Raw genomic sequence first — 57,671 nt, 5'->3', positions numbered from 1 at the left:
ACCCCAACAACGAGTGGCTGTTCACCGAGGCGTGGGGCGTCGACGTCAACGTCTCGACGCCGCGGATCATGTCGGCGCTGGTCGAGGAGGCCGTCACCGTCGGCGACCTGGTGCGGTTGTTCACCTTCCGCCAGGGCAACGCCAACCTCGTGGAGATGACCCTGCCCACCGACTCGCCCTACGTCGGCACCGCCGCGGGGCTGATCCCCTTCCCCGAGAACTGTGCGCTGGTCACGATCCTGCGCGACGGCCAGGTCTACCTTCCCGACGTCGAGCAGCCGGTGGAGGCCGGTGACGAGCTGCTCTTCGTGGTGCCCGCCGAGGGCGAGGACGAGCTCGAGCGACTCCTGGCGCCGCGCTCGCACCCCGAGCGCCCCGCGAAGGCCTGAGCGTGGGTCCAGGCTGAGCCAGGCTGAGCCTGGGCTACTGCTCGGCGGGCCCGGCAGCCTCGGCAGGAGCGCTCTCCAGCGGCGTCGCGTTCCGGGCCAGCAGCCAGATCATCGCCGACCACGAGGCGATGCGCAGCGGCCAGCCGAGCCCGTAGCGCAGGCCGGCGATGATCGCGACCGCGGTGTCGACGGCGATCACCTCGCGCCAGCCGAGCAGCCACACCGGTCCTTGGAGGAGGACTCCGATCGCGCCGGGAGCGCCGAGCAGCAGGGTCAGGCGCGAGCACAGTCGCACCACCTGCCGATCGGCATGCCACGCGGTCGGGTCACCGGTGACACTGCCGAGCATGAACCCGACCATGGGCCAGCGCACGGCCACCGAGCCGAACAGCAGGACGGTGTAGGCGAGGCTGTAGAGGATGCCGGGAAGGAAGAAGGCCAGCGCCTGGTCGGACTCCGATCCGCCGCTGCTCGCCGCGATCCGGACGAACACCCAGCCGATGCCGATCGAGAACACGGCGTTCAGCACGAACTGGACCGTGCTGCGCTGCAGCAGCCGCACCAGCAGCGCGATGCCGGCGGAGGCCAGGCTGAGGATGAGCGCGAGGCGGAGGTCCTTGGTCGGCAGCCAGACCGCGGTGAACAGCAGGCCGGGAACGGCGGCCTCGATCATCCCGCGGCGGCCGCCGAGTGCTCGTGACATCTGCTGACGCACCATCGCCTCGACGGTGGCGACGGTGGGGGCGGGTCGGGTCGTGTCCTCCTCGGAGGATGCCTCGGCCGGGTCGGCGGACCGGCCGAGCCTCTCGGGCTCGTTCACGCCATCAGCTCATAGCGCGGGTTGTACATCGTCCGGACGCCGTCGTGGACGCCGATGCGGCCGCGCACCTTCAGCGACCGGCCCGGATCGATGCCGGCGATGCGGCGACGTCCGAGCCACACGATGGTGACGACCCCCGAGCCGTCGTAGAGCTCGGCCTCCAGGGCGGGCACCCCGCCGCGGGGTCGCATCAGCAGGCTGCGGACCGTGCCGCGCAACTCCACGGGCTCACGGTCCGGCGCCTCCGCGATGGCGACGTGGCCGCTCTTGACGTAGGTGGCGCGCATGTCGCGGGCATAGTCCTCCTCGGAGTTGGCCCACCTGCTGAGGGTGCGCCGCAGCCGGCCCTTCTCGCCCATCGGGTCCTCCGGGCTCAGGCTGGCGGACGGGTGCCGCCGGGCGGCGTCACCGGGCGGGCGTTCTCGGGCAGCGTGATCGGCAGGATCTCCCCCGACATCATCGGGCCGGTGCCGCGCCGCACGCCGACCTGGGTGAGCAGGTCCTCCCAGTCGCTGGAGGAGTCGACGTCGCGGGCCGGGCGCCCGAGGAACGTGGCGCGCAGCATCCAGCGACCACCGTTGATCCCGATGATGCGGGAGTTCTGCACGACGGTGCCCTCGGGCCGCTTGATCTGGATCTCGCAGATGAGCTCGGGACCGAACCGGCCCTCCCGCTCGGTGGCGGTGCCGCCGCGCTGGGCCATGTCGGCCGCGATCTGCGGCCTGACGTCGTCCCACAGGTCGCCGTTGCGTGGCGCGGCGAACGCACGGATCTCGACGCCGCCGTCGGGCCCGGCGAGCATCACCGAGCGGACCTGGCCGCTGGCCTCGTCGACCTGGAGACGCAGCTCTCGGCCCTCGGCGGCGGGGATCAGGAGCGAGCCGAGGTCGACCCGCTCGATCCCGTCGTCGGGCAGGTCGTCGGCGTCGTGGGGCCCCTCGACCGCGGCTGACGTGGCCGGCTCGTCCTCTGCGGCCTCGGCGGCGGCCTCCGGCTCGGACTTGCGGCGGAACTTCACGTCGTCACTCCTCGGATCAGCTTCAGGGGCGACCGGTCCATCGACCGGTCAGTCGGTGGCCGGCTGCGCGCCGAAGCCACCGGTAGAACCGTATCCCCCCGCGCCACGCGCGCTGTCCGGGAGGGAGTCGACCTCGACGAACGCCGCCCGCTCGACCCGCTGGACGACGAGCTGGGCGATCCGGTCGCCGCGGGAGAGCCGGATCGGCTCGTGCGGATCGAGGTTGACCAGGAGCACCTTGATCTCTCCGCGGTAGCCGGCGTCGACGGTGCCGGGCGCGTTGACGATGGAGAGCCCATGCCGGGCCGCCAGGCCCGAGCGCGGATGGATGAGCCCGACGAACCCGTCCGGGAGCGCGATCGCGAGACCGGTCGGCACCAGTGCCCGCTCGCCCGGTGCGAGGACGACGTCGGCCGCGGCCCGCAGGTCGGCGCCGGCGTCCCCCGGGTGCGCATAGGAGGGCGGCGGCAGGTCGGGGTCGAGACGGACCACCTGGATCTCGAGGTCGGACACGGGAGGACTCTAGTAGCGCCCCGAACCGCCTGGGCGCGGGTATCGCACGGGTGACCTGCGGCGGGCCGGGAGTGGCCAACTACCCTGTGGGACGTGGACACGGACCCGGGTGCGACCCTTCTCCCCGTGGACTCCGTGCCCGGACCGCCCCGCTACCGCGAGCGGTTGTACGTGCCGCTGCGCTGGTGGGTGCAGGGGACGATGTTCCTCGCCACGATCTGGCTGGCGCTGGTGGTCGCGGTCCCGGCCGCGGTCGCCTTCGGCGTGACCGCCGCGATGCTGGCCCTGATGGCCCTCGCCCTTCGTGCGTTCGGCTCGCCGGTGATCGACGTCGGTGAGGGCGAGCTCCGGGTCGGGCGGGCCCACATCGAGGCCCGGCACCTCGGCTCGGCGGTCGCCCTCGACGCCGAGCAGACCCGCCGCACCGCCGGTCCCGAGGCCGACGCCCGGGCCTACCTGGTGCTCCGGCCGTACCTGTCGCGGGCGGTCAAGATCGAGATCACCGATCGCGCCGACCCGGCGCCGTACTGGCTGGTCTCGACCCGGCACCCGGATGCTCTCGCGTCCGCAGTCGAGGGACTGCTGAAGGCCTGAGCGGGTCCAGTAGGGTCGAGCCCATGGCCAAGAAAGACAAAGGCGCAAGCGACACCAAGGTCTGGTCGGCGTTCTCGCTGATCGCCGCTCTCGGTGCGGCGACCGTCGCGAAGAAGGCGATCAACACCTCCTGGAAGGCAGCCACCCGCAAGCAGCCGCCGGAGAACCCCGCCGACCCCGACGTCGACCTGCGCGAGGCGGTGGCGTGGGCGATCGTCAGCGGCGCGTTCGTCGGCCTGGCGCGGATGCTGGCCCAGCGTCGGGCCGCCTCCTACTACGCCCGTTCGACCGGGCACCTGCCTGCGAGCCTCCAACGCGACAACGACCGGGTCTGATCGCGCGGTTTCTGCGCGACCTGCCCGGTCGTCGTTCGTCGTCTCTGAGGTCCTGACCCGTACGGGTCAGGCGCAGTCGCGGCAGATCATCTTCTTCTCGTCGGCCAGCTGGCTGCGGTGGTGCACGAGGAAGCAGCTCATGCAGGTGAACTCGTCGTCCTGCTTCGGCTTGACCTCGACGGCCAGCTCCTCGTGTGAGAGGTCGGCACCGGGCAGCTCGAAGGATTCGGCGGCCTCGGTCTCGTCCTCGTCGACCTTGCCCGAGTTCTTGTCGTGGCGCCGCGCCTTCAGCTCCTCGATGCTCTCCTCGGACTGGTCTTCCTCGTTCTTGCGCGGTGCGTCGTAGTCGGTCGCCATCGCGTCGCTCACTCCCCTCTCACGTCATGTCGCCCTTGCGGGCAGGTGCCCCCACCAGCGCGGCAGATAATGCACCATCTGTCCAAAAGTGGAAACACCGGTACGAGGACGTAGCCGGAACGTGACCGGAAGCCGGGCTATTCCGCCCAAAAACCGGCCTTTCGGGTGAGGTCGCACAGCTCGTCGAAACCGTGTGAGGGGGCGCACACCAGGAGGTCGTGGCCACCGGCTCCGGGCACGAGCGTGGTGGTGGCTCCCGCGGCCCGGGCGATGAGGGCGCCCGCCGCGTGGTCCCACAGGTTGACGGCCTCCTCGAAGTAGCCGTCGAGGCTGCCCTCGGCGACATGGCACAGGTCGAGCGCGCAGGATCCGAGACGCCGGATGTCACGCACCTGGGGCAGCAGCCGGGCCAGCGCCGTGGCCTGGACGGCGCGGAGCTCGGCGAGGTAGGAGAATCCGGTGCCGATCAGGCGCTGCTCGACCGGCGCAGGATCTCGCACCGAGATCGGCACACCGTCTCGGAGCGCGAGGGTCGCGCCGTCCTCGCCCGGGCGCGCGACGTACTCGACGCCCGCCTCGCCCTTGCCGACGTCGATCACCACGCCGGCGACCACCTCGCCGTCGAGCTCGGCGGCGATGGAGACGGCGTACTGCGGGAGGCCGTAGAGGAAGTTCACGGTGCCGTCGATCGGATCGACGATCCACCGCACGCCGGAGGTGCCCGGACGGTCGTCGCCCTCCTCGCCCAGGATCGCGTCGTCGGGACGACGGGCGATGAGCCGCTCGCGGATCAGGGCCTCGGTCGCGCGGTCGGCGGCGGTCACGATGTCGATGTCGCTGGACTTGGTGGCCGCCACCGACACCCCGGCGGCGGCGTGCTCACGGATCAGCACGGCGGCCTCGCGGGCGACGTCGAGGGCGAGCCCGGCCAGCTCGCCGACCAGGGCGCTGCGCTCGGTGCTCACTCCCCCACCCCCGTCAGCGTCGGCTTGTCGTCGCGCGGGTTGGCGCAGCACCCGACCGCACAGCGGTCCCAGCCGGGTCCGAGCTCCCCCACGACGGCGCGGGCGACCTCGCCGCCACCGGCCCGCTCGGCGGCGGCCCGTTCGAGGAGCAGGTCGCGGATCATCGCGACGAAGCGCGGGTCGGTGCCGGGCGTCGCGACCCGTCGGAACGGCAACCCGAGGCGTTCGGCGGTGGCCTTCGCCTCGGTGTCGAGGTCGTAGACGACCTCCATGTGGTCGGAGACGAAGCCGATCGGGACCAGCGCGACACCGGGGCAGCCCGCGCCGGCGAGCTCCTCCAGATGGTCGTTGACGTCGGGCTCGAGCCAGGGGATGTGCGGCGCACCCGAGCGCGAGCAGAAGACCAGGTCGTGCTCGACGCGGACGCCGGTCTGCTCGGCCACCGCGTCGACGACGACCTGCGCCAGGTCCCGGTGCTGGGCCACGTAGGCCCCGCCACCGGCGTCGGGCGGTCCGCTCGCGTCGTTCATGGAGAGCGGGATCGAGTGGGTGACGAACACGACGCGGGCGCCGTCGGGAAGGCCGGCGAGCGCCTCCAGGGTCGACTCCACGACGGGCGCCACGAAGCCGGGGTGGTTGAAGTAGTGCCGCAGCTTGTCCAGCCGCGGGGCGCCGGCGCCGTCCGGGAGCGCGTCGACGGCGTCGAAGAGGTTCTCTCGGTACTGGCGGCAGCTCGACCACGACGAGTAGGCGCTGGTGAGGAAGCAGGCCGCGCGGCCCACGCCGTCGGCGGCCATCTGCGCGAGCGTGTCGGTGAGGTAGGGGTCCCAGTTCCGGTTGCCCCAGTAGACCGGCAGATCGATGCCGTGGGCGTCGAGGTCGGCCCGGATCGCCGTCAGCAGGGCTCGGTTCTGGTCGTTGATCGGCGAGCGGCCGCCGAAGAGGAAGTAGTGCTCGCCGACCTCCTCCAGACGCTCGCGCGGGATGCCTCGACCGCGGGTGACGTTCTCGAGGAATGGCACGACGTCGTCGGGACCCTCCGGGCCGCCGAAGGACACCAGCAGCAGGGCGTCGTAGGGGCTGACGTCGGACGGTTCAGGATTGGTCACCTCGCCATCGTAGGGACGACGATGACGCTGCCATGCTCGACACCTACCGCCGCATCCTGAGCCGGCCCGGCACGGCCCGGTTCTCCGCGGCCGGGCTGGTCGGTCGACTCCCGATCTCGATGGTCGGGCTGGGCACCGTGCTGCTGGTCGAGGGCGCCTCCGGCTCCTACGGCCTGGCCGGTGCGGTCTCCGCGGCAGGACTGATCGCACAGGCCTGCTGTGCGGTTCCGCAAGGTCGGCTGATCGACCGGTTCGGCCAGTCGCGCGTCCTCCCGCTCGTCGTCAGCCTGTGGGGCGTCGCGCTCGCGCTGACCATCTGGTCGGTCGAGGCGGACTGGCCGATCGCGACGACGTTCGTGCTGGCCGCGATCGCGGGGGCGAGCCTGCCCTCGGTCGGTGCGTGCGTCCGGGCGCGGTGGGCCTACACGTTGGAGAGCGAGACCGAGCGGCAGACGGCCTTCGCGCTGGAGGCGGTCGCCGACGAGGCCGTCTTCATGACCGGGCCGATCCTGGTGACGATGCTGGCGACGGCGATCGACCCGGCCGTGGGCCTCGGGACGGCGCTGGTGGCCGGAGTGGGCGGCACCTACGCCTTCGCGTCCCAACGGGCCACCGAGCCGCCGGCCCATCCGCGCACCGAGCATCGGTCCGAGCGCCCACCGATGCCCTGGGGCACGGTCCTCTCGCTGACGGTGGTGGCCCTGGCCCTGGGCAGCCTGTTCGGATCGGCCGAGGTGACCACAGTCGCCTTCGCCGAGGAGCACTCGTCCAAGGCCTACGCCGGCGTCCTCCTCGCGCTGTGGGCGGCGGGAAGCCTGATCGCCGGCTTCCTCACCGGCATGGTGTCGTGGCGGCGCAGCCTGCTGTTCCGGATGCGGGTCGGTGCCGCCGGGATGGCCGCCGCGATGCTCCCGCTCGCCCTGATCCACTCGATCGTGATCATGGGTGCGGTCCTGTTCGTCGCCGGGTTCGCCATCGCACCGACGCTGATCGCGGCGATGTCGCTCACCGAACGGTCGGTGCCGCCGTCCCGGCTCACCGAGGGGATGGCGTTCGTGCAGACCGGCATCGTGTTCGGCGTGGCGCCGGGAGCGGCGATCGCCGGCGCCGTCGTCGATCACGCCGGGGCCTCCCCGGCCTACCTCGTCTCGGCCGCAGGAGGCGCGATCGCCCTCGTCGCGGCGCTCGCCACCCGGACGCCTGGGCGGACCCGCACCACCGATCCGCTCGCCACGACGGCCCGACTCGACGAGAAGGCGTAGCCGCCGAACCATCCTGCGGGCACACTGCGTCTGGATGGGCATGAGACGACCACGCGACAGCCGGGCCGAGTTCGTGGAGTTCGCCACGGCGAGGTCCGCAGCACTCCACCGGGCGGCCTACCTGATGGTCGGCGACGTCGGTCTGGCCCAGGACCTCGTGCAGGAGGCCCTCACCAAGACCTACGTCGCCTGGCCCCGACTGCGTGATCCGGCCAACGCCGAGGCCTACACCCGCAAGGCGATCACCACGACCGCGATCTCGTGGTTCCGGCGCAAGTCGTGGTCGCACGAGCGCACCGCGGCGGTCCTTCCCGAAGGCTCGCTGGGCGACCACGCCGGACCGGTGAGCGAGCGGGAGACCCTCTGGACGGCATTGCAGACCCTGCCCGTCCGGCAGCGCACCGCGATCGTGCTGCGCTACTACGAAGACCTCACCGAACCGCAGACCGCGGAGGCCATGGGCTGCGCGGTCGGCACCGTCAAGAGCCAGGTGTCGGCGGGGATCGCCAAGCTCCGCGTCCTGCTGCGTGACCAGCTCGACACCGAGCTCGACGCCGTGCTTGCCACCGGGCTCACCGGCGGGCTCACCTCCGGGCTCACCACCGAGCGGGACCCCGCACCCCCGCCGGCCCCTGCCACCGGACGAACCCACGCCACCTGCCACATCGACCACAATGACAACGAGGCGGCCCGATCATGACCGAGAAGCTGAGCACCCTCCTGCGCGAGCAGGCCGACACCCCGACCTTCGCCGTTCCCGACCTCGACGCGATCGTCCGTGCCGGCGACCGGCGAGCGCGGCGGCGCACCGTCGCCCTGGCTTCAGGGGTCGCGGCGGGCGTGGCCGCCTCGGCGGTCGTCGCCGGACTCGTCATCGCCGCGGTCGCTCCCGACGACACCACCGGCCTCGCGGTGGCCACGAACCCGCCCGAGGTCGCGCCGGCGTCCCCGCTCGACACCGCGGTCCCCACCTGGGCGATCAGCTCGGCGCTCTACACGCCGGATGCCCAGATCGAGACCGGTCGTACCATCGACTACTTCGTCCGGACCGCCGTCGGCTACGTCTTCGCCGACGCCACCGGTGCCGTGTACGCCGTCGACGCCGACGGCGTCGACCTCGTGGGCCAGACCAACGCCGATCGCCTGCGCCTGGTCTCCGACCCCGACGGCGACCTGGCCGGCTGGGTCGACTCCAGCGGCACCAAGCCTGCGTTCGTGGTGCTCGACCAGCGCACCGGCCAGATCACCCGCGACGACAGCCACACGACACCCGGCATGGGCCTGCTCGCCGACGAGGACGACCCCGCCTTCCTCTACGCGCTCGACGGCTCCACCGCCTACTGGCGCGACACGCGCGGCGCGGTGGCGGTCGACGTCACCACCGGCGCCACGCGCGTCGTCGATCCCGACGCGGTGAACGGCTACGACATCTACACCGTCGGCGCCGGGAAGGTGATCTTCAGCGGCGAGGACGAGCGCGCCCTCATCGGCACCACGCGTGCCGACGCGACGCCTCTGGCGATCGTCGGCGACCTTCCGATCCTGTCACCTGACGGGCGCTACCTGTCCTCACCCGCCGAGTCCGCCTTCGTGCTCGACACGACCACCGGCAGCCAGGTGACGGTCGGCGGGCCGAACCTTGCCGGCGGGGGCTACGACTGGATCGATGACGACACCGTGCTGGTCTTCGGCTCCGAGGGCCCGGACGAGCCGACGGCGATCCTGCAGTGCACGATCGGCGCCGGAGCGTGCCTGCAGGCCGCCGATCCGCAGCTCCCGCCGGGCGAGCCGGACGCCGGATTCCTGCTGCCCGGTCAGGGCAGCACCGACGAGTAGCGCGGCGCGCGGGTCAGACGCTGGCGGGACCGGACGGCAACGGAGCGCGCCAGTCCCGCCAGATCGCCAGCAGGCGCCACACCAGGCACACCGCGGCGCCGGCCAGGGCGACCACCAGGGCCGCCAGGCCGAGTCGCTCGCCGACGACCGCCACCGCGGCCCCCGCCAGGGCCGGCGTCGCGTAGAGCTCGCTGCGGAAGATGGCCGGCACCCGCCCGGCGAGCACGTCGCGGAGCATGCCGCCGCCGATCCCGGTGACCATCCCCATCAGCGCCGCCGGGATCGGCCCGAGGCCGTAGTCCAGCGCCTTCAGGGCACCGGTGACGCAGAAGAGGGAGAGCCCGAAGGCGTCGAAGACCGTGACCTGCCGCTCGACCCGGCCCAACGCGTCGTGCCACACGAAGGTCAGCAGTCCCGCGGCGATCGGCACCAGCAGGTAGCGCCAGTCGGCGAGCGCGGCCGGCGGCGTGGCACCGATCAGCACGTCACGGAGGAATCCGCCGCCCAGTCCGGTGGTGCCGGCGAGCACCAGGATCCCGAACACGTCGAGGTCCTTGCGCACGCCCACCAGGGCACCGGAGATCGCGAACACGAAGATGCCCACGAGGTCGAACGCGACGAGGGTGCCGGACACCGGACGAGCCTATTGGAGAGTCGGTGTGGAGGTCGGGCGCGCCGCACCGACTGGCGCCCCCGACTGACGTAGGCTCGGTGGACCATGACGACTGCCGGGCACGAGTACGACGCAACGGCCCCGGGTGCCGACCCGGCGCCGGTCCCCTCGCGTGCGCCGCGAGAGGTGCCGCTCACCCTTGCCGGCGTCAGCAGCGATCACGCGCAGCTGCTGCTCACCGCCGACGACGGTTCGACGTTCACCCTCGCGGTCACGCCCGGCCTGCGCGCCGCACTCCGGCTGCCGCCCGCCCCCAGCCCCACACCCGGTCACCCCCGAGCCGGCCAGATGGAGACCACGATGGACAGCGCCCTGCGCCCCCGCGACATCCAGACCCGGATCCGGGCCGGAGAGACAGCCGAAGCCGTCGCGGAGGCCGCGCAGACCAGCGTCGAGAAGATCATGCCCTTCGTCGCCCCGGTGCTCGCGGAGCGGCAGCACGTGGCCGAGCGGGCCCAGCGGTCGAGCCTGCGCCGCCGCTCCGGCGACGGCAGCGGCCCGGCCCGGACCCTCGGAGAGGCGGCCGAGTCCCACCTCCAGGCGCTCAACATCGACCCCGAGGTCATCGAGTGGGACGCCTGGCGGCGTGAGGACGGCCGCTGGACCCTGGTCGCCGGGATCGCCCTTCCGGTCCGCACGGGCACCGCCCACTTCACCTTCGACATGCGCGGCAACTACGTCATCCTCGACGACGAGGACGCCCGCTGGCTGGTCGGGGAGAACGTCGCCACGCCGGCCCCCGCCCGCGACGACCTCCAGCCGGTGCGTGCGCGCCGCCTCACCACGGTGGCCCCCGACGACCAGGAGCTCCCGCTGGGCGACGACGCCATCGAGCTGGTCTCCGACACCCCGCTCGAGGCCTTCCTCGACGAGCCCGACGAGGAGCCGGCCGAGGCCGCCCAGGCCGACAGCGACAGCGACAGCGACCAGGACGTCACCGACCAGACCGCCGAGGTCGCAGCGGCCGAGCACACCCCGGAGGAAGCACCCGCCGAGCCCGCCGAGGAGCCTCCCGCTCGTCGTCCGGTGCAGAAGAAGCGCGGTCGCGCCTCGGTGCCGAGCTGGGACGAGATCATGTTCGGTGGCGGCGACCAGTAGCAGGCCCCTCGTGGACCCGTCCTGACGGCGTCCCACCAAGTACGCTCCGCCCATGGCGTACTTCGTGACCGGGGCAACGGGATTCATCGGTCGTCACCTTGTCCAGGAGCTGATCGACAACCGCGATGGTGAGATCTTCGTGCTGTGTCGCGAGGGCTCCCTCGGCCGGCTCGAGACGCTGATCCGGCGCTGGGGCTCGGACCGCGTGGTGCCCGTGGTCGGAGATCTCGCGCAGGAGCGCCTCGGCGTCGACCCGGAGTGGATCGCCGAGCACGCCGGGACCATCGACCACTTCTTCCACGTCGCCGCGATCTACGACATGACCGCCGACGACGAGACCAACGAGGTGCTCAACGTCGGCGGCACCCAGAACGCCGTCGACCTGGCAGTGGCTCTCGACACAGGGACCTTCCACCAGGTGTCGTCGGTGGCCGCGGCCGGCGACTATCGCGGCGCCTTCGACGAGACCATGTTCGACGAGGGGCAGTCACTCCCCTCGCCGTACCACCGCACCAAGTTCGAGTCCGAGCGCATCGTGCGCGAGGAGTGCCCGGCGGCCGGCATGGCCTGGCGCGTCTACCGGCCCGCCGTCGTCGTGGGCCACTCCGAGACCGGGGCGATGGACAAAGTCGACGGCCCCTACTACTTCTTCCCCGCGATGAAGGCCGTCCGGGAGCGGCTGCCCGCGTGGCTCCCGTCGTGGCTGCCCTTCGCCGAGGCTCTCGGCGCCACGAACGTCGTCCCGGTCGACTACGTCGCCAAGGCGATGGACCATCTGGCCCACCTGCCCGGTCACGACGGCGAGGCCTTCCACCTGGTCAACCCCGAGCCGCAGCCGACCTCCGAGCTCATCAACCTGTTCTGCAAGGCGGCCGGCGCGCCGCAGCTGGCGACGCCGGTGCCGCTGCCGCGGGTGCCGCTGGTCCACGAGATCGCGAACGGCGTGACCGGCGCGCTCGGCGGTGCGCTCACCGGGGCGCTGCGCAATGGCGCCGTCCAGGCCGCCCTCGACCAGACCGTCGGCCGGCTCGGGATCCCCGCCGAGGTGCTCGCACACACCGGGTTCAGTGCCGAGTTCGACTCCACGGCCACCGAGCAGGCGCTGGCCGGATCCGGCATCGCCGTGCCCGACCTCGAGAGCTACGCACGCACCCTGTGGGGCTACTGGGAGGAGCACCTCGACGAGTCGACCGGCCGCGACGCGAAGATCCGCTCAGCCCTCGAGGGCAAGCACGTCGTCATCACCGGCGCATCCTCCGGCATCGGCCAGGTGACCGCCCTCAAGGTCGCCCAGGCCGGCGGCATCCCGGTCCTGGTCGCGCGCGGCAAGGACAAGCTCGACGAGACCAAGGCGACCATCGAGATGCGCGGCGGCACGGCCCACGTGTTCCCCTGCGACCTCTCCGATCTCGACGCGATCGACCGCCTGTGCGAGCAGCTGGTCGCCGAACTGCCCTCGGTCGACTTCGTGGTCAACAACGCCGGACGCTCCATCCGGCGCTCGCTGCGACTGAGCACCGACCGGTTCCACGACTTCGAGCGCACCATGCAGCTCAACTACTTCGGTGCGATCCGGCTCGTGATGGGCCTCCTGCCCGCCATGCAGGCCCAGCGGAGCGGCCACATCGTCAACGTCTCCTCCATCGGCGTCCAGACCAGTCCGCCCCGGTTCTCCGCCTATGTGGCCTCCAAGGCGGCCCTGGACGCCTGGAGCAACGTGGTGTCCTCGGAGGTCGTCGACAGCGGCATCACCTTCACCAGCATCCACATGCCGTTGGTGCGGACGCCGATGATCGCGCCGACCAAGCTCTACGACAAGTTCCCCACCATCTCTCCGGCCCAGGCGGCCGACACCGTCATCGAGGCGATGGTCGAGCGCCCGCACGAGATCAACACCCTCCTCGGCAACGTCGGCGCGGTCGCCCACACCGTGGCCCCGAAGCTGTCCTTCCGACTGCTCAACATGGCCTACCACGTCTTCCCCGACTCCGCCGCCGCCAAGGGCAAGGCCGCCGAGAGCGGCACCCGCGAATCCGAGCAGGTCATGCTCGCCAAGCTGTTCAAGGGCGTGCACTGGTAGGACCCGCAGCCAACGCCATCCGGAGGTTGAGCAGGCCGGCGAGTGTGGAACCAACTCGCCGGCGCCGACGAAACCCCGCACGCCTCCTCGGAAACGCTGGCAAGGACGGTCGCCGGGGTTTCGTCGGCGCTCGCTGGCGCTCGCTTGCTCAACCTCCGGCGGCACGGCAGCTCGACCCTGACGAGTTGACAACGATTCTCATTACAACTGAGAATCGTTCTCATGAAGATGCGCTCGATGCTCGGCCTGTCCACCGTCGCCTTGGCCCTGGCGGTGAGCGGCTGCACAGCCTTCGACGACTCCCCCACCGGTGACGGCGAGCCGCAGGTCGCCACGGCGTTCTACCCGCTGCAGTACGTCGCCGACCGGGTCGCCGGCGGCCACGCCGAGGTCGACCTGCTCACGCCTCCCGGCAAGGAGTCCCACGACCTCGAGCCCACCGTCGAGGAGACCGCCCGCATCGCGCAGGCCTCGCTGGTCGTCTACGAGCACGGCTTCCAGCCGGCCATCGACGACGCGATCGAGCAGAACGCCACCGGCGAGACCCTCGACGCCGCGGAGATCGTGGGTCTCGAGCCGTTCACCGGAGAGCACGCCGACGAGCACGGACACGAGCACGGACACGACCACGACGACGAGCACGACGAGCACAGCCACGAGGGAGAGAGCGAGGACGCCCATCACGAGGGCGACGGACACGACCACGGCGGCGAGCTCGACCCGCACTTCTGGCTCGACCCGATCCGGATGGCCACGCTGGGCGACGCCGTCGCCGACGCCCTCGCCGAGATCGACCCCGATCACGCCGACGACTACGCCGCCAATGCCGACGACCTGCGTACCGACCTCGAGGCGCTCGACGTCGACTACGCCGACGGACTGTCGTCGTGCGAGCGCCACATCATCGTCGTCTCGCACGACGCCTTCGGTTACCTCGGCAAGTACGGTATCGAGGTGGCTCCCGTCGCCGGCCTCACCCCCGACGCCGAACCCAACCCCGTCGCGCTGGGCGACCTCCAGCAGCTGATCCGCGACGAGGGCCTCACCACGGTGTTCAACGAGCGACTCGCCAGCCCCCGGCTCACCGAGGCCCTCGCCCGCGACACCGGCCTGAAGACCGCCGTCCTCGACCCGATCGAGGGTCTGAGCGACGAGACCGCCGATGAGGACTATCTTTCCCTGATGCAGGCGAACCTGAGTGCCCTCCGCGAGGCCAACGGATGTCAGTAGACCCGATCCGGCTGGTCGACGGCGCCGTCGCGATCGGGGGGCGCCCCGTCCTGCGCGGCATCGACCTCACCGTGCCCGCGGGCCAGTTCCTGGCGCTGCTCGGCGCCAACGGGTCCGGCAAGTCGACCCTGATCCGGGCGCTCACCGGGCTGCGGCCGCTGGCTCGCGGCGAGCTCAGCCTGTTCGGCACGCCGTTCGACAGGTTCCACCAGTGGTATCGCATCGGGTTCGTCCCGCAACGCACCGGAGCCGCCTCGGGGGTCCCCGCCTCGGTGCGCGAGGTCGTCGCCGCCGGGCGGCTGAGCCGTCGGAAGCTCCTCCACCCGCTCGGCGCCGCCGGACGACGAGCGGTCGACGAGGCGATCGAGCTCGTCGGGCTCACCGATCGCGCCGGCGACGGCGTCAGCACCCTCTCCGGGGGGCAGCAGCAGCGGGTGCTCATCGCCCGTGCCCTCGCCGGCGATCCCGAGCTGTTCTTCCTCGACGAGCCGACCGCGGGGGTCGACCTGACCCAGCAGCAGGTCCTCGCCGACACCCTCGCCGCCCTCAAGGAGCGCGGCGCCACGATCGTCCTGGTCGCCCACGAGCTCGGCCCGCTCGCGCCCCTGATCGATCGGTCCGTGGTGATGCGCGACGGCCGGATCGTCTACGACGGCTATCCACTCGCCGAGGCGGCGGCGCACGCTCACCACCACCTGCCCGGCCCCGAGGACCTCGTCCCCGACCATGCGCCGTCGGTCCGCTCGCCCTTCGAGGGTGGCGCACAGTGAGCGCCGCCGAGCTGTTCAGCCTCCCGTTCATGCAACGTGCCCTGTTGGCGGCACTGTTCACCGGACTGGCCGCCCCGGCCATCGGGACCTACCTGGTCCAGCGACGCCTCGCGCTCATGGGTGACGGCATCGGTCACGTCGCGGTCACCGGCGTCGCCCTCGGCCTCATCACCGGATGGTCCCCTACCTGGACCGCGGTGATCGTCGCGGTACTCGGCGCGGTGCTGATCGAGTTCATCCGCGAACGGGGGCACACCAACGGCGACGTCGCGCTGGCGCTCCTCTTCTACGGCGGCCTGGCCGGCGGCGTCCTGATCACCGGGCTCGGCGGACAGAGCGCGGCCCGCCTCCAGCAGTACCTGTTCGGCTCGATCACCACGATCTCGATCGAGGACGTAATCGTCACGATGGTGCTCGCCGCCGTGGTGATCCTGGTCTGCGTCGGTCTCTCCCCGCAGCTGTTCGCGGTGGCGCAGGACCCCGAGTTCGCGCGGGTGGCCGGCCTCAAGGTCCGCGCCTACAACGTGCTCGTGGCGGTGCTGGCGGCGGTGAGCGTCACCGTGGCGATGCGGACCGTCGGCCTGCTGCTGGTCTCCGCGCTCATGGTGGTGCCCGTGGCGACGTCGCAGCAGCTCTCGCGCACCTTCCGCACCACACTGGCCGCGGCGATGGTCCTCGGGGCGCTCGCCTCGGTCGGCGGTCTGGTGATCTCGGCGTTCGCGTCGTATCACGCCAACGTCGCGCCGGGGCCGACGATCGTGCTGCTCTCGCTGGCCGGCTTCGTCGTCACCTGGCCGATCGGTGCCTGGCTGCGTCACCGGGCACGACTCGCGGCCCCCTTCGACGACGAGCCGGTCGGGCACGAGGTCAGCGACGAGCATCCCCACCAGCACGGTCCGGACTGCGGGCACGTCGCCGTGCCGCACGACGACCACGTCGACTACGTGCACGACGGCCACCGCCACGCGCCGCACGGCGCCCACTACGACGAGCACTGACCGAGGGGATTACCTCGGCACCCTGGGTGGAACGATGCCGCCATGTCGCAGACGCCGTCGGACCCGTCGAGCGAGCCCACCCGGCTCGGTCCCCCCGGAACTCCGCCCCAGGGTCCTCCCCCACAGCAACCGCCGTACGGCCAGCAACCGGCCCAGCCGCAGTGGACCGATCAGAGCGCACCGCACTGGCCCCCGCAGGGACCACCACAAGGCCCACCGCAGGGACCGCCGTTAGGAGGCCCACCGCAGGGACCGCCGCAGGCCTACTACGGTCCTCCGGGTGGGCCGCACGGCCCGCAAGGCCCGCAGCGCTCCTCGAGGACGCCGCTGATCATCACGCTCGTGGTCGCGGCGATCCTGCTCGTCGGCGGCGGCATCTTCGCGATCGTGGCGCTCAACGGGGACGACGACAAGGACACCGCAGGGGACGACTCGACCCGCTCGAGCAGTCCGCTCCCGACCGCCACCGGCCCCGACGAGGAGCCCGGTACCACCGAGGTGACCCCCGAGCCGGTCGACCCCGGATCCGCCGGCACCGATGACGCCGCGCCCCTGGTCGGCACGTGGACCGGCACCTACACCTGCAACCAGGGCGAGAGCGCGCTCGATCTCGAGATCGCCTCCAGCGGCGGTGGTGCGGTGACCGCGGTCTTCACGTTCGGGCCCACCGAGACCAATCCCGACGTCGAGCGGGGCTCCTTCGCGATGGAGGGCACCTACCAGCGCGGCGAGCTCTCACTCGTGGCGACCGAGTGGATCGACAAGCCCGGCGACTACCTGACGGTCGATCTGTTCGCCATCGTGACCGAGCCGGCCTCCGACACCATCTCCGGCGAGGTCCGCTACGACGGCTGCACCGACTTCGAGGTCATCCGGCAATGACCTGGGGGTAGGTCAGGCGCGGCCGTAGCGCCGGTCGCGCTCGGCGTAGAGCTCGACCGCCCGCCACAGTGCCCGGCGATCGACGTCTGGCCAGAGGATGTCGGTGAACACCAGCTCGGAGTAGGCCGCCTGCCACAGCAGGTAGTTCGAGAGCCGCTGCTCCCCCGACGTGCGCCAGATCAGGTCGGCGTCGGGGAGCTCGGGCACGTAGAGGTGCTTGGCGAAGGTGCGCTCGTCGACCTTGTCGGGGTTCTGGCGCCCGGCGGCCACCTCGCGGGCGATCGATCGGGCGGCATCGGCGAGCTCGGCGCGTCCGCCGTAGTTGACGCACATGGTGAGGGTGAGGACGTCGTTGTCGCGGGTCAGCTCCTCGGCGACCTGGAGCTCCTTGATCACCGACTTCCACAGCCGCGGCGAGCGCCCGGCCCACCGCACGCGCACGCCCAGGGCATGCATCTCGTCGCGTCGGCGGCGGATGACGTCACGGTTGAAGCCCATGAGGAAGCGCACCTCCTCCGGCGAGCGGGTCCAGTTCTCGGTGGAGAAGGCGTAGGCCGAGATCGCCTTGACGCCGACCTCGATGGCTCCCTCGACGACGTCGAACAGGGCGGCCTCGCCCATCTCGTGGCCGCGGGTGCGGGGAAGCCCGCGCTCCTTGGCCCACCGGCCGTTGCCGTCCATGATGATCGCCACGTGCTGGGGCACCAGGTCGCGCGGGATCGCCGGCGGACGGACCCCCGAGGGGTGCGGCGTGGGAGGTCTGACGGCGCGCTTCACGCGGAGGACGCTACCGCTCCACGTGCTCCAGGGAGCGCAGCTGTCGTTCCAGGTGCCAGGACAGGAATGCCGCGACCAGACCGCTCGCCTCGCGCAGGTGCCGCGGGTCGGCGGCCTCGACGCTGGCCCAGTCGCCGGCGAGCAGCGCACCGAGCAGGTGGAGCGTCTCCGAGGCCGGCGCGGCCGAACCGGGCACTCGGCACGTCGTGCAGAGCACCCCGCCCATCGACGGGTTGAACCACCGGTGCGGACCTTCCCGCCCGCAGTGCGCGCAGGCCTCGAACGACGGCGCGTAACCCGCCACCGCCAGCGACCGCAGCAGGTAGGAGTCGAGCACCTGGCCCGGTCCCCGCTCGGGCATGGTGAGCGCGCGCAGGCCGCCGATGAGCAGCAGGAACTGCTGGAGAGCAGGCTCGCGCTCCTCGGTCACCAGGCGCTCGGCGGTCTCGAGCATCGCCGTCCCGGCGGTGTAGCGCTCGTAGTCGTGCCCGAGCCCGGCGTGGAACAGCGAACGGGTCTCGGCCTGGGTGACGATGTCGAGGGAGCGCCCCTCGGCCAGCTGGAGGTCGACGTGGGTGAACGGCTCGAGCCGGGAGCCGAACTTCGACGTCGTGCGCCGCACGCCCTTGGCGACGGCACGTACCCGGCCGTGATGGCGGGTCAGCAGGGTGATGATGCGGTCGGCCTCACCGAGCTTGTGGGTGCGCAGGACGACCGCCTCGTCGCGGTAGACGGGCACCGGTCCATTCTGGCAAAGCTCAGGTCGCCGGGCGGGTACGCCGCGCGCGTCTGCGCCCGGCGGCCTTCGACATGTCCGCGACACCGGGCGGCGTCCGAGCAGGCTCGGTGGCGACCGGCTCCTCCCAGCACTCCTGGGCGAACTCGACGGCCTCGCGGTCGAGTCGGGCGGGTCGCAGTCGCCACTCGACGATGCTGTGGGCGCCGACGAAGCGACCGTTGGGAAGCTCCTTGGCGAGCATCGCGGCGTCCGCGGCGGGATGCACGGGGTCCGCGGCGTGCCCGATCACCAGGGCCGGGGCGGTGATCCGGCGTCGCTGCTTCGACGGCGGCGCCATCCGTCCGAAGAACACGCCGTGGATGACGGCCGCCATCGCGTCGCCGCGCTGGTTGAACACGTCGAGCGCCACCCCGGTCCAGAACGGCACCAGGCCGCGCGGCACCGGCCGGGTCAGCCTGCGCAGTGCGGTGATCGTGAGTGGTAGGTAGCGCGCGGCGAACATCAGCGGCGCCGTCGCGACGATGCCCGCCTCGACGGCGTTGTCGAGCACCGGCATCTCCAACAGCAGCCCGCGCACCCGCTCGGGCGCGATCGCGGCCACCTCGAGCGACACGTTCGCGCCGAGCGACGTCCCCCCGATCACGGCCTGGTCGGCGCCGGCGTGATCGAGCAGGGCGACCACCTGCTCGGCGAAGCCGGTGGTCGAGTAGGCCAGCGGGTCGGCGGGCCGGTCGGAACGACCGTGGCCGAGCAGGTCGAGGGTGAGGACGTGGAGCCCGTGCGCGGCCAGAGCCCGGGCCAGCGGCTGCTGCATCCGTCGGGTCATCAGCTGCCCGTGGATCAGCACCACCCACGACTCACCGGAGCCGAACTCGGTGTACTCCACCCGGTCGCGACCCGACTCGCCCTCGATGAAGAACTGACCGATGCGCTCGGAGACCAGCATGGCCGCAGGCTACGTCACCGCTCCGCAACTACCTGCCCGCACGCGCGGGCCGACCTCCGATGGGGATAGTCCCGGCCGTTTGGGCCCTCGAATCGATCGAGAAGGGGCCCAAACAGCCGGGACTATCGTCCACGACGGCCTGGCAGGCGACCTCGTCAGATGGCGGCGGCGCGGTTGACGGCGCTGGTGACGGCCTTGAGGGAGGCGGTGACGATGTTGGCGTCGAGGCCGACGCCCCAGAAGACCTGGTCGCCGATCGTGCACTCGACGTAGGCCGCGGCGATGGCGTCGCCGCCGGAGCCGAGGGCGTGCTCGTGGTAGTCGAGCACGCGGACGTCGAAGTCCTCGGGCTGCTCGTTGAGCGCGGCTACGAACGCGGCGATCGGGCCGTTGCCGGCGCCCTCGAGGGTGCGCCGCTCGCCGTTGACGTAGACGGTCACGGTGAGCGCGTCCTTCTCGCCGGCCGCGGAGCTGGTGTGCACCGAGTTCAGCTTCAACGGCGTCTCGCGGTCGAGGTACTCGGCGCGGAAGGCCGCCCAGATCTCGTCGGGGGTCACCTCGCCGCCCTCGGAGTCGGTGCGCTGCTGGATGACGCGGCTGAACTCGATCTGCGCGCGGCGTGGCAGGTCGAGCTTGTGCTCGGTCTTGAGGATGTAGGCGACCCCGCCCTTGCCCGACTGGCTGTTGACGCGGATCACGGCCTCGTAGGAGCGCCCGACGTCCTTGGGGTCGATCGGCAGGTAGGGCACCTGCCACTCGTGCTCGTCGACGCTGTGACCGGCCGCGGCGGCGTCGCGCTCGAGGGCCTCGAAGCCCTTCTTGATCGCGTCCTGGTGCGAGCCGGAGAAGGCGGTGTAGACCAGGTCGCCGCCGTAGGGGTGGCGCTCGTGCACGGGCAGCTGGTTGCAGTACTCGACCGTGCGGCGGATCTCGTCGATGCCGCCATTGCTCGCGAAGTCGATCTCGGGGTCGATGCCCTGGGTGAACATGTTGAGCCCGAGGGTGACCAGGCACACGTTGCCGGTGCGCTCGCCGTTGCCGAACAGGCAGCCCTCGATCCGGTCGGCTCCGGCCAGGTAGCCGAGCTCGGCCGCGGCCACGGCGGTGCCGCGGTCGTTGTGGGGGTGCAGGGACAGCACGACGTGCTCGCGGTGGTTGAGGTGACGGCTCATCCACTCGATGGAGTCGGCGTAGACGTTGGGGGTGGCCATCTCGACGGTGGCCGGCAGGTTGATGATCACCGGCTTCTCGGCGGTGGGCTCGAAGACCTCGAGCACCTCGTTGCACACCCGTACGGCGAACTCGAGCTCGGTGCCGGTGTAGGACTCCGGGCTGTACTCGTAGAACACCTCGGTCTCCGGGATGCCCTCCTCGTACTTCTTGCACAGCCGCGCGCCCTGGACGGCGATGTCGGCGATGCCGTCCTGGTCGAGCCCGAACACCACGCGCCGCTGGAGGGTGGAGGTGGAGTTGTAGAGGTGGACGATCGCCTGCTTGGCGCCGCGGATCGCCTCGTAGGTGCGCTCGATGAGCTCCTCGCGCGCCTGGGTGAGCACCTGGATGACGACGTCGTCGGGGATCAGGTCCTCGTCGATCAGCTGGCGGACGAAGTCGAAGTCGGTCTGGCTGGCGCTGGGGAAGCCGACCTCGATCTCCTTGTAGCCCATCGCGACGAGCAGCTTGAACATCGTCAACTTGCGGGCCGGCGACATCGGGTCGATGAGCGCCTGGTTGCCGTCGCGCAGGTCGACCGCACACCACCGCGGCGCCTTCGACATCCGCTTGGTGGGCCAGGTGCGGTCGGCGAGGTCGACCGGGAAGAACGGCTCGTAGCGCTGGAACGGCATCCCGCTGGGCTGCTGCGGGTTGGCCCCGGCCTGGTCGCCGATGCTCTGCGCGTCGGTGCTCTGCTCACTGGGCGTGGTGCTGGTCATGATCTTCTCCTGCTAGGGCTGGCTCGATTGCCGCCGGCGCACACGAACCTCCGCAGCGAGGAGGTCGGCGATTCAGACCTCGCTGCGGCAGCGAAGGAGGAGGCAATACGTCATGACGGCGACCACTCTAGCCGCCCGCACCGGCGTCCTGGAAGTCGGTCCAGGACTCGGGCGGGTGTTGGGGGCTGTGTTCGGGCCGGCTCGAGTGTCGGTGCCATCGGACACACTGGTCCCGTGACCACCGATCCGCTCGCCGAGTTCAGCGAGGCCACACGCACCTGGTTCCGTGCGGCCTTCGCCGAGCCGACGGCGGCGCAGGCCGGCGCGTGGACCGCGATCGCGGGCGGACGACACGCGCTGGTGGTGGCGCCGACCGGGTCCGGCAAGACCCTGAGCGCGTTCTTGTGGTCGCTGGACCGGCTGCTCACCAGCGAGCCTCCCGCCGATCGCAACCATCGCACCCGGGTGCTCTACCTCAGCCCGCTCAAGGCGCTCGGGGTCGACGTCGAGCGCAACCTGCGCGCGCCGCTCACCGGGATCAAGCACACCGCCGACCGGCTCGGGCTCGAGGTCCCCGACGTCACCGTCGGCGTCCGCTCCGGCGACACCTCGGCCGCCGATCGACGCAAACTGGTCACGACACCACCCGACATCCTCATCACCACGCCCGAGTCACTCTTCCTCATGCTCACCAGCCAGGCTCGCGAGTCCCTGCGCGGGGTCGAGACGGTGATCATCGACGAGGTGCACGCGGTCGCCGGCAGCAAACGGGGCGCACATCTCGCGCTGTCCCTGGAACGGCTCGACGCCCTGCTCGACAAGCCGGCGCAACGCATCGGCCTCTCGGCGACGGTCCGTCCGCTGGAGGAGGTCGCCCGCTTCCTCGGCGGCAGCGCGCCGGTCGAGATCGTCGCACCGCCGGCCGAGAAGGAGTGGGACCTGCGCGTCGTCGTCCCGGTCGAGGACATGACCCAGCCCGGCGACTACGACGAGGACACCGACGACAACTCCCACGCGAGCATCTGGCCCCACGTCGAGGAGAGCGTGGTCGACCTCATCGAGCAGCACACCTCCACCATCGTGTTCGCCAACTCCCGGCGGCTGGCCGAGCGGCTCACCGCGCGCCTCAACGAGATCGCCACCGAGCGTGCGGAGGTCGCACTCCCCGACGCCGGAGCACCCCCGGCACAGATCCCTCCGGCACAGATCATGGCGCAGTCCGGCGCCTCGCAGGGCGCAAGCACCGTCATCGCCAAGGCGCACCACGGCTCGGTCAGCAAGGAGCAGCGGGCGCTGATCGAGGACGACCTCAAGCGGGGACGGCTCCCCGCGGTCGTGGCCACCAGCAGCCTCGAGCTCGGCATCGACATGGGCGCGGTCGATCTCGTCGTCCAGATCGAGTCGCCACCCTCGGTGGCCAGCGCCCTCCAGCGGGTCGGTCGCGCGGGCCACCAGGTCGGCGAGACCTCTCGCGGCGTCCTGTACCCCAAGCACCGCGGCGACCTGGCGCAGACGGCGGTCGCGGTGGCCAGGATGCGCGAGGGCGGCATCGAGGCGCTGCGGATCCCCAGCAACCCGCTCGACGTCCTGGCCCAGCAGGTGGTCGCCGCCACGGCATTGGAGTCGCTCGACGTCGACCAGCTCTACGCCCTGGTCCGGCGTAGCGCCCCGTTCGCCCAGCTCCCCCGCGCCGCGTTCGAGGCGACGCTCGACCTGCTGGCCGGCCGCTACCCCAGCGACGAGTTCGCCGAGCTGCGCCCCCGCGTCGTGTGGGATCGCGTCGGCAACACCCTCACCGGACGCCCCGGCGCCCAGCGGCTCGCCGTCACGAGTGGCGGCACGATCCCCGACCGTGGCCTGTTCGGCGTGTTCCTCGTCGGTGGGGAGGGCCCGGGCAAGCGGGTCGGCGAGCTCGACGAGGAGATGGTCTACGAGTCACGCGTGGGCGACATCTTCGCCCTCGGCGCCACCAGCTGGCGTATCGAGGACATCACCCACGATCGCGTGCTCGTCACCCCCGCACCAGGGATCCCGGGTCGGCTGCCCTTCTGGAAGGGCGACACCCTCGGCCGTCCGGCCGAGCTCGGCGCCGCGATCGGTGCGTTCACCCGGGAGCTCGGGGCGCAGAGCCGCGAGGCCGCGATCGGCGCTGCCCGCGAGCGCGGCCTCGACGAGTGGGCCGCCACCAACCTCGTCGACTACCTCCACGAGCAGATCGAGGCCACCCGGGTACTCCCCAGCGACACCACGGTGCTCGTCGAGCGGTTCCGTGACGAGCTCGGCGACTGGCGCCTGGTCGTCCACTCGCCCTACGGCGTCCCGGTACACGCCCCGTGGGCACTGGCGATCAACGCCCGGCTCCGCGAGCGCTACGGCGTCGACGGGCAGGCATTGGCCTCCGACGACGGCATCGTGATCCGGATCCCCGACTCCGACGCCGATCCGCCCGGCGGCGACCTCATCGTCTTCGAGCCCGACGAGATCGAGCAGATCGTCACCCAGGAGGTCGGGGGCTCGGCCCTGTTCGCGGCCCGCTTCCGCGAGTGCGCCGCCCGCGCGCTCCTGCTCCCCCGCCGGGACCCCGGACGCCGTTCGCCGCTGTGGCAGCAGCGTCAGCGCGCCGCCGCCCTCCTCGAGGTGGCCGCGAAGTACCCCTCGTTCCCGATCGTGCTGGAGGCCGTGCGCGAGTGCCTCCAGGACGTCTACGACCTGCCCGCCCTGGTCGCGCTGATGGGTGGGGTGGAGCGCCGCGAGGTGCAGGTCACCGACATCGCCACCAACAGCCCGTCACCGTATGCCCGCAGCCTCCTGTTCGGGTACGTCGCACAGTTCGTCTACGAGGGCGACTCCCCCATCGCCGAGCGCCGCGCCGCCGCGCTCGCCCTCGACCAGGGGCTGCTCGCCGAGCTCCTCGGTCGCGCCGAGCTTCGTGAGCTCCTCGACCCCGACGTCCTCGCGGAGGTCGAGGCCGAGCTCCAGCGCCTCACCCCAGAGCGCCGGGTCCGCGACGCCGAGGGGCTCGTCGACCTGCTCCGGCTCCTCGGTCCGCAGTCCACCGACGAGATCGTCGCCCGCAGCGTCGAGGACGCCGACCTCGACCTGTGGCTGGAGACCCTCACCCGGAGCCGCCGGGTCGTCGAGGTGCGCATCGCCGGCGTCCCGCGCTGGGCCGTGGTCGAGGACGTCGCCCGCCTGCGCGACGGTCTCGGCGTGCCCGTGCCTCCCGGGACCCCGGAGGTGTTCGCCGAGCCCGTCGACGACCCGATCGCCGACCTCGTGGCGCGTCATGCCCGCACCCACGGCCCGTTCACCCTCGACGACGTCGCCGCGCGCCTGGGTCTCGGCACCGCCGTCGTGCGTCACACGCTCGAGCGGCTCGCCGCGCAGGGGCGGGTGCTCGACGGCGAGTTCCGGCCCGCCGGCTCCGGCACGGAGTGGTGCGACGCCGAGGTGCTGCGTCGGCTTCGGCGCCGTTCCCTGGCCCGGCTGCGCCAGGAGGTGGAGCCGGTCGAGCCCGCCGCCCTGGCGCGCTTCCTCGGCGCCTGGCAGCACGTCACGACCGGCCGCGGCCTGCGCGGGGTCGACGGCGTCCTCACCGCGATCGAGCAGCTCGCCGGCTGTCCGGTCCCGGCCTCGGCCCTCGAGCCGCTCGTGCTGGCGGCCCGGGTGCGCGACTACGAGCCCTCCTACCTCGACGAGCTCACCGCCAGCGGCGAGGTGATCTGGGCCGGCCACGGCGCACTGCCCGGCAACGACGGCTGGGTGAGCCTGCACCTGGCCGACCAGGCCGAGCTCACCCTGCCCGAGCCCGCGCCGTTCGAGGCCGGTGAGCTGCAGGAGGCCACCCTCGCCGCGCTCGCCGGGGGCGGCGCGTGGTTCTTCCACCAGCTCGCTTCGGCCGTCCGCGCCGGTCTCGACCGCCCCGGGTTGAGCGACGAGGCCATCAGCGCGGCGCTGTGGGAGCTCGTCTGGGCCGGCCGGGTCAGCAACGACACCCTCACCCCGCTGCGGGCCCTCACCCGTCAGGGGCGCACGGCTCATCGCGCGCGCCGGCCGGCGCCTCGCCCCGGTCGGGTCGCGCGCACCGGACCGCCCGAGACCGCCGGCCGCTGGGCCCTGCTTCCCGAGATCGACCCCGACGCCACCCGTCGCGCCAAGGCCACCGCCGAGCGGCTCCTCGACCGCCACGGCGTCGTCCTGCGGGGCGCCGTCGTCAACGAGCGCGTGCCGGGCGGCTTCGCGGCGGTCTACAAGGTGCTGGCGGCCTTCGAGGAGTCCGGGCGGTGCCGACGCGGCTACTTCGTCGACGGGCTCGGCGCAGCGCAGTTCGGCACGGCCGGGGCGATCGACCGGCTCCGCACCTTCAGCGAGCCGCCGCGCGCGGAGGCCGGGGGCGCCAAGAAAACCACGGCGGTCGCGATCGCCGCCACCGACCCGGCCAACCCCTACGGCGCGGCTCTGCCCTGGCCGGCCACCGAGTCCGGGCATCGCCCCGGACGCAAGGCCGGCGCGATCGTCGTCCTGGTTGACGGCGTCCTGGCGCTCTACGTCGAGCGCGGCGGCCGCACCCTGCTCACCTGGTCCGAGGATGCCGAGGTGCTCGAGCCGGCGGCCGCGGCGCTCGCCGACGCCGTCCGCCGGGGCGCCCACGACAAGCTCACCGTCGAGAAGGCCGACGGTTCGGCCGTGCTCGGAGGGGGTGCCACGCCGCTGCGCGCCGCACTCGACGCCGCCGGGTTCGTCGCCACTCCCCAAGGTCTGAGGTTGCGCGGTGCCCGAGGGTGACACCGTCTACCGGGCCGCGCGGGTGCTCGATCGCGCGTTGTCGGGTCGCGTCCTGACCCGCACCGACTTCCGGGTGCCGGCGCTTGCCACCGTCGACCTGTCCGGCGCCACCGTCACCGAGACCGTCTCCCGCGGCAAGCACCTGCTCACCCGCATCCGGCCCGGCGACGGGGGCGCGGCCCAGACCCTGCACACCCACCTGAAGATGGAGGGCAGCTGGCGCGTGGTCCCCGACGGACGACGGTGGCCGCGCCCGGCCCACCAGGCGCGGGTGGCGCTCTCGGTCGACGGGACGACGGCGGTCGGCTTCTCCCTCGGCATCGTCGAGCTGCTGCCGTCCGCTCAGGAGGATTCCGTCGTCGGACACCTCGGCCCCGACCTGCTCGGTCCCGACTGGGACCCCGACCAGGCTCTCGTGCGGCTGCTCGCCGAGCCGGACCGCCCGCTGGCCGAGGCTCTCCTCGACCAGCGTGTGCTGGCCGGTCTCGGCAACATGTACGTCGCCGAGCTCTGCTTCCTCTCCGGCGTCCATCCCAGGTCGCCGGTGCGGTCGGTGCCCGATCCGACCCGGATGATGCGTCGCGCACACCAGCTCCTCGACCTCAACAAGGAGCGCGCGGTCCAGTCCACGACCGGCAACCTGCGTGAGCGCGAGCGGATGTGGGTCTACCGCCGAGACCGCTCGGCCTGTCGTCGCTGCGGCACCCCGATCGAGATCGCGATGACCGGCCCGGCGGGACGTGAGCGCGCGACGTACTGGTGCCCGAGCTGCCAGCCGGGCGCCCAGGCGTAGGGCTCGGATCCGGTCAGGCCGCGGAGGCCACGACCTCCTCGGCCCGCGGGACGGCGATCGTCACCACGGCCGCGGCTGCCTCTTCGACCGCCACCGCGTCGGACACCTCACGCAGCACCTCCGAGAGGGGTGCGTCGAGCGCACCGCACAGCGAGGCCAGCAGCTCGGAGGAGGCCTCCTTCTGCCCACGCTCGATCTCCGAGATGTAGCCGAGGCTCACCCGAGCCGCTGCGGAGACCTCGCGCAGCGTCAACCCGAGGGCCATCCGGCGCTCGCGCAAGACGTCGCCGAGCAGGCGGCGGAACAGCACCATCGTCGATCCCTCCTCGGGTCCAGTACGGGGCCGACTGTCATGGCCCGGTTGCGGCAAACGTATCGGTAACGCTACCGGAGACCGGTTTGTTCCGCGGGGAACCCAGGCTCCCCTGCGGACAAATCTCCGCTGACCCGTCAGCCATAGCTGACGGGTCAGCGTCACATTTGCGCTGACCCGTCAGCTATAGCGGACGGGTCAGCGTCGAGGAGGGTCAGCAGGGCGGCGAGGGCCTCGTCGCAGGTGCGCTCGACGATGGTCTCGCGGTCGCCGGTGAGCTCGAGGGCCAGGGTGGGGCCGCCGTCGGGCCCGAGGACGGCGACGAAGACCGTCCCGGCAGGCTTCCCCTCCTGCTCGGACGGACCGGCCACGCCGGTGGTGGCGATCGCATAGGTCGCGCCGGTCAGCTCGCGGACGCCGGCAGCCATCGCCACCGCGCACTCGGCCGAGACCACGCCGACCCGAGCCACGACGTCCTCGGGGACGCCGAGGATCGAGGTCTTGAGGTCACTGGCATAGGCCACGACGCCGCCGCGGTAGGTCGCGGAGGCGCCGGGGACGGCGGTCAGGCGCGCCGCGAGCCGACCGCCGGTCAGGGACTCGGCGGTCGCCAGCGACGCGCCGGAGCGCCGCAGCAGGTCGTGGACCCGCTCCGGCGCTCCGGACTGACGTCGGCGTGCTACCTCTTCACCTTCACGATCACCTTCGTGGAGGCCTTGGCGAAGTTCGCGTCGCCCAGGTAGGTCACCTTGACCTTGGTCCTCTTGGTGACCTTCTTGATCTTCAGCACGGCCTTGCCGTTGGTGACCTTCCGGGTCACGGTCTTCTTGCCGATCTTGAACTTGACCTTGCCCGTCACCTTGGCGTTGACGCCCTTGAGCGTCACCGTGACGGTCGTGGCCTTGCCCTTCTTGACCGTGGCGGGCTTCGCCTTGGCCTTGATGGTCGGCGTCTGCTTGACGACGGTGACCGTGGTGCTGGTCTCCGAGGCCTTCGCCCTGGCGTCGCCGAGGTAGCGGACGGTGACCGGCAGGGTGCCGACGGTCTGCCACGGGCCCGCGGCGATCGAGACGGTGCCGTCAGCGGCGAGGGTGCCGCTGCCGACGACCTTGCCGCCCTGGACGATCTCGACCTTCCCGGTCGGGATGTAGCCCGACGCGGAGACGGTGACCTTGAAGGTCGACTTGTCCTTCTTCACCGCCACCTTGGCCGGCGAGACGGTGACCGACGTCGTGGTGTCGACCTGAGCGGGTACGCCGCCCTCGACCGTGATCGGCACAGTGATCTCGGTGCCGGTCTCCTCGCCCTTGATCACCAGGTCGTGGGCGCCGTCGGTGGTCGTCGCCGGGATGGTGACCGCCACGCTCGCCTTGCCGAACTCGTCGGACGACGCCTTGTCGGCCTCGCCGCTTCCGGTGCCCGGGTTGGTGATCGTCTGGTCGACCGGGAACCCGCCGAGCAGCTCGCCGTCGAGGGTGACGGTCACCTCGTTGTCCTTGACGTCGAGGATCTGGTTCGGTGCGGTGCCGACCGCGCCGGTCATGATCAATGACGTGAGGTCGAAGCTGACCGACGTCCCGGCGGTCACCGGGCTGTCGACGGCGGTGACGCCCACGGCGCGCTGGCTGTAGTCGACCGGCAGCGGGTCGCCGCCGGGTGCGGCGAACTCGGCCATGTAGTCGACCATCGCCTGCAGGTCGACCTTGCCGGTGTCACGTGCTCCAGAGCCCTTGGCGAGCTCGCGGAAGTTGTCGCCGCCGGAGGCCAGGAACGAGTTCACGGTGACCGAGTAGGACTGGCTGTCCACGATCGGCTCGCCGTTGAGCGCCATGCTCGTGATCTCGCCCTGGGTGTAGGTCGCGTCGCCGTCGTCGGGGTTCGGCGTCGGCTGCGCCGAGGTGGTGTAGGTGTACTCGAAGCCCTCGGACACCCCCAGCTTCAGGAACGGCCGGCTCGGGACCACTCCCGCGGCGGTGAGCTGCCACTGCTGCTCGAGCACGGTCTCCAGCTGGGCGCCGGTCAGGCTCATGTTCACCAGGGTGTTGGCGAACGGCTGGACGTCGGCGGCCTGCTTGTAGGTGAGGGTCCGCGGGAAGTCGCCCGGGTTGCCCACCATGTCGGCGCGGAGCCCACCGGGGTTCATCAACGCGATCTGCGCGCTCCCCGACTCCGGCTTCTCGGTGGCCCAGCGCTGCACCTCGGCCACGAGGTTGCCGAGCGTGGACTCGCCACCGCGGTTCTCGCGGGTACCGTCACCGAACTTGGCCCGCGAGAACGGACCCGCGATGGTGCCGAGCGGGACCGCGCCGAGCGGCGCGGCCTCCGCGACGGCGTCAGCCACGATCTGCGCGGTGGCCGGGTCGGACGGGTAGTTCGCCGTCTGACCGCTCTTCAGCGGCAGGAACTGCTGGGTCTTCGCGGTGACCTTGCCGGTGGCCTCGTCGACGGTGAAGACGAGCCGGTTCAGGTTGCTGCCGTACTGGCCCGAGGAGACGACCGGCCGCTCGGTGACCGCGCGACCCTCGGCGACCCACTCGGGCACCGGGATCGAGTGGTTGTAGGCCTGGTGCGTGTGACCGGAGATGATCGCGTCGACGTTCTTGTCGACGCCGTTGACGATCTTCCCGAACGGCGAGTTCGGGTTCGTGGAGTCCGCCAGCGCCGGGCTGGCCGCACCCTCGTGCACCAGCAGGACGATCACGTCGACGCCCTCGGCCTTGAGCCGGTCGGCCTCGGCGTTGACCGAGCTGACGATCGGCTCGACCTCGATGTCGGCGATCCCCGCGGGGCTCACCAGCGAGGGCAGCTCCTCGGTGACGGCACCGACGAAGCCGACCTCGACGTCGCCGAAGGTCTTGACGAACGACGGGTCGAGCGCCGGGTCACCGGAGTCGCGCAGCTTCAGGTTCGCGCTGATGTACTTCCACTCGGCGCCACCGTCGGGGTTGTCGGCGGACTCCGGCGCCATGATCCGGTTGATCAGGTCGTCGTAGCCCTGGTCGAACTCGTGGTTGCCGGCGGCCGAGACGTCGAGTCCGGCCTCGTTGAGCGCGTCGATCGTCGGCTTGTCGTTCTGGATGAACGAGGTGAACGTCGTCGCTCCCACGAGGTCGCCGGCCGCGGCGAACACGGTGTCGGGGCTCTGGGCGCGGAACTGCTTGACCGCACCGGCGAGCACCGCGGCACCGGCCTCGGTACCGGACGGGTTGTTCTCGATCCGGCCGTGGAAGTCGTTGGTGCCGAGGATCTGGATGTCGCGGGTCGTCGGAGCCGGCGTCCCGACGTTGATGCCGACGATCTCCGGGCTGTGGTCGGAGGACCGGAACGGCGTCGCGGAGTAGAGGTTCGTGACATTGCTGTTGAACCGGGCGTACTCGTAGTAGACCGACTCGTAGCCGTTGATCTCCCAGATGTCGACGGCGTTCACGTCGGCGAGTGCCGCGTCGTTGGCCAGCACGTGGTCGAGCGAGCCGACCATCCCGTCGAAGTTGTAGCTCTCCTCGTCGGGGTCGCTGGTGGAGTCCAGGTTGGTGTACCCCGCCGCGGTGAGGACCTGGATCGGGTCCTCCTTGGAGTAGGCGTTGAAGTCACCGGCGAGGAACACGCGGGTGATCTCGCGCTGGGCCTTGAACGAGTTCGCGAAGGAGACCAGGCTCTGCGCCTGGAGGATCCGGCGGTCGTTGGAGTTGCCCTGACCATCCGGGTCGGGCGTGCCGGAGCCCTTGGACTTGAAGTGGTTGACGATCACCGCGAAGGCGTCGGCGTCGGGCGTGCCGACCTTCTTGAAGGCCTGGGCGAGCGGCTCGCGTGCGTCCTCGAAGGCCCCGCCCGTGTCGGACTCGTTGCTGAGCACCACGGACTCGCCGACCAGCTCGACGTTGGCGGGCTGGTAGATGAAGCCGTTGCGGATCACGTCCTGCTGCGCGACCGGGGGCAGAGTGGCCGGGGACGGCACCGCCGCCCAGGTCCCGGCGCCGGCGTCCGCGTTGAGGGCGGCGACGAGCTGGTTGATCGCGAAGTCACGGTTCTTGCCGAACTTGACCGAGTTCTCGAGCTCCTCGAGAGAGACGACGTCGGCGTCCGCGGTGTTGATCGCCTCGACGATCTTGGCCTGCTGGCGCTCCAGGTTCGCCTGGTTGGCCGCGCCTCGCGGACCCTCGGGCTCGCACCGGTTGTTGGAGATCGCGTTGCCGGCCCGGTCGCGGTAGTAGGTGCAGGTGCCCTGACCCGAGGAGACGAACTCCTCGCCGGTGGTCGGGAAGTAGTTGAGCACGTTGAAGGTCGCCAGCTTGACGTCGCCGCCGACGTCCTCGGGCTGCGCCGGGCGGTCCTGCTCGAAGCTGATCTTCCCGGTGGGCACGCCCACGACCTGCGACTGGGGAAGGATCCGCCAGGTGCCGAACTGGCCGGTGAAGACGACCGGCGCGTCGAAGGTGACGGCGGCGCCCACGCGGACGGTGTGCTCGGCGGTGAACCACGGGAACGGCTTGTCGCTGTTCTGGGTGGTCGAGTAGGTCCAGCTGGACCCGTCGTCGAGGATGATCCGGTGCGCGTTGTTGTACTTGACGCGCTCGGCAATCGTCGCGGAGTCCTGGGCGTCGATCAGCTCGGTCGGCGCGACCAGCGGCAGGTCGCTGTCGGCGGCGAGGCCGATCTCGCCGCGGAAGGCCGTCGAGTTGGTGGTGCCCTGGTAGAACGGGCCGCCGTCGTAGACGTCGGTCGCGGTCCACGGAGCGGTGGGCTTGAACAGCTCGCCCTCGTGCTTCTCGCGGGCCTCGTCGAGCTCGGCGCCTGCCAGGCAGGCCACGCCCGGCAGGGCGCAGTCCGTGCCTGGGATCTGAGCCTTGGGGGCCACCTCGCCCAGACCGGCGACCGGGCTCACGCCGGACTGACTGGCCGTGACCTGGGTCTGACCGTTGAACTCGCCGGCCTGGCCGGTGACGCGGACCGAGTCGCCCACCGCGGGATAGGTCGTGAAGCCGCTGGTGCCGCCGTAGACGAACACGGCGTCGGACGCGTCAGGGGTGGTGTCGGCTCCGGGCGTCTGGATGTAGAAGCCGTTGAGCCCGCCGGTCGGGTAGGCGGCGGTCACGACACCCTCGGTGGTGACGTTCTGGCCGTTGACCGGGGTGGTCGATCCGGTGCCCTGGATGTCGGCGATCGGGGTCACGGCGTTCGCCGCGGCGACGGTGATCGTGAACGACGTCGAGGCGCTCGCGGAGGCCGAGTCGGTGACCGTCGCGGTGACGTTCGAGGACCCGGTCGCCGTCGGCGTCCCGGAGATGACGCCCGCCGGAGTCGCGGACAGACCGGCCGGGAGGCCTTCGACGGCCCAGGTGTACGGCGTCGAGCCGCCGGTGGCCGCGAGGGTGATCGGCGCGATCGGCTGGTCCACCGTCGCGGCCTGGTTGCCGGGGTTGGTGGCAGCGAGGGCTCCCGTGCCACCGCCGGTCGACTTGGTCGGCGTCGGTGCTCCGTTGGTGAAGTCGGCGGCGTTGTTGTTGGTGTCGGCGTGGCTGCCGTTACGCGAGGCGGAAGTCGAGTTGCTGAGATTCGCACCGGTCGGCGCGCCCTCGAACGTGTTCGCGGCCGGTCCGTAGCCGACCATGTCGATCACCGACGCCTCGGCGGTGGTGTCCCCGGCTGGGCCGGCGTAGGCGGTCGTCGATGTCAGAAGGAGCACCTGGCCCGCAGTTCCGGACATAGTGAGCTTCGCCTGTGTGGTCAGGTCGGCATCGACGGGCGCGCCGTTCGCACCCGCATCCGACACCTGAATGAGGTAGGTGCTGCCCGCCGGCACTGACCCCCTCAGGGCAGCGACGCCGCCACTCCCCCCGTTCGAACTGCGGTACTGCAGGCCTCGGCCAGTCAGCGAGATCGGCGCAGAGGTGGGGTTGTAGAGCTCTACGAAGTCGGCGTTGTAGGGAGCGCCACTATTGCCGCCACCCCCGAACACCTCGTTGATGACCAGATCGCCGGCGACTGCCGCCTGCGAGGGGGCTGCAGACAGCCCGAGAACCAATGGTGTGGCGACGAGGGCACCGGCTACTACACCGGTGAGGCCGCGCCGCCCGAGAGCGTGCTTGGACACGAAGTGAGAACCCTTCGGTGGGGACGATGAGAGTCGAACTGGCAAAGCAGGCACTGCACGAACCGGGGAAGGATTCCACACTATGGGCGCTCACCCGACCAGACGCCACCCCTGAGAAGAACCTGAGGCGAAATCTTTACCGCGATCCGCGCTAGGCAGCGGATGAGTCGGATGTGCCCTGGTGCCGCTGGCGCCAGTAGTCACGGAAGAACTCGTATCCGGACCACAGGGTCATCGCCACCGCAGCCGCGAGGAGGGTCTGCGAGAGGTAGAACAGGATCTCGCCGGGGACGTCGAGCCAGCCGTCGAGCTGCTTGCCCGGAAGGGTGAGGCCGCCCAGGGCGAGCGCCTGGAGCATCGTCTTGATCTTGCCGCTCTGCGCGGCCGCGATCACCACGTCCTTGGCCACGCTGAGGCGGAGCAGGGTGACCGACCACTCGCGGAGCAGCACGATGATCGTGACCGCCCACCAGATGTCGCCGGTGATGGAGAGGCCGATGAAGGCCATCCCGGTCAGCGCCTTGTCGGCGATCGGGTCGGCGATCTTGCCGAAGTCGGTCACCAGGCCGCGGGCGCGAGCCAGGTCGCCGTCGATCTTGTCGGTGATCATCGCGATGGCGAAGACCACCCAGGCCAGGGTCCGCCACAGCACGGAGTCGTAGTCGTGGCCGAGCAGGAACCAGCCGTAGACCGGCACCAGCACGATCCGCAGGACCGTGAGGGCGTTGGGCAGGTTCCAGTTGCTGACCCGCTGGTGGCCGGCGGGGACGTCGGTCATCGGGCGGCTCCGGTGGGCCGGGCGACCAGGTCGACGCCGTCGGTGCCGACGACGACGGCGGGCACGAGATCGCCGACGGCGAAGTCGCCCTCGGTCAGGGACGTCGTGCCGTCGACCTCGGGCCCCTGGTGCGCGGCGCGGCCCTCGGCGCGCCCGGATCCGTCCTCATCGAGACTCTCGACCAGGACGACGATCTCCTCGCCGATCCGCTCCTCGGCCCGCTGGGCGTTGAGCTCCTCGACCAGCGCGGTGACGTGCTGGGCTCGCTCCCAGACCTCGTCGTCGTCGAGCTTGTCGTCGAACGAGGCCGCCTCCGTGCCGTCCTCGTCGGAGTAGCCGAAGACGCCGGTGACGTCCATCCGCGCGGCCTCGAGGAAGTCGCACAGGATCTGGAGGTCGTCCTCGGTCTCGCCGGGGAAGCCGACGATCACGTTCGAGCGGACGCCGGCCTCCGGCGCGAGCTCGCGCACCCGCTCGAGGAGCCCCAGGAAGCTCTCGGGGTCGCCGAAGCGGCGCATCCGGCGCAGCACCGGCGCGCTGGCGTGCTGGAAGGACAGGTCGAAGTACGGCACGACTCCCGGAGTCGTCGCGATCGCCTCGATCAGTCCGGGCCGGGTCTCGGCCGGTTGGAGGTAGGAGACGCGGACCCGGTCGAGGCCGTCGATGGCAGCCAGCTCGGGCAGCAGGGTCTCGAGCAGGCGCAGGTCGCCCAGGTCCTTGCCGTAGGAGGTGGAGTTCTCCGAGACCAGGAACACCTCGCGCACGCCCTCGCCGGCCAGCCACCGCGCCTCGGCGAGCACGTCGGAGGGGCGGCGACTCACGAACGAGCCGCGGAAGCTGGGGATCGCGCAGAACGTGCACCGTCGGTCGCAGCCGCTGGCCAGCTTCACCGGCGCCAGCGGGCCGGACTCGAGCCGGGCCCGTGGCGCAACGACGGGCGCGGCGACCTCCTGCCGCTCCACCGGGCTGATCGGCAGCAGCAGCCGCCGGTCGGACGGCGTGTGCGGGTGGTGGGTCTCCCCCGCCACGATCGAGCGCAGCCGGGAGGCGATGTCGCCGTAGTCGTCGAAGCCCAGGACGGCGTCGGCCTCGGGCAGGGAGGCGGCGAGGTCCTTGCCGTAGCGCTCGGCCAGGCAGCCCACCGCGACGACGGCCTGGGCCCGACCGCCGTGCCCGGCGTCCTGCTTGAGGTCGGCGGCCTCGAGGAGAGCGTCGACGGAGTCCTTCTTGGCCTGCTCCACGAAGCCGCAGGTGTTGACCACTACCGTGTCCGCCTCGGCAGCGTCGCCGACCAGCACGAAGCCGTCGGCCGCGAGTCGCCCGGCGAGCTCCTCGGAGTCGACCTCGTTGCGGGCGCACCCGAGGGTGAGCATCGCCACCGAGAGTGGCCGATCGGCCGGCCCGTCGGTCGGTCCGTCGAGTGGCTGGTCGGTCGCGGCTGCGGTCAGGTCGGTGGTCATGGCTTCTCTGAGTATGCCGGTGCCCGGCCCGGGTGCCGAAACGCCGAAAGCGGGTGAGCAGGCCGGGGCGCTAGGAACCACTGATCAATGCCGGGACGGGCGCCACCCGCACTTGATCAGTGGTTTCTCAGGGCACGAACGTCTGTTGAGCGTCCTTGCCGGACCCGCCGAGAGCGCCCTTGTCCTTGCCGTCGACGCTGACCGTGACGCCGCCGTCGGTGCTGCTGATCCGCACCGGCGGGACGACGTCGACGGTCGCGGTCTGCATGAACGCCAGGTCCTCGTCGAAGACAACCTGCTGACGACCGTCGCGGATGATCACGTGCGCTCCGCCGGTGGCAGCGGTGAACTTCACCGGCACCTTGGCGGCCGACCCGCTCAGCTGCGCGCGTCCACCGGGCGAGCCGTTGAGCACCGGCTGCTCGGAGGCGGTGACAGGGGCGTCCATCACGAGCCGGGCGACCGACCACAGCAGGACGACGGCCATCACCGCGGCCACCAGGACCGACCAGTTGAGCCGGCCCCGGGTCCCACGGATCGTGCCGCCGGCGCCGGTCGCGAGCTCGGCCTCGAAGACCCGGCGCGGGTCGATCGGCGCGTCGGCGTAGGTCTCGTCGTAGGCCTCGACGAGCGGGCCGGCGTCCAGGCCGAGGATGCGGGCGAGGGTGCGCAGGTGTCCGCGCGCGTAGAAGTCGCCGCCGCACGGGGTGAAGTCGTCGACCTCGATCGACTCGATCACGTGCGGGCGGATCCGGGTCCGGTCGGCGAGCTGGTCGACGCTGAGGCCCAGGCGCCTGCGGGCGGCCAGCAGCTGCGGGCCGAGGATCGGCACCGGCGGCGCCTCTGACGCGTCGGCGGCGCCGTCGATGACGATGGTCTCGGTCGCGCCCGGCTCGCCAGCCCGACGATCGCTCGCGCCGGGGAGGAGGTACACCTCGGTCGCATCGGGGTCCGAGGATCCGGCCGGCTCGATGTCGCGCGGCGCCAGCACGGCCTCGCCGCGACTGCCCCGGGCCAGGTCGCGAGCCGGGGCGACCGGCTCGGCCGGCTCGGCCGGCAGCGTCGGACGGACCGCAGTGGTCTCGGCAGCAGCGGAATCGGCGATCGCCGGACGCACCGCGGTGTCCTGGGGCGCATCCACCACAGGCTCCCCGCGCCTACCCGACCGCTGCGGCCGGCGCGGCCTCTCTCGCTTCGGGCGCTTCCTCGACTCCGCCTCGGGTTCGACCGACTCGACGGCCTCGACAGCCTCGACGGGCTCGGGGGTCTCGGCGGCCCGGTCCCGCAGCTCGACGATCTCGGTACGGCCGCCGCTGAGGTCGGTGAGCGCCTCGTCCAGCTCGTGCCAGTCGGCCCCGATCAACCGGGTCGAGAGCGAGAGCCGGACGCCGAGGCGGGACTCCCCCGCGACGACGGTGAGCTCACCGTCGCGCAGCACGCTCTGGCGAGGCCGATGCTCGATGCGCTCCACCTCGGGCCAGGCCACGCCGCGCCACTCCCGGCCCCGGCGTACCCGGACGCCGTGCCGGTCGAGCACCATCAGCGGTGCGCGCGAGTCGACGAAGGCCGACAGGTGGGCCACGCCGATCAGGCCGGTGATCAGGAACACGACCCAGTCGAGGGTGCTCCCGCTTCCGACGGCGCGTAGGAGGTAGGCCACCGCGACGGCGGCGCCGAGCCCCCCGATGATCGCCGAGACCGGTCCGTCGCGACGGACCTCCACGACGTCGTCGAGGTCGCGGTCGTAGTCGTTGCTCTCGACCCCCGGGACGGCGGCCGGCTCGATGTGATCGGTGCTCACTGCTCCCCCTGGATGGTCATGATCACGGCGTCCACTTCATCTGGCTTGACGAGCACGTCGCGGGCCTTGGAGCCCTCGCTCGGCCCCACCACTCCCCTGCTCTCGAGGATGTCCATCAGCCGTCCGGCCTTGGCGAACCCGACCCGCAGCTTGCGCTGGAGCATCGAGGTCGAGCCGAACTGCGTGGACACGACGAGCTCGATCGCCTGGACCACGAGGTCCATGTCGTCGCCGATGTCGTCGTCGAGCACCTTGTTGCTCGCCGCCGGAGCAGTGACGTCGTCGCGGTAGGTCGGCTCGAGCTGTCCCTTGCAGTGCTTGACCACCTGGGCGATCTCGGCCTCGGTGACCCAGGAGCCCTGCACACGCACGGGCTTGGAGGCGCCCATCGGCAGGAACAGCCCGTCGCCCTGTCCCACGAGCTTCTCCGCGCCGGGCTGGTCGAGGATGACTCGGCTGTCGGCGAGGGAGGAGGTGGCGAAGGCCAGCCGCGAGGGCACGTTGGCCTTGATGAGGCCGGTGACGACGTCGACCGAGGGGCGCTGGGTAGCCAGCACCAGGTGGATGCCGGCGGCCCGCGCCAACTGCGTGATGCGGACGACGGCGTCCTCGACGTCGCGTGGCGCGACCATCATCAGGTCGGCCAGCTCGTCGACGATCACCAGAAGGTACGGGTAAGGAGCGAGCACGCGCTCGCTGCCCGGCGGTACCTCGACCTTGCCGTTGCGGACCGCCTTGTTGAAGTCGTCGATGTGGCGGAACCCGAAGTTGGCCAGGTCGTCGTAGCGCAGGTCCATCTCGCGCACGACCCAGGCGAGCGCCTCGGCGGCCTTCTTGGGGTTGGTGATGATCGGGGTGATCAGGTGCGGCACGCCCTCGTAGGCGTTCAGCTCGACCCGCTTGGGGTCCACCATGATCATCCGCACCTCGTCGGGCGTGGCCCGCATCAGCACCGAGGTGATCATCGAGTTGATGAACGAGGACTTACCCGAGCCGGTGGCGCCGGCCACCAGCAGGTGCGGCATCTTCGCCAGGTTGGCCACCACGAAGCCGCCTTCGACGTCCTTGCCGAGTCCGGAGATCATCGGGTGGTGGTCGCCCCGCGCGACGTTGGAGCGCAGGACGTCGCCGAGGGAGACGATCTCCTTGTCGGTGTTGGGGATCTCGACGCCGACCGCGGACTTGCCGGGGATCGGGCTGAGGATCCGCACGTCGGCCGAGGCGACGGCGTAGGAGATGTTCTTCTGGATGCCGGTGATCTTCTCGACCTTGACGGCCGGCCCGAGCTCGACCTCGTAGCGGGTGACCGTCGGGCCGCGGGTGTAGCCGGTGACGCGAGCGTCGATGTTGAACTCCTCCAGCACCTGCTGGAGGCGGTCGACGATGTCGTCGCTGGCCTTGGAGCGCGCCTTGTGGGGCGAGCCCTCCTTGAGCACCTCGTTGGCCGGCAGCGAGTACACGATGTCGCCGGAGAGCGCGAGCTGCTCCATGCGGGGCTCGATCGGCGTGTGCGGCGGCGGCTCGATCGCCTCGGCCTCGGCGGGCTCCACCGGGGCAGGCACGGCCCGCTGGCGTGGGTTGGTCCGCTCGACGGGCGCGTCCTCGGCACGCGGCTCGGTGCCGTGCGCGAGTGCGACGTCGAGCGCGTCGCCACCGGAGTCGCCGTCGTCGACCTCGGCGTCGCCGGAGGTGTCGAACAGGTCGTCGACGTCGATCTTGCGGTTCTTGCGCGACCGGCGCGCCGGCGCGCCCTCGTCGGCGAGCAGCGGCGTGTCGTAGGCCGGGTCGCCCAGGTCGGGGTCGATGGTGTCGTCGATCTCGCGACGACGGTCGCGCTCCTCGTAATCGGGCTGGCCGAGAACGAGGTCGCGGAACGCCCGCAGCCGGTCGGGGACGCGGTACAGCGGCGTCGCGGTGACGACCAGCAGACCGAAGAGCGAGACCAGCGAGAGCAGCCCCACGACGACGGCGGTGTTCTTGAGGAGGTCGACCAGCAGCGAGGTGACGACATAGCCGATGGCGCCCCCTCCCTCGCGCAGCGGCGAGGTGTCGCCCTCGATGGGCTGGGGATCGCCGGCCGCGATGTGGACGATGCCGAGCACGCCGAGACCGAGGGCGATCCAGCCGATCATCTGGCGCCCGGCCGGCCCCTGCCGCACCGGATCGCGCATGATCCGCCATCCGGTCCACACCAGGGCCAGCGGCACGAGCCAGCCGACCTTGCCGACCGTGCCGACGACCGCGGCCCGGACGAAGTCCATGACACCGCCCGGCACGACGAACCACACTGCGGCGCCCACCACGACGGCGAGCGCCACCAGCAGGAGTCCGGCGCCGTCACGACGGTGCTCGGGGTCGAGCTCACGGGCCGTGCGGCCCACACCACGGATCGCGGCGCCGATCGTGTGCGCGAGCGCGAGCCAGACGGTGGCGACGCCGCGACCCAGCGCGAGGAAGAGGGAGGCGACCGGTCCGGTGCCGCTGCGCACCGCCCGGGGGGCGGGACGACGCGAGGAGCCCTTGCCGCGAGCAGCGGACTTGCCGCGCGCCGTGCTCCGGGTCGCGGGCTTCTTCTTCGGTGGGGTCTTCCGTGCGCTCCGGGTGGTGGAGGTAGTGCCCGTCCTGGGCTTTCGCGACGCGCCGGAGGATCCGGACGTGCTGCGGGAAGTGGACGTGCTCGTGCTCCGCGACCCCGGCGGGGAAGACGTACGGGTCGCCATGCCACCAACCTAGGTGATCGCCTCATCCGTCACACGCATCACAGGATGCGTGTCGGAGACGAGCACCCGATGTCCGCGACCGACCGTGTCGGGCCACCCGCGATCGGGGGTCTCCGGAACCCTCCGCCGCCACCGTCGGACAAGAGTTGACAGCAAAGGTGGACCGTTCGGTTGGGGATCCCTATGGTGCTTGTTTGGTGATCTGGATCACAGAGGGTCACCAAATCATCCACTCGGAGGGACTGAATAGTGAAATTCCTCAAGACCGGGCTGAGCGTCGCGCTCGCGGTGACGGGCCTCGCGCTCGTGCCCAGTGCGACCTCGGCCGCACCCGGCGCCGCGCAACGGCCCGGGAACGATCCGTCGGCCGTATCCAAGCTTCGCGCGGCCGCCGACGGCAGTGTCCGGATCAGCACCGAGAGCGCCACCGGCAAGGTGAGTCTCGCGGCCGTCCACGGTGCGAAAGCCGACCTGCTCCCCACCGTCGCCGCCAAGGACAAGGCCGGCGCGATCGCGAAGGCCGACCAGTACCTCGCCGAGTTCGGGACCGCCTTCGGTCTCGCCGACGGCCAGGCGAAGCGGTCCAACGTCCATCAGGACCGCTTCGGGTGGACCGTCACCTATACCCAGGACTACCGCGGGCTCCCCGTGTTCGGCGCGGCCCTGAAGGCCAGCATCGACAACGACGGAGACCTGACGTCGGTGGCCGGCTACGCCGCTCCGGTGTCCGGCCTCTCGACCGACACCCGGCTCTCGGCCGCCCAGGCGGGCCAGCGCGCGGTCGGCTTCGTGAAGTCCGACCCGCCGACCTCCGAGTCCGGCGCCGCCGCCGACACCAGCGGCGTCAAGGCGGCGTCCAACACGCTGTTCGTCTACCGGCTCGGCGCCACCCGAGGCGCCAGCGGCGCCAACATCCTGGCCTACGGGGTGGAGGTCAGCAACGGCTCGAACGTGCGCGACATGGTCTTCATCGACGCGAACACCGGCAAGCCGGTCAACCGCTACTCGATGGTGAGCGACGCGTTGGAGCGCGAGCTCTACGAGACCAGCCCCGCGACCACTCCGGTGTGGAAGGAGGGCGACGCGTTCCCCGGCTCCCTGAACCAGGACCAGCAGAACCTCGTCAACTCCACCGGTGAGTCCTACTGGCTCTACGAGAACACCTTCGGCCGTGACTCCTACGACGGCGAGGGCGCGACGATGAAGACGGTCAACAACGACCCGCGCATCCGGTGCCCCAACGCCAACTGGAACGGCGTCACCACCAACTACTGCAATGGCGTCACCTCCGACGACGTCGTCTCCCACGAGTGGGGCCACGCCTACACCGAGTACACCTCCGGGCTGATCTACCAGTACCAGTCCGGTGCGCTCAACGAGTCCTACTCCGATGTGTGGGGCGAGACCATCGACCTCATCAACGGCCGCGAGGACGAGGACGAGGGCGACATCAACGCCAAGCGCGAGGTCGGCACCTGCGACCCGACCGCACCACCCCGCCTGCTGGTCAAGATCACCGCTCCGGCGAGCGCCGCCGGTGACTGCACGGCCGCCGCGGCAGGAGCCGGCTTCGGCACCCCGTACACCACCACCCCGGTGACCGCCGACGTCGTGGTCGCCCTCGACGCCTCCAACCCCGCCGGGCCCAGCACGACCGACGGCTGCTCGACCTACACCAACGCGTCCGCGGTCAGCGGGACGTACGTGTACGTCGACCGCGGTACCTGCAACTTCCAGGCCAAGGTCGACATCGCCGCCGCCGCCGGCGCCACCGGCATCGTCTTCGGCAACAACGCCGCGGGGCTTCCGATCAACGTGGCCGGCACCTCCACGATCCCCGGCTTCATGGTCACCCAGGGCGACGGCACCCGGATCAAGGCCGCGGGTTCGGTCACGATGACCATCCAGGCCGAGGACGTCTCGGGCCGCACGCCGACCACCCGCTGGCTGATGGGCGAGAAGTCCACCGCCTTCGGGGGCGCGATCCGCGACATGTGGAACCCCACCTGCTACGGTGACCCCGGCAAGGTCACCGACGCCGAGTACAACTGCGACCCGGCCCTGACCGACGCCGGCGGCGTCCACACCAACTCGGGCGTGCCGAACCACGCCTACGCACTGCTGGTCGACGGCGGAACCTACAACGGTCAGACCATCACCGGCATCGGTCTCGACAAGGCGGCCAACATCTGGTGGCGCGCCCAGACCGCCTACCTGACGCCGACGTCGGACTTCACCAACGCCGCCGACGCCTTCGAATCCTCGTGTGAGGACCTCGTGGGCAAGCCGATCAACGAGCTGTCGACGGAGACCGAGGGTACGCCTGCCGCTGCGACCCCGATCACTGCCGGCGACTGCCACTCCGTCGTCGCGGCGGTCAAGGCCACCGAGATGCGCAAGGACCCGGTCCAGTGCAACTTCCAGCCGCTGCTCGCCCCCGGGCGTCTCAGCGCCTGTGGCGATGACACCGTCACCTCGACCACGATGCTCGAGGACTTCGAGGACGGCCTAACCGGCTGGACCGCCGACGTCCAGCAGGGCACGGTCGGGCCCGGCGGCCCGCCGAGCGTGAACAACTTCCCGTGGGAGGCGTCCAACTCGGCACCCGGCGGGCACACCGGCGGCGTCGCCTACGGTCCGGCGCCGGATGCGGGTGCGTGTGAGGACCCGGTCGAGGACATCTCCAGCCGCAACGGGATCGCCAGCCCGGCCTACACCGTGCCGGCCGGCGTGAGCGCGCGCGTGTCGTTCCTGCACTACGTGCAGACCGAGGCCGGCTACGACGGCGGGAACATCAAGGCGAGCATCAACGGCGGCGCCTACAACCTGGTGCCGCTCTCGGCGTTCCTGTTCAACGGCTACAACACCACGCAGCAGTCCGCCGCCACCAACACCAGCCCGCTGGCCGGCCAGGCCAGCTTCAGCGGGACCGACGGCGGCAAGACCCTGGGCAGCTGGGGCCAGTCGGTCATCTCGATGGCCAAGCTCGGCGCCAAGGCCGGCGACAAGGTGTCGTTCCGGTTCGACATCGGGCGTGACGGCTGCGGTGGCAACCAGGGCTGGTACGTCGACGACATCGAGATGAGCGTCTGCCTCAAGAAGGCCGACATCACCGCCACCCACGTGCCCGACCCGTCGGTCTACGGCAAGGCGAGCACGGTCACCGTCAGCGCACCGCGCGGTGCCACCGGCACCGTCACGCTGATGAGTGGCAGCACCACCGTGGGATCAGCCACCCTCGACGAGGGATCGGCGACCATCGCGGTTCCGGCCAAGACGCCTGCCGGCCGCTACGGGTGGACGCTCGCCTACTCCGGCGACGGCGCCTACGGCCCGCTCTCGGTCCCGGTGCAGGCGACGATCAAGAAGGCCTCGACCACGACCAAGGTCACCTCGGCGCCCGCCAAGGTGAAGGTGGGCAAGAAGGCCAAGGTCAAGGTGAAGGTCACCTCCGCCGCCGGCGCCGTCAACGGCAAGGTCGTGCTCGCGTCCGGTGGCAAGGTCATCGGAACCGGCATGCTCAAGAACGGCGTGGCGACGATCACGACCAAGCTGTTCAAGAAGCTGGGCAGCGTGCGGGTCGTGGCCCGGTACCTCGGTAGCAACAACTTCGGGGCCAGCAAGGCCGCCCCGATGAGGATCAGGGTCACCAAGTAGCCCCTGGCTACTCACTACCGGTGAGGCCCCGTCGAGCGTTGGCTCGGCGGGGCCTCATCGTTTGCCGAGATCAGAGTGCGACGAGCCAGGGCATCACGACGAAGGCCGTGGGGAGGGCGACCACCGCGAGAGCGAGCACGGTGAGAACGGCGGCCTGCATCCGATGCCTCCGGCGGTCGGCGAGGAGCCTGATCCGGATCAGCAGGTCCGAGGGACCCTCGGCGGCGGCCAGGCTGACGCCGGCGCCCGGCGCCGTGGCTCCGGACTCGGCCAGCTCCACCAGCGCGCGCCCCAACGATCCCCGACCGTCAGCCACCTCGCGCACCGCCGCCCGATCGGCCAGCACCTCGGCGAGCAGGCGCACCTCGTGCAAGGCGGCTGCGGAGGACACCCAACGCGGGAAGGCCCGGTGCAGCACGCTGAACGCCTCGAGCACGAGATCGTGGCGGGCGCGCAGATGGGCGCGCTCGTGCGCGAGGACCGCGTGCACCTCGGCGTCGCCGAGGCGCGACAGGGTCCCTGCCGACACGACCACCCGGGATCGGTGGAGTCCCGGTACGCAGTAGGCCACCGGCAGGTCGTGATCGAGGATCCGCAGGTCGTTCACCGCCCGGCCCGACTCCCCCGGCCCCCAGTCGGCGTGACGGCGAGCCAGCAGGTCGACCTGCTCACGATGGGCCCGGCGCAGCGCCCGCAGCCGGGTGCCGACCAGGTGGCCACTCAGCAGCAGCCGGCCGAGGACCAGCCCGGTCACGAGCAGCGCGCCGCCCGCCACGACGTACGGGCCGAGTTGGGGCTCGCGTCGCCAGGCATGGTCGGTGGCGAGCGAGACTCCGGCGCCCAGGGCGGCGAGCACCGCCGCCAGCGCGATGCCCTGCCACAGCAGCATGGCCGCCCGCGGAGTCCGCCGGATGCGATCGAGTCGCGCGAGTCCGGCCGGCGCTGGGCCGGCCAACACAACCGCCAGTGCCCCGAGCAGGAGCGGCGTCACGGCTGGTCGAGACCGGCGAGCGCACTGCGCAGGGCGCGGAGGTCCTCGGCGCTGGCGTCCTCGACGAAGGCGACCAGCGCGGTGCTGCGGTCGTGCTCGGCGAAGTCGGCCAGGGTCTCTCGCATCAGCCCCGCGGTCAGCGAGGCGCGGCTCTCACGAGCGCGGTAGCGGAAGGCGCGGCCGTCGCGTTCCTGGATGACCAGGTCCTTGCGAGCCAGCCGCCCCATCACGGTCATGACCGTGGTGTAGGCCAGGTCGCGATCCGCGGCGAGTGCGCCGTGCACCTCGCGCACCGTGAGCGCCTCACCCTCCGGCGCGGCCCAGAGCCGTTCCATCACCGCACGCTCCAGTTCCCCGAGTTGTGGGCGGGTGTTGCGGGAACCAGACACAGGGTCGATTGTAGCTACGGAACATGACGTACTACGGTTCGTAGCATCTACTACCGTTCGTCGTAGAACTACCGGAGGTTGCAGTGGACGTCCTCGACATCGCGCGATGGCAGTTCGGCATCATCACCGTCTACCACTTCCTGTTCGTCCCGCTGACGATCGGACTGACCGCGGTGGTCGCCGGACTGGAGACCAAGTGGGTCCGCTCCCGCAACCCCGAGTACCTGCGGCTCACGAAGTTCTTCGGCAAGCTGCTGCTGATCAACTTCGCCATCGGCGTCGTCACCGGCATCGTGCAGGAGTTCCAGTTCGGGATGAACTGGTCTGACTACTCCCGCTTCGTCGGCGACATCTTCGGCGCACCGCTCGCGGTCGAGGGCCTGCTCGCCTTCTTCCTCGAGTCGACCTTCCTCGGGCTGTGGATCTTCGGCTGGGACAAGCTCCCCCGTGGGCTGCACGCGGCGTGCATGTGGATCGTCCACATCGGCACCTTGTTCTCGGCGTGGTTCATCCTGGCCGCCAACTCCTGGATGCAGCACCCCGTCGGCTACGAGTACAACGAGACGACCGGACGCGCCGAGCTCACCGACTTCGCCGCGGTGATGTTCAACAAGGTGCAGCTCGTCACGTTCCCGCACGTCATCATGGCCGCGTACATGACCGCCGGGGTGTTCCTCATCGGCGTCGCCGCCTGGCTCTACCGCTCCGAGAAGCACAAGGACGACCGCGGCATGTACCGCAAGGCGATCCGGATCGGCGCGGTGGTGACCCTGCTGAGCGGTATCGGCGTCGCGGTCAGCGGCGACCTGCAGGGCAAGGTCATGACCGAGGTCCAGCCGATGAAGATGGCAGCGGCCGAAGGACTGTACGAGACCAAGGACTCCTGCGCGCCGTTCTCCATCTTCACCCTCGGCACCCCGAACGGCGAGGAGGAGAAGTTCGCGATCACCGTGCCCTGCCTGCTCTCCTTCCTCGGCACCGGATCGTTCGACGGCGAGGTCCAGGGCATCGACAACCTGCGCGAGCAGTACAAGGAGACCTACGGATCCGACCCGGGTGCGGAGTACTACACGCCCGAGGCCTACGTGCCGATCATCCCGGTCACCTACTGGTCGTTCCGCTTCATGATCGGCCTCGGCGTGCTCGGGGCCGCGATCGGCGCCCTGCTGCTCTTCATGACCCGACGCGACCGCGCCCCCGGGCCATGGTTCGCCCGCCTCGGGATCCTTTCCTTCTTCGCGGTGCTCGGCGCCAACTCGTTCGGCTGGATCTTCACCGAGATGGGCCGTCAACCCTGGGTGGTGTTCGGGCTGATGACCACCGAGCACGGCGTCTCGCCCGGCGTCAGCACCACCGAGGCCTGGATCTCGCTGCTGTCGCTGGTGGGCCTCTACACGATCCTCGGCATCATCGAGGTCGGTCTGATGATCCGGGCGGTGAAGAAGGGTGCCGACCCCTTCGTCGAGCCACCCGACCCGGGCAAGGACGACAAGGACGACGACGCCCCTCTCACCTTCGCCTACTGACCGGCCGCTCGAAGGGACCTGGAGACCATCATGGAGCTCACCACCGTCTGGTTCGCACTGATCGCGATCCTCTGGATCGGCTACTTCGCGCTCGAAGGATTCGACTTCGGCGTCGGCATGCTGCTTCCGTTCCTCGCCAAGGACGAGACCGAACGCCGCGTCATGATCAACACCATCGGCCCGGTCTGGGACGGCAACGAGGTGTGGGTGCTGGTCGCCGGAGGCGCGACGTTCGCGGCCTTCCCCGAGTGGTACGCCACGCTGTTCAGCGGCTTCTACCTCCCATTGCTGCTGATCCTGCTCGCGCTCATCGTGCGCGGGCTCGCCTTCGAGTACCGGCACCAGCGCCCCGGCAAGGAGTGGCAGGCCAACTGGGACCGCGGTCTGATCATCGGCTCGTTCGTTCCGGCGATCCTGTGGGGCGTGGCCTTCGCCAACATCGTGCGCGGCGTGCCGATCGACGCCGACTTCGAGTTCACCGGCAACCTGTTCACCCTGCTCAACCCCTTCGGGCTGCTCGGCGGCCTGGTGACGCTCTCGCTGTTCCTCACCCACGGTGCGATGTACATCGCGCTCAAGACCGAGGGCGACATCCGCTACCGGGCCGGCCGGCTCTCGGTGAAGCTCGGCCTGGTCACCGCCGTCCTGGCGGTCGTCTTCATGGTGTGGACCCAGGTCGAGACCGGTACCGCCGGCTCGGCGGTCGTGTTCGCCCTCGCCGCGCTGGCCCTCCTGGGCGGGGTGGCCGCCGCCGCACGCGGGCGTGAGGGCTGGGCGTTCACCGGCACCTTCGCCACCATCGCGCTCGCGGTGACCGGCCTGTTCGTCGCGCTCTTCCCCGACGTGATGCCCTCCACCACCGACGCCGCCTACTCGCTGACCACCACCAACGCGGCCGCGACGCACTACACGCTGAAGATCATGACGTGGGTGGCGGTCATCTTCACCCCGCTCGTCGTGGGCTACCAGTCCTGGTCGTACTGGGTGTTCCGCAAGCGGGTCGGCGTGCGGCACATCCCGACGGCCGAGCTGGCCAAGCCGCGGGCGTGAGACCACTCGACCCCCGGGTCGTCCCCCATCTGCGTCCGGCCCGGGGGCAGATCGGTGTGGTCCTCGGCGCCAGTGTGCTGACCGCGGTCCTGGTCGTCGCCCAGGCCTTCGCCATCGCCGCGCTCATCACCGCGCTGGTCGGCCACGACTCGTGGCGGACGCCGGCGATCGTGTTGATCGCGGTCCTGGTAGCGCGCGCCCTCACCTCGGCGATCACCGACGTCGCCGCCGCGGCCGCGGCCACCCGGGTCGGTGGCCGGTTGCGACTCAGCGTGCTCCGCGCGGCCCTCGACCTGGATGCCACGGCCCTGGCCGGGCACCGCGTCGGCGAGCTCGGACTCCTTGCGACCCGTGGCGTGGCAGCGGTCGAGCCCTACCTGACCCGCTACCTCCCGGCCCTGGTGCTCGGCGCCGTGCTCCCGCTCCTCACCCTCGCCGCGATCGCCACCCAGGACCTCCTGGCCGCGCTCATCGTCCTGCTCACGCTGCCCCTGGTACCGGTCTTCGCGGCACTCATCGGCGTCTCGACCCGCGAACGCGTCGACCGCCAGTGGCGGCTGCTCGGCCAGCTGTCCGGCCATTTCGTCGACGTCGTCCGCGGGCTTCCCACACTGGTCGCGCACCGCCGGGCGCGCGCCCAGTCCGAGCGGATCACCGAGATCACCCACCGCTATCGCAAGGCCAACACCGACGTGCTCCGCCTCGCGTTCGCCTCCTCCGCGGCGCTGGAGCTAGTCGCGACGCTCTCGGTGGCGCTGGTCGCGGTCACCGTGGGGCTGCGGCTCGCCGCCGACGGTCTCGGCCTCGAGACCGCGCTCGTGGTGCTGCTGCTGGCGCCGGAGGCGTACTGGCCGCTGCGCCGGGTCGGCGCTGAGTTCCACGCGGCCGCCGAGGGCGCCACCACGTTCGAGGCGGTCCACGAGCTCCTCACCGAGGCCGCCGGCACCGCCTCGACCTCCGTGGTCCCCGGTCCGGCTGGGCTCGACGGCGTGGAGGTCACCTGGCCCGGCCAGCCGCGGCCTGCCGTCGGTCCGATCGACCTCGACCTTCCCGAGCGGGGGCTCGTGGTGCTCAGCGGCCCGTCGGGGAGCGGCAAGAGCACCCTGCTCGCGGCACTGCTCGGCGAGGTGCCGGTGTCGGCAGGCGAGGTACGCGTGCCGGCACCCGAACTGGCGGCGTGGCGGTCCGACGTGGCCGCGGTCGAGCAGCGTCCGTGGCTGCTGGACGGCACCGTCGCGGAGAACCTGCGACTGGGCAGGCCCGATGCTCCCGACGCCCGCCTGACCGACGCCCTGCGCGAGGTGGGGCTCGACCTCGACCTCGACCGCGCCCTCGGCGAGGACGGCGCCGGTCTGTCGGCCGGCCAACGCGCCCGGCTCGCGCTCGCCCGCGTGCTGGTGGCCGACCGGCCCTTCGTCGTCCTCGACGAACCCACCGCGCACCTGGACGCCGCCACCGAGGCGGTCCTGCTGCGGGTGCTCACCGAGCAGGCGCGCGAACGCTGCGTCGTGGTGGTGGCCCACCGGCCCGCCGTCGTCGAGGCTGCCGACCGGCTGGTGACGCTGTGAGCGCGCCATCGGTCCGGATCGGCTGGCGGGCCGCCGGCGGGATCGCACTCGGCGTGCTCGCCGCGACGTCCGGCGTCGCCCTGACCGCGACGGCCGGCTGGCTCATCGTCCGCGCCTCCGAGCACCCGCCGGTGCTGATGCTGATGGTCGCGATCGTCGGCGTCCGCGCCTTCGGGCTGGCGCGCCCGGTGCTGCGCTACGCCGAGCGCCTCATCACCCACGACGTCGCCCTGCGGGCTCTGGCCGAGCGGCGCGCCCGCGTCTACGACGCGCTGGTGCCGCTCGTGCCGGGGCGGCTCGGCCGGCGTCGCGGCGACGTCCTGGCCTCGGTGGTCGACGACGTCGACGCCGAGGTCGACGAGCTGGTGCGGGTCCGGGTGCCCCTCTACGTCTGGCTCGGCACGACCGTCCTCACCGCCCTCGCCGTGGCCGCCTTCTGGCCGCCGGCCGCGATCGTCGTCCTCGCGGCGAGCCTGGCCTCAGGCGGCGTGGCCTGGACCGTCGGTCGCCTCGGCAGCCGCCGCTTCGGTCCCGAGCGGATCGCCGCCCGGGCCGAGGTGTCCAGCCGGGTCCTCGCTGTCCTCGACGACGCCCGCCCGCTGGTGCGCTGGCAGGCCGAGGAGGCCGCGCTCTCCCGGGTCGCGGCGGCAGACGCCGAGCTCGCCCGTGCCACCCGCGGGGCGGCGTGGTGGCTCGCGGTCGCCCGGGCCTGGCCGATCCTGCTCGCCGGCTTCGCGATGGTCTGGATGGCCGCGCTGGCTCACGATCACGTGTCCGGACCGGTGCTCGCGCTGCTCGTCCTGGTGCCGCTGGCGCTGGTCGACGTCGCGGCGCCGGTGGCCGACGCCGCCGTCCTACGGCACGAGACCGCGGCCGCCACCGACCGGCTCGACGCCTTCGCGGAGCTCGACCCCGCCGTCCTCGACCCGTCCTCGCCCCAGCCGGTCGGTGGGCCCGAGATCGACCTGACCGACGTCACCGCGGCCTGGGCGGACTCCCCCTCGATGCCCGCGACGAGCCTGTCGGTCTCCCCCGGCCGCGCCGTCGGCATCGTCGGCCCCTCGGGCTCGGGCAAGTCGACGCTCGCCGCGGTGCTGGTGCGCTTCCTGGCACCCACCAGCGGCCGGCACCTGCTCGGCGGCGACGACGTCGGCAGGTTGCGCGCCGACGACGTCCGGTCGCGCGTCGGCCTCCTCGACGACGACCCGTACCTGTTCGGCACCACCCTGGTGGAGAACGTGCGCCTGGCCCGCCCCGACGCCACCGACGCCGAGGTGGAGCGCGCCCTGCGCAAGGCTCACCTCGGCGACTGGCTCGACGCCCTCCCTGCCGGCCTCCACACCCGCATCGGCGACGGCGCTGCGTCGGTCTCCGGCGGCGAGCGCGCCCGGATCGGCCTGGCCCGGCTGCTGCTGGCCGAGCACGACGTCCTGGTGCTCGACGAGCCGACCGCCCACCTCGACTCCCCCACCGCCCGCGCCGTCACCGACGACCTGCTGGCGCTGCGCGACCGACCCGACGGCCCCGGTCTGGTCTGGATCACCCACACCGAGCACGGGCTGGACCGGATGGACGACGTCGTCGACCTCGGCCGACCCGCAGCAAACGCTGACCCGTCCGCTATAGCTGACGGGTCAGCGTCCATGGTGCGCTGACCCGTCCGCTATGGCTGACGGGTCAGCGCAAATCTGGGGACTGGTGGTGCTGGTGTGTTTCCTGCGCAACCGAGGTCGCTTGCGAGGTCTCGACGCGTCGGTTCACGGGCTTCGCAGGCTCAGCCCGTGCCTCCTTGCTCGACCACCATCGAGGCATAGCACCGCCTCTCTGCGTTCGGCGGTCTATGCCTCCACGACCACCGGGATGATCATCGGACGACGGCGCAGGCTGTTGCTGACCCAACGGCCGACCACGCGGCGCACGGTCTGCTGGAGCTGGTAGGTGTCGGTGGTGCCCTCGGCCAGGGCGTTGTTGAGGGCGTCGATGATCGGCTGCTTGATGGCGTCGAAGGTCGTGTCGTCCTCGGCGATGCCGCGGGCGTGGATCTCCGGGCCGGCCATCACCTTGCCGCTCACGGTGTCGACCACCACGATCACCGAGATGAAGCCCTCCTCGCCCAGGATCCGCCGGTCCTTGAGGTCGGCCTCGGTGATGCCGCCGATCGAGGTGCCGTCGACGAACACGTAGCCGCACTCGACCTTGCCGACAATCGAGGCGACGCCGTCGACGAGGTCGACCACGACGCCGTCCTCGGCGATGACGACGTTCTCGATCCCGGCCGCCAGTGCGAGCTCGGCGTTGGCGAGCAGGTGGCGGTACTCGCCGTGGATCGGCATCACGGTGCGCGGCCGCACGATGTTGTAGCAGTAGAGCAGCTCGCCGGCGCTGGCGTGGCCGCTGACGTGCACGAGCGCGTTGCCCTTGTGCACGACCTTCGCGCCCAGGCGGGACAGGCCGTTGATCACGCGGTAGACGGCGTTCTCGTTGCCCGGGATGAGGCTGGAGGCGAGCAGGACGGTGTCGCCCTTCTCGATGTGCACGAAGTGGTGGTTGCGCTGGGCGATCCGGCTCAGCGCACTCATCGGCTCGCCCTGGCTGCCGGTGGAGATGAGCACCTGGCGGTCCGGGGGCAGCTCGGCGAGCTCCTTGGCGTCCACGAGCACCCCCGGCGGCACCTTGAGGTAGCCCAGGTCGCGGGCGATGCCCATGTTGCGCACCATCGAGCGGCCGACGTAGGCGACCTTGCGGTTGTGGGCGACCGCGGCGTCGAGCACCTGCTGGACGCGGTGCACGTGGGAGGCGAAGCAGGCGACGATGATGCGGCCCTTGGAGTCGCGGAAGACCTGGTCGATCACCGGGGTGATCGACTTCTCCGCGGGGGTGAAGCCCGGGGTCTCGGCGTTGGTGGAGTCGGTGAGGAAGAGGTCGACCCCCTCCTCCCCCAGCCGCGCGAACGCGCGCAGGTCGGTGATCCGGCCGTCGAGGGGCAGCTGGTCCATCTTGAAGTCGCCGGTGGCCAGCACCAGGCAGGTGCCGGTGCGGATCGCGACGGCGAGCGCGTCGGGGATCGAGTGGTTGACCGCCACGAACTCCAGCTCGTACGGGCCCAACGTGAGCCGGTCGCCCTCGGCCACCTTGTGGTGGACGGTCTGCTTGAGCCGGTGCTCGCGCAACTTGCTGTCGAGCAGTGCCAAGGTGAGCTCGGAGCCGACCAGCGGGATGTCGTTGCGCTCGCGCAGCAGGTACGGCGCCGCGCCGATGTGGTCCTCGTGGCCGTGGGTCAGAACCAGCGCCTCGACGTCGTCGAGCCGGTCCCGGATCGCGGCGAAGTCGGGAAGGATCAGGTCGACGCCGGGCTGGTGGTCCTCGGGGAAGAGCACGCCGCAGTCGACGATGAGCAGGCGACCGTCGTACTCGAAGACGGTCATGTTGCGACCGATCTCACCGAGGCCTCCCAGCGGCGTGATCCGCAGGCCCCCCTTCGGCAGCTCGGGCGGGGCGGACAACTCGGGGTGCGGATGACTCACAGAACGGGTCCTATCGGTAGGAGCTAGATGAGTGAGGAGGCGGCCAGACCGGCTCGCAGCGCCGCGACCTCGTCTTCGTCGAGGGCCACCAGTGGTGAGCGCACGTGCCGGTTGTCGAGGACGCCGAGCAGCTCGAGGGTGGCCTTGGCGGTGGTGGCGCCGTAGTTGGGCACGCCCATGATCGCCTCGATCGCGGGAAGCATCGCGACGTAGATCTCGCGGGCACGGGCGGGGTCGGTCGGGAACACGTCGTACATCTCGCGCAGGGCGTCGCCCGCGGCGTGGCCGGCGACCGAGACGAACCCCGAGGCGCCGTGCGCGAGCCAGGCCAGGTTGCTGATGTCGTCGCCGGAGTAGACGGCGAAGCCCAGCTCCATGATCCGGCTGCCGCGGGGCAGGTCGCCCACGGCGTCCTTGACGGCGACGACCGGCTCCCACGAGGCCATCTCGGCGTAGCTCTCCAGAGCGATCTGGGAGCCGGTGCGACCGGGGACGTCGTAGAGCATCACGGGCAGCTCGGCGGCCTCGACCACCTGCCGGAAGTGGTGCAGGATGCCGCGCTGGCCGGGCTTGTTGTAGTAGGGCGTGACCAGCAGGACGCCGTCGGCGCCGCGCTCGCGGGCCTGGCGGGCCAGGAACAGGGAGGTGCTGGTGTCGTTGGTGCCGACGCCGGCCACGAGCTTGATGTCGGGGCCCACGGCGTCGCGGACGGCTGCGAGGGTCTCGCCGTCCTCCTCCTTGGTCGTGGTGGCCGACTCGCCGGTGGTCCCGGAGACGACGAGACCGTCGTGTCCGTGCTCGACCAGGTGCTTGGCGATCCGCTGGGTGCCCTCGAGGTCGAGCGAGCCGTCGGGGCGGAAGGCGGTGGCCATCGCCGTGAGCACGGTGCCGAACGGGGCCTCGACGGCGGGGGCAGACATGGCCACAGGCTAGCGAAGGCGGCGCGCCGGGCCGTCACAGGTCTCGCGCGGGTCTCACACGTACCTCGCCGGTACCTCACACGTGTGGCATGACCTCGGCGGCGATCAGATCGAGGTGGTCGAGATCGGCCAGGTCGAGGACCTGGAGGTAGACCCGCTGCGAGCCCGCCTCGGCGTAGCGACGCAGCGTGGCCACCGCCTCCTCGGGAGTCCCGGCGACGCCGTTGGCGCGCAGCTCGTCGACCTCGCGGCCGATCGCGGCGGCGCGGCGGGCGACCTCGGCGTCGTCGGCTCCGACGCAGACCACCAGCGCGTTGGACCAGGTGAGCTCGGCGGGGTCGCGGCCGGCGTCCTCGCACGCCTGGGCGACCCGGGCGAACTGGGTCGTGGTCGTGTCGAGATCGACGAAGGGCAGGTTGAACTCGCTCGCGTAGCGAGCGGCCAGCGCGGGCGTGCGCTTCTTGCCGACGCCGCCGACGAGGATCGGCACCGGCGACTGGACCGGCTTGGGGAGCGCCGGGCTGTCGATGACCGGGTAGTGCGCGCCGTCGTGGCTGAACCGCTCCCCGAGCGGGGTGCTCCAGAGCCCGGTGATGACCGCGAGCTGCTCCTCGAGGCGGTCGAAGCGCTCCCCCGTGTCAGGAAACGGGATGCCGTAGGCGGTGTGCTCCTCGGCGAACCAGCCGGCCCCCAGGCCGAGCTCGACGCGACCGCCGCTCATCTGGTCGACACCCGCGACAGCGATCGCGAGCGGGCCGGGATAGCGGAAGGTGGCGCTGGTCATCAAGGTGCCGAGGCGGATCGTGCTGGTGTCGCGGGCCAGGCCGGCGAGCGTGGTCCAGGCGTCGGTCGGGCCGGGCAGACCCTCGGTGCCCATGCCGAGGTAGTGGTCGGACCGGAAGAAGGCCCCGAAGCCGAGGCTCTCGGCGCGCCGCGCCACCGCGAGCAGATCGTCGTAGGTGGCGCCCTGCTGGGGCTCGGTGAAGATGCGCAGATCCATGACCCCAGCCTGCCAGCCGCCCCGGCGTGGCGGGACTACAGTGCCGACGGTGATGGCGATGCCGCAGGCCGGGTTCTGCTTCCTGGCGACCACCAAGACCGGCTCGACTGCGGTCGAGGCGGCCCTTGGCCGGCACGCCGAGCTGCTCACCCGGCGTCCTCCGCGGATGAAGCACATGACCGCACGCACCTTCGACCACCTGATCGCGCCGGTGCTGGATCACTACGGCCACCCCCGGGAGAGCTACGAGCTGGTGTGCGTGGTGCGCGAGCCGGTGGAGTGGGTGCACTCCTGGTGGCGCTATCGCAGCCGCCCGGAGGCGGCCGGCCGGCCGAACAGCACCGCCGGCGTGCCCTTCGAGGACTTCGCCCGCCGGGTCGCCGACGGCGAGATCCACCTGGGCTCCTGGGCCCAGTTCACCAGGACCGCCGAGGGCCGGCCGCCGGTGGAGCGGATCTACCGCTACGAGCACCTCGGCGACGCCGTCGACTGGATGGCGGGGCGGCTCGGGGTGCCCACACCCGAGATGCCTCGCCTCAACGTCTCACCGACCGGCTCCGACGGCGCGATCCCGCCTCAGATCCGCCGTCTTCTCGAGGAGCGGCTCGCTGCCGACGTCTCGGTCTACGAATCGGCCCGCTGACGGGGCTCACGTCAGGCGCTCGTACCAGACCCGGTCGTAGCCGTCGAAGTGCTCGCGGTCGGTCTCGACCCAGGTCTTGGGGTCGATCGGCGGGTAGAAGACGTCGCCCTCGGGCTCCAGCGGCACCTCGGTGACGATCTGCTCGGCGGCCAGCGGCATCGCCTCGGCATAGACCTGCGCGCCGCCGGCGACGATCACCTCGCCCTCGTGGGAGGCGGCCTTGCCGAGCGCCTCGATGAGCGAGTGCGCGACCAGCACCTCGTCGTGTCCGCTGGTCCACGACCGGTCGCGGGTGAGCACGATCGTGGTGCGTCCGGGCAGCGGGCGGCCGATCGACTCATAGGTCGTGCGGCCCATCACCAGGGTGTGGCCCATCGTGAGCTTCTTGAACTCCGCCTGCTCGCCCGGCAGCGACCACGGGATGTCGGGGCCGCTGCCGATGACGCCGTTGCGGGCCACCGCCGCGACCAGGATCACGCGCTTCATGCCCGGCAGCCTAGGTTCCCTGGGCACCTGCGAACTGATGAGGGCCGGCACCCAACCATGGAGCCTTCCCGTTCGTCTACCAGTTGAGGTGTGTCCCGCCCGTGGGCGCCAGCGCGACGAGGAGTCGACATGATCAGACAGTTCTCGGTGTCTCTCACCGCCGGAGTATTCGCCGTCGGTGCGCTCGCCGCGCCGTGGAGTGCGGCCGCACCGTCGCCGGGCCCAGCGACGACCTGCGGCGGCGAGACCGCCACTCTCGTGGGGAGCGCCGGCGACGACACGTTGACCGGGACGCCCGGGCGCGACGTCATCGTCACCAACGGCAGCCACACCGTCGACGCCGGTGACGGCGACGACCTGGTCTGCATCACCGGCGCCACCCGCGAGGTGCTCGCCGGACCGGGCGACGACGACGTCCGCGGCCAGCAGACCCGAGGCGACGCCGACGACGTCAGCATCTGGCTCGACAGCGGGTCCGACACGTTCGTGGGCGGCGAGCTCGCCGAGTACGTCGGCGCCGACCCGACCCTCGGCGAGACCGACGAGCCCGACGTGATCCGCACCGGTGGCGGACCCGACGGCGTGAGCGCCGGGATCTCCGGCACCCCACTGGTCGACGTGATCAGCCTCGGTGCGGGCAACGACGAGGTCGACCTGGACAGCCGGGTCGCCTCCTCCTCGTTCCAGCTCTCCGGCGGGGCCGGGGCCGACCAGCTCGCGTGGTCGCAAGGCATCCGCGACGGGTGGGGCGCGGTCGGCTGGACGATCGACAACCGCTCCGCGCGCGGGACAGCAGCGACGGGGGGAACCGGTCGGTCGGAGCGGATGGCGTGGACGTCGTTCGAGCGGTTCCGGCTCGACGCCCGGGTCGGCTGGACCGACTTCCTCGGTGGCGACCGCGGCGAGTGGCTGGACGCGCGGCGCCTGCGCTCGGTCGACCTGGGCGGCGGCAACGACCTGCTCGCGCCGTCCTGGCACTTCGACGACGCCCGGTTCACCGGCGGCTCCGGACGCGACAGCTTCAAGTTCATGGCCTGCCGCGGGAACGCCACGCTGAACCTGGCGGCCGGCACCTACGTGTGCACGAACCCCGACGACGAGGCGAGCCTGGGCGGCTTCGAGGAGGCGGTCACCACCGGCCGCGACGTGCGCATGCAAGGGACCGACGGCGCCGACCGGCTCGTCGCCCACCCCTCCTGCGACGCGACCGTCCGCGCCGGCGGCGGGGACGACGTCGTCCGGGTGCATGGACCGGTGCGCAACTGCGGTTCGGCCACGCCTCCCGCCGGCGCGCAGGTCTTCGGTGGGGCCGGCGACGACACGATCGCCGGCTGGCGGCGCAGCGACCTCCTCATCGGCGGATCCGGCACCGACCTCGCCAACGGTCGCGGTGGCGACGATCGGTGTGTCGCGGAGCGACGAGTCAACTGCGAGAGCTGACGCTGGGGATAGTTTGAGGCGTTATCAACCTGATCGCACCCTGCCGAGGTTGATAACGCCTCAAACTATCCGGCAATCCGGCTCGCGCCCCGGCTCGGACCGCCGTCGAAGCACCCGCAGCGCCGGGTCGACAGGAGTTAGGGTGTCGTATGACGCGATGCGCTCGGGCCGCCTCGGTGGCCGTCATGGCCGCTGTCCTCGCTCTCGGCACTCTGGCGTGGAGCCCGCCCGCGATCGGTGCGCAGCCGGAGGTGACCTGCGCGGGCGAGCCGGCCACGCATGTCGGCAGCCGCGAGAAGACGCACCTGGCCGGCACCCCCGAGCGCGATGTGATGGTGACCAACGGATCACTCAGCGTCGACGCCTTCGAGGGCGACGACCTGATCTGCATCACCGGCAAGACCGAGGACG

Annotated in this window: 47 protein-coding genes and 1 pseudogene (2 of these 48 running past the window's edge); 23 read left to right on the top strand and 25 right to left on the bottom strand. The window is 71.4% G+C overall.

The genetic code is table 11. The annotated features are described in order from the left end of the window. On the top strand, positions 1–389 hold the 3' portion of the coding sequence (locus tag WMR31_RS07930; protein WP_340538246.1) for a potassium channel family protein. It extends 298 nt beyond the left edge of the window; only the last 389 of its 687 coding nucleotides appear in the window; its start codon lies off the left edge, out of view; it ends in the stop codon at positions 387–389. 34 nt (positions 390–423) lie between these two features. On the opposite strand, the gene WMR31_RS07925 is transcribed toward WMR31_RS07930, so the two are convergent. The 4 genes from WMR31_RS07925 to dut are packed head-to-tail and all read right to left on the bottom strand — an operon-like array spanning position 424 to position 2,740. Then, positions 424–1,209, bottom strand: a complete 786-nt coding sequence (locus WMR31_RS07925) for a DUF3159 domain-containing protein (RefSeq protein WP_340538245.1) — start codon at positions 1,207–1,209, stop codon at positions 424–426. Then, on the bottom strand, positions 1,206–1,568 hold the full coding sequence (locus tag WMR31_RS07920) for an OB-fold nucleic acid binding domain-containing protein (RefSeq protein WP_340538244.1): 363 nt from the start codon (positions 1,566–1,568) through the stop codon (positions 1,206–1,208). Before WMR31_RS07920 ends, WMR31_RS07925 begins: the two co-directional genes overlap by 4 nt. Positions 1,569–1,582: 14 nt before the next feature. Beyond that, positions 1,583–2,227: a DUF3710 domain-containing protein gene (locus WMR31_RS07915; RefSeq protein ID WP_340538243.1), complete on the bottom strand. Its 645-nt coding sequence runs from the start codon at positions 2,225–2,227 to the stop codon at positions 1,583–1,585. A gap of 48 nt (positions 2,228–2,275) precedes the next feature. Beyond that, positions 2,276–2,740, bottom strand: a complete 465-nt coding sequence (gene dut, locus WMR31_RS07910; protein ID WP_340538242.1) for a dUTP diphosphatase — start codon at positions 2,738–2,740, stop codon at positions 2,276–2,278. Positions 2,741–2,833: 93 nt separating this feature from the next. Here dut and WMR31_RS07905 point away from each other — a divergent pair, with 93 nt between their 5' ends. Both WMR31_RS07905 and WMR31_RS07900 read left to right on the top strand, forming a co-directional pair. Continuing rightward, positions 2,834–3,334, top strand: coding sequence for a DUF3093 domain-containing protein (locus WMR31_RS07905; RefSeq protein WP_340538241.1), 501 nt, complete (start codon positions 2,834–2,836; stop codon positions 3,332–3,334). Between the two features lie 23 nt (positions 3,335–3,357). Then, positions 3,358–3,669, top strand: a complete 312-nt coding sequence (locus WMR31_RS07900) for a DUF4235 domain-containing protein (RefSeq protein WP_340538240.1) — start codon at positions 3,358–3,360, stop codon at positions 3,667–3,669. 66 nt (positions 3,670–3,735) lie between these two features. Here the strand turns inward: WMR31_RS07900 and WMR31_RS07895 are convergent, their stop codons facing one another. The 3 genes from WMR31_RS07895 to WMR31_RS07885 all read right to left on the bottom strand — a co-directional run bounded on the left by WMR31_RS07895 (position 3,736) and on the right by WMR31_RS07885 (position 6,100). After that, a complete protein-coding gene (locus WMR31_RS07895; protein ID WP_090854961.1) occupies positions 3,736–4,026 on the bottom strand; it encodes a DUF4193 domain-containing protein in 291 nt (96 codons plus the stop codon). Positions 4,027–4,163: 137 nt separating this feature from the next. Further along, positions 4,164–4,991, bottom strand: coding sequence for an inositol monophosphatase family protein (locus WMR31_RS07890; protein WP_340538239.1), 828 nt, complete (start codon positions 4,989–4,991; stop codon positions 4,164–4,166). After that, positions 4,988–6,100: a ferrochelatase gene (locus WMR31_RS07885; RefSeq protein ID WP_340538238.1), complete on the bottom strand. Its 1,113-nt coding sequence runs from the start codon at positions 6,098–6,100 to the stop codon at positions 4,988–4,990. The genes WMR31_RS07890 and WMR31_RS07885 overlap by 4 nt, the downstream gene beginning before the upstream one ends. A gap of 32 nt (positions 6,101–6,132) precedes the next feature. Between WMR31_RS07885 and WMR31_RS07880 the strand changes: the two genes are divergently transcribed. From WMR31_RS07880 to WMR31_RS07870, 3 genes are read left to right on the top strand one after another with little or no spacing between them, the layout of a single operon-like run. Then, positions 6,133–7,362 (top strand): MFS transporter, encoded by a 1,230-nt coding sequence (locus WMR31_RS07880; RefSeq protein ID WP_340538237.1) that lies wholly within the window; start codon positions 6,133–6,135, stop codon positions 7,360–7,362. 40 nt (positions 7,363–7,402) lie between these two features. Beyond that, positions 7,403–8,062: a SigE family RNA polymerase sigma factor gene (locus tag WMR31_RS07875; RefSeq protein ID WP_340538236.1), complete on the top strand. Its 660-nt coding sequence runs from the start codon at positions 7,403–7,405 to the stop codon at positions 8,060–8,062. After that, positions 8,059–9,198 (top strand): hypothetical protein, encoded by a 1,140-nt coding sequence (locus WMR31_RS07870; protein ID WP_340538235.1) that lies wholly within the window; start codon positions 8,059–8,061, stop codon positions 9,196–9,198. The genes WMR31_RS07875 and WMR31_RS07870 overlap by 4 nt, the downstream gene beginning before the upstream one ends. Before the next feature lie 13 nt (positions 9,199–9,211). Here the strand turns inward: WMR31_RS07870 and WMR31_RS07865 are convergent, their stop codons facing one another. After that, positions 9,212–9,832, bottom strand: coding sequence for a trimeric intracellular cation channel family protein (locus tag WMR31_RS07865; RefSeq protein ID WP_340538234.1), 621 nt, complete (start codon positions 9,830–9,832; stop codon positions 9,212–9,214). An 84-nt stretch (positions 9,833–9,916) separates the two neighbouring features. Here WMR31_RS07865 and sepH point away from each other — a divergent pair, with 84 nt between their 5' ends. From sepH to WMR31_RS07835, 6 genes are all read left to right on the top strand, one after another. Continuing rightward, positions 9,917–10,969, top strand: coding sequence for a septation protein SepH (sepH, locus tag WMR31_RS07860; RefSeq protein WP_340538233.1), 1,053 nt, complete (start codon positions 9,917–9,919; stop codon positions 10,967–10,969). A 52-nt stretch (positions 10,970–11,021) separates the two neighbouring features. Then, entirely contained in the window at positions 11,022–13,049 is a 2,028-nt protein-coding gene (locus WMR31_RS07855; RefSeq protein WP_340538232.1) for an SDR family oxidoreductase, read from the top strand. A gap of 222 nt (positions 13,050–13,271) precedes the next feature. After that, positions 13,272–14,279 (top strand): metal ABC transporter substrate-binding protein, encoded by a 1,008-nt coding sequence (locus WMR31_RS07850; RefSeq protein WP_340538231.1) that lies wholly within the window; start codon positions 13,272–13,274, stop codon positions 14,277–14,279. After that, positions 14,270–15,049: a metal ABC transporter ATP-binding protein gene (locus tag WMR31_RS07845; RefSeq protein ID WP_340538230.1), complete on the top strand. Its 780-nt coding sequence runs from the start codon at positions 14,270–14,272 to the stop codon at positions 15,047–15,049. Before WMR31_RS07850 ends, WMR31_RS07845 begins: the two co-directional genes overlap by 10 nt. Next, positions 15,046–16,047 carry a metal ABC transporter permease gene (locus WMR31_RS07840; protein ID WP_340538229.1) on the top strand — a complete coding sequence of 334 codons (1,002 nt, stop codon included), beginning with the start codon at positions 15,046–15,048 and terminating at the stop codon, positions 16,045–16,047. Before WMR31_RS07845 ends, WMR31_RS07840 begins: the two co-directional genes overlap by 4 nt. A 342-nt stretch (positions 16,048–16,389) precedes the next feature. Then, entirely contained in the window at positions 16,390–16,929 is a 540-nt protein-coding gene (locus WMR31_RS07835; protein WP_340538228.1) for a hypothetical protein, read from the top strand. A gap of 12 nt (positions 16,930–16,941) precedes the next feature. Here the strand turns inward: WMR31_RS07835 and WMR31_RS07830 are convergent, their stop codons facing one another. The 4 genes from WMR31_RS07830 to leuA all read right to left on the bottom strand — a co-directional run bounded on the left by WMR31_RS07830 (position 16,942) and on the right by leuA (position 21,238). After that, positions 16,942–17,706, bottom strand: a complete 765-nt coding sequence (locus WMR31_RS07830) for an isoprenyl transferase (protein ID WP_340538227.1) — start codon at positions 17,704–17,706, stop codon at positions 16,942–16,944. A gap of 10 nt (positions 17,707–17,716) precedes the next feature. Next, positions 17,717–18,445, bottom strand: a complete 729-nt coding sequence (gene recO, locus WMR31_RS07825) for a DNA repair protein RecO (RefSeq protein ID WP_340538226.1) — start codon at positions 18,443–18,445, stop codon at positions 17,717–17,719. 19 nt (positions 18,446–18,464) lie between these two features. Continuing rightward, positions 18,465–19,391 carry an alpha/beta fold hydrolase gene (locus WMR31_RS07820; RefSeq protein ID WP_340538225.1) on the bottom strand — a complete coding sequence of 309 codons (927 nt, stop codon included), beginning with the start codon at positions 19,389–19,391 and terminating at the stop codon, positions 18,465–18,467. 155 nt (positions 19,392–19,546) lie between these two features. Further along, on the bottom strand, positions 19,547–21,238 hold the full coding sequence (gene leuA / locus WMR31_RS07815; RefSeq protein ID WP_340538281.1) for a 2-isopropylmalate synthase: 1,692 nt from the start codon (positions 21,236–21,238) through the stop codon (positions 19,547–19,549). A gap of 321 nt (positions 21,239–21,559) precedes the next feature. Here leuA and WMR31_RS07810 point away from each other — a divergent pair, with 321 nt between their 5' ends. After that, on the top strand, positions 21,560–26,110 hold the full coding sequence (locus tag WMR31_RS07810; protein WP_340538224.1) for an ATP-dependent helicase: 4,551 nt from the start codon (positions 21,560–21,562) through the stop codon (positions 26,108–26,110). Further along, entirely contained in the window at positions 26,097–26,903 is an 807-nt protein-coding gene (locus tag WMR31_RS07805) for a DNA-formamidopyrimidine glycosylase family protein (protein ID WP_340538223.1), read from the top strand. The genes WMR31_RS07810 and WMR31_RS07805 overlap by 14 nt, the downstream gene beginning before the upstream one ends. A gap of 13 nt (positions 26,904–26,916) precedes the next feature. On the opposite strand, the gene WMR31_RS07800 is transcribed toward WMR31_RS07805, so the two are convergent. From WMR31_RS07800 to WMR31_RS07770, 7 genes and pseudogenes are all read right to left on the bottom strand, one after another. Next, positions 26,917–27,216: a helix-turn-helix domain-containing protein gene (locus tag WMR31_RS07800; RefSeq protein ID WP_340538222.1), complete on the bottom strand. Its 300-nt coding sequence runs from the start codon at positions 27,214–27,216 to the stop codon at positions 26,917–26,919. Positions 27,217–27,377: 161 nt separating this feature from the next. Next, positions 27,378–27,857, bottom strand: a pseudogene (locus WMR31_RS07795) (CinA family protein); the annotation flags it as partial. Positions 27,858–27,895: 38 nt separating this feature from the next. Continuing rightward, a complete protein-coding gene (locus tag WMR31_RS07790) occupies positions 27,896–33,307 on the bottom strand; it encodes an ExeM/NucH family extracellular endonuclease (protein ID WP_340538221.1) in 5,412 nt (1,803 codons plus the stop codon). Between the two features lie 151 nt (positions 33,308–33,458). After that, the gene (gene pgsA, locus WMR31_RS07785) at positions 33,459–34,085 is read right to left on the bottom strand and encodes a CDP-diacylglycerol--glycerol-3-phosphate 3-phosphatidyltransferase (RefSeq protein WP_340538220.1); all 627 of its coding nucleotides are present in this window, start codon (positions 34,083–34,085) and stop codon (positions 33,459–33,461) included. Next, positions 34,082–35,458 (bottom strand): 30S ribosomal protein S12 methylthiotransferase RimO, encoded by a 1,377-nt coding sequence (gene rimO, locus WMR31_RS07780; protein ID WP_340538280.1) that lies wholly within the window; start codon positions 35,456–35,458, stop codon positions 34,082–34,084. Before rimO ends, pgsA begins: the two co-directional genes overlap by 4 nt. 214 nt (positions 35,459–35,672) lie before the next feature. Beyond that, positions 35,673–37,346 carry a helix-turn-helix domain-containing protein gene (locus tag WMR31_RS07775; RefSeq protein ID WP_340538219.1) on the bottom strand — a complete coding sequence of 558 codons (1,674 nt, stop codon included), beginning with the start codon at positions 37,344–37,346 and terminating at the stop codon, positions 35,673–35,675. Continuing rightward, a complete protein-coding gene (locus WMR31_RS07770; RefSeq protein ID WP_340538218.1) occupies positions 37,343–39,835 on the bottom strand; it encodes an FtsK/SpoIIIE family DNA translocase in 2,493 nt (830 codons plus the stop codon). The genes WMR31_RS07775 and WMR31_RS07770 overlap by 4 nt, the downstream gene beginning before the upstream one ends. On the opposite strand from WMR31_RS07770, the gene WMR31_RS07765 reads away from it, so the two are divergent. Together WMR31_RS07765 and WMR31_RS07760 are read left to right on the top strand one after the other, a co-directional pair. Continuing rightward, positions 39,822–40,079 carry a hypothetical protein gene (locus WMR31_RS07765; RefSeq protein WP_340538217.1) on the top strand — a complete coding sequence of 86 codons (258 nt, stop codon included), beginning with the start codon at positions 39,822–39,824 and terminating at the stop codon, positions 40,077–40,079. The two genes, WMR31_RS07770 and WMR31_RS07765, sit on opposite strands and share 14 nt — an antisense overlap. Positions 40,080–40,315: 236 nt before the next feature. After that, complete coding sequence (locus WMR31_RS07760; protein WP_340538216.1) at positions 40,316–43,723, top strand: M4 family metallopeptidase; 3,408 nt, start codon at positions 40,316–40,318, stop codon at positions 43,721–43,723. A gap of 70 nt (positions 43,724–43,793) precedes the next feature. Here WMR31_RS07760 and WMR31_RS07755 read toward each other — a convergent pair whose 3' ends face one another. Together WMR31_RS07755 and WMR31_RS07750 are read right to left on the bottom strand one after the other, a co-directional pair. Continuing rightward, a complete protein-coding gene (locus WMR31_RS07755) occupies positions 43,794–44,612 on the bottom strand; it encodes a M56 family metallopeptidase (RefSeq protein ID WP_340538215.1) in 819 nt (272 codons plus the stop codon). A gap of 98 nt (positions 44,613–44,710) precedes the next feature. Further along, positions 44,711–45,103, bottom strand: coding sequence for a BlaI/MecI/CopY family transcriptional regulator (locus WMR31_RS07750; RefSeq protein ID WP_340538214.1), 393 nt, complete (start codon positions 45,101–45,103; stop codon positions 44,711–44,713). A gap of 83 nt (positions 45,104–45,186) precedes the next feature. On the opposite strand from WMR31_RS07750, the gene WMR31_RS07745 reads away from it, so the two are divergent. Genes WMR31_RS07745 through cydC form a run of 4 tightly spaced genes read left to right on the top strand, consistent with a single transcriptional unit; the run spans position 45,187 to position 50,902 of the window. Further along, on the top strand, positions 45,187–46,629 hold the full coding sequence (locus tag WMR31_RS07745; protein ID WP_340538213.1) for a cytochrome ubiquinol oxidase subunit I: 1,443 nt from the start codon (positions 45,187–45,189) through the stop codon (positions 46,627–46,629). 30 nt (positions 46,630–46,659) lie between these two features. Then, a complete protein-coding gene (gene cydB / locus WMR31_RS07740; protein WP_340538212.1) occupies positions 46,660–47,679 on the top strand; it encodes a cytochrome d ubiquinol oxidase subunit II in 1,020 nt (339 codons plus the stop codon). After that, positions 47,676–49,247 (top strand): thiol reductant ABC exporter subunit CydD, encoded by a 1,572-nt coding sequence (gene cydD / locus WMR31_RS07735; RefSeq protein WP_340538211.1) that lies wholly within the window; start codon positions 47,676–47,678, stop codon positions 49,245–49,247. Before cydB ends, cydD begins: the two co-directional genes overlap by 4 nt. Further along, complete coding sequence (gene cydC, locus WMR31_RS07730; RefSeq protein ID WP_340538210.1) at positions 49,244–50,902, top strand: thiol reductant ABC exporter subunit CydC; 1,659 nt, start codon at positions 49,244–49,246, stop codon at positions 50,900–50,902. The genes cydD and cydC overlap by 4 nt, the downstream gene beginning before the upstream one ends. Positions 50,903–51,085: 183 nt before the next feature. Here the strand turns inward: cydC and WMR31_RS07725 are convergent, their stop codons facing one another. The 3 genes from WMR31_RS07725 to WMR31_RS07715 form a co-directional block, all read right to left on the bottom strand. Then, positions 51,086–52,771 carry a ribonuclease J gene (locus WMR31_RS07725; protein WP_340538209.1) on the bottom strand — a complete coding sequence of 562 codons (1,686 nt, stop codon included), beginning with the start codon at positions 52,769–52,771 and terminating at the stop codon, positions 51,086–51,088. A gap of 23 nt (positions 52,772–52,794) precedes the next feature. Continuing rightward, positions 52,795–53,691, bottom strand: a complete 897-nt coding sequence (gene dapA / locus WMR31_RS07720; RefSeq protein WP_340538208.1) for a 4-hydroxy-tetrahydrodipicolinate synthase — start codon at positions 53,689–53,691, stop codon at positions 52,795–52,797. A 76-nt stretch (positions 53,692–53,767) separates the two neighbouring features. Further along, the gene (locus WMR31_RS07715) at positions 53,768–54,691 is read right to left on the bottom strand and encodes an LLM class F420-dependent oxidoreductase (protein ID WP_340538207.1); all 924 of its coding nucleotides are present in this window, start codon (positions 54,689–54,691) and stop codon (positions 53,768–53,770) included. Between the two features lie 49 nt (positions 54,692–54,740). Between WMR31_RS07715 and WMR31_RS07710 the strand changes: the two genes are divergently transcribed. Continuing rightward, on the top strand, positions 54,741–55,334 hold the full coding sequence (locus WMR31_RS07710) for a hypothetical protein (protein ID WP_340538206.1): 594 nt from the start codon (positions 54,741–54,743) through the stop codon (positions 55,332–55,334). Positions 55,335–55,340: 6 nt separating this feature from the next. Here WMR31_RS07710 and WMR31_RS07705 read toward each other — a convergent pair whose 3' ends face one another. Further along, complete coding sequence (locus WMR31_RS07705; protein ID WP_340538205.1) at positions 55,341–55,820, bottom strand: dihydrofolate reductase; 480 nt, start codon at positions 55,818–55,820, stop codon at positions 55,341–55,343. Between the two features lie 129 nt (positions 55,821–55,949). Between WMR31_RS07705 and WMR31_RS07700 the strand changes: the two genes are divergently transcribed. Both WMR31_RS07700 and WMR31_RS07695 read left to right on the top strand, forming a co-directional pair. After that, the gene (locus WMR31_RS07700) at positions 55,950–57,260 is read left to right on the top strand and encodes a hypothetical protein (RefSeq protein WP_340538204.1); all 1,311 of its coding nucleotides are present in this window, start codon (positions 55,950–55,952) and stop codon (positions 57,258–57,260) included. 149 nt (positions 57,261–57,409) lie between these two features. Further along, on the top strand, positions 57,410–57,671 hold the start of the coding sequence (locus WMR31_RS07695) for a hypothetical protein (RefSeq protein WP_340538203.1). The gene runs 1,085 nt beyond the window's last position; only the first 262 of its 1,347 coding nucleotides appear in the window; it begins with the start codon at positions 57,410–57,412; the stop codon falls past the right edge of the window.

Source organism: Nocardioides epinepheli (assembly GCF_037936805.1).
GTDB lineage: Bacteria > Actinomycetota > Actinomycetes > Propionibacteriales > Nocardioidaceae > Nocardioides.
Note: the sequence above shows the minus strand (reverse complement) of the source record. Positions and strands in the feature narration are given on the sequence as shown.

Coding starts and splice junctions, on each gene's coding strand:
- WMR31_RS07920 (WP_340538244.1), bottom strand. CDS start 1,568: ATGGGCGAGAAGGGCCGGCTGCGGCGCACCCTCAGCAGGTGGGCCAAC.
- WMR31_RS07900 (WP_340538240.1), top strand. CDS start 3,358: ATGGCCAAGAAAGACAAAGGCGCAAGCGACACCAAGGTCTGGTCGGCG.
- WMR31_RS07895 (WP_090854961.1), bottom strand. CDS start 4,026: ATGGCGACCGACTACGACGCACCGCGCAAGAACGAGGAAGACCAGTCC.
- WMR31_RS07880 (WP_340538237.1), top strand. CDS start 6,133: ATGCTCGACACCTACCGCCGCATCCTGAGCCGGCCCGGCACGGCCCGG.
- WMR31_RS07875 (WP_340538236.1), top strand. CDS start 7,403: ATGAGACGACCACGCGACAGCCGGGCCGAGTTCGTGGAGTTCGCCACG.
- WMR31_RS07870 (WP_340538235.1), top strand. CDS start 8,059: ATGACCGAGAAGCTGAGCACCCTCCTGCGCGAGCAGGCCGACACCCCG.
- sepH (WP_340538233.1), top strand. CDS start 9,917: ATGACGACTGCCGGGCACGAGTACGACGCAACGGCCCCGGGTGCCGAC.
- WMR31_RS07855 (WP_340538232.1), top strand. CDS start 11,022: ATGGCGTACTTCGTGACCGGGGCAACGGGATTCATCGGTCGTCACCTT.
- WMR31_RS07850 (WP_340538231.1), top strand. CDS start 13,272: ATGAAGATGCGCTCGATGCTCGGCCTGTCCACCGTCGCCTTGGCCCTG.
- WMR31_RS07845 (WP_340538230.1), top strand. CDS start 14,270: ATGTCAGTAGACCCGATCCGGCTGGTCGACGGCGCCGTCGCGATCGGG.
- WMR31_RS07820 (WP_340538225.1), bottom strand. CDS start 19,391: ATGCTGGTCTCCGAGCGCATCGGTCAGTTCTTCATCGAGGGCGAGTCG.
- leuA (WP_340538281.1), bottom strand. CDS start 21,238: ATGCCGTTCCAGCGCTACGAGCCGTTCTTCCCGGTCGACCTCGCCGAC.
- WMR31_RS07800 (WP_340538222.1), bottom strand. CDS start 27,216: ATGGTGCTGTTCCGCCGCCTGCTCGGCGACGTCTTGCGCGAGCGCCGG.
- pgsA (WP_340538220.1), bottom strand. CDS start 34,085: ATGACCGACGTCCCCGCCGGCCACCAGCGGGTCAGCAACTGGAACCTG.
- rimO (WP_340538280.1), bottom strand. CDS start 35,458: ATGCTCACCCTCGGGTGCGCCCGCAACGAGGTCGACTCCGAGGAGCTC.
- WMR31_RS07755 (WP_340538215.1), bottom strand. CDS start 44,612: ATGCTGCTGTGGCAGGGCATCGCGCTGGCGGCGGTGCTCGCCGCCCTG.
- cydB (WP_340538212.1), top strand. CDS start 46,660: ATGGAGCTCACCACCGTCTGGTTCGCACTGATCGCGATCCTCTGGATC.
- dapA (WP_340538208.1), bottom strand. CDS start 53,691: ATGTCTGCCCCCGCCGTCGAGGCCCCGTTCGGCACCGTGCTCACGGCG.
- WMR31_RS07715 (WP_340538207.1), bottom strand. CDS start 54,691: ATGGATCTGCGCATCTTCACCGAGCCCCAGCAGGGCGCCACCTACGAC.
- WMR31_RS07705 (WP_340538205.1), bottom strand. CDS start 55,820: ATGAAGCGCGTGATCCTGGTCGCGGCGGTGGCCCGCAACGGCGTCATC.
- WMR31_RS07700 (WP_340538204.1), top strand. CDS start 55,950: ATGATCAGACAGTTCTCGGTGTCTCTCACCGCCGGAGTATTCGCCGTC.